Below are 57,671 nucleotides of genomic sequence, written 5' to 3'. Positions count from 1 at the left end.
ATCACCTCGGACGGCCTCGCCCACCAGCGGCTGCGCGCGCCGATCGTGCGCGGTCTCGGCCCGGCCCGGGTGGCCGCCGCGCTGCCCTTCGTGGCCGAGCGCGCCGAGGCCCTCGTGGACGCGTTCGCGGACCAGGGCCGCGTGGAGCTGATGGAGGCGTACGCCATGCGCCTGCCGGGCGAGGTGGTCGGGCACGTGCTCGGCTTCGACCCGGCCGACGTGCCGCTCGTGGTGCGGGCCGGGCACCGCACCGAGGCCCTGCTGTTCCGGCCCCTCAGCGAGGAGGAGCAGCTGGCGGCGGCGCACGACATGGTCGCGCTGAAGCGGCTCCTCGACGGCTATGTGCGCGACCGGTACGCCGCCCCGCGCGACGACCTGTGCAGCGAGCTGGTCACCTCGCTGGTCACGGCCGACGACGCGGAGGAGGGCGAGCCGGGGCTGCTCACGCTCGCCCAGCGCACCGAGCTCGTCGCCCATCTGAACAACTTCCTGCTCGCCGGGCACCTGACCACGACCGCCCTGATCGGCACGGCGTTCCTGCACCTGCTGAGCAACCCCGACCAGTGGCGGATGGTGTGCGAGCGGCCGGAGCGGATGATCCCGGCCGCCATCGAGGAGACGGCCCGCTTCGACACCGCCCTCCAGGCGTTCAGGCGCGTCACCACGCGGCCCGCGACGCTCGCGGGCACCGAGCTGCCCGCGGGCGCCGAGCTCCTGGTCGCGTTCGGCGCGGCCGGGCGCGACGACGCGCGCTATCCGCGCCCCGACGTCTTCGACATCACCCGGCCCGCCGCCGCCCGCCACGTGGCCTTCGGCCTCGGCGCCCACGCCTGCCCCGGGGCCCAGCTCGCCCGGGAGCAGCTGCGGCTGACCCTGGAGCTGTTCACGCGCCGCTTCCCGTCCTTGCGGATCGCCGCCGACGGGCCCGCGGTCACGATGCGGCCCTCGCTCATCCACCGCGCCCCGGAGGCCCTGCACCTCACCTGGTGAGGCGGGCCGTCAGCGGTAGACCTTGCCCGGCTCCGCCTTGCCCGGCGCGAGCAGCTGGGGCACGGTGACGAAGACGTAGCCGCGCTTCTTCAGCTCGGTGATGATGCCGGGCACCGCGGGGACCGTGCCCTTGTAGATGTCGTGCAGCAGGATGATGCCGTCGCGCCCGGCCTGGTCGAGCACCCGCTTCTCGATCAGCGCGGAGTCCTCGGTCGTGTAGTCCTTCGCCGTCACCGTCCAGAGGATCTCGGCCAGGCCGAGCTCGCGCGAGAGCTTGTTGACGGTGTCGTTCGTCCGGCCCTGCGGGGGCCGCATCAGCGTCGGCTTCTTGCCGATGAGCTTCTCGATCGCCTTGTTCGGGCGCTCCAGCTCGGCCCGCGCCTCGGCGGGCTTGATCTTGGTGAGGATCTTGTGCGACCAGGTGTGGCTCGCGACCTCGTGGCCCTCGGCGTCCATCTGCTTGACCAGCTCGGGGTACTTCTCGATGTGGTTCTTGCCGAGCGTGAAGAAGGTCGCGGGCACCTTCTCCTTCTTGAGGATCTTCAGCAGCCGCGGGGTGTTCTCGCTGGGGCCCGCGTCGAAGGTCAGCGCGATGCACTTGGCCTTGCGGCAGTCCACGGTGCCGAACGCGGCGCGGTCTTCGCCCTTCGCGTCCGCAGCGTCCTTGCGGACGGAGCTGGGGGAGACGGTGTCGAGCTTGGTGCAGCCGGTGAGGGCGAGGGCGGCGGCCACGCCGGCGGCGAGCGCGGCACCGCCGAACCTGGTGCGCGGAAGCAACTTCTTCCCTGTCTTCGTCATCTTGCTGGTCGGCATAACTATCGGACGCATGCGCGCACTATACATGCCGTGTATACGTCCCGTTGATAGCGCCTCGGGAGCCCGATGAGCGGGACGTTCGCACCGCGCGCCCACCGTACGCGCCCCGCGCCGCGGGGACGCGCCACCGCCCTGCGCCCGGTCGCGCCTGCGAAGGGTGGGACGGCAGGGGCGCCTGGGCCTGCTGTGGATGGCCGGTAGTCGGCGCAATCTCATCTGGCGGGACGGCCGCGTCGCACCGCAGCATGGCCAGTTGCCCGCGACCTCGCCAGGGGGCCACGGGTGTGCGAAACGGGGGAACGACCATGCCAGGGACAGGACTGTCATCAGCCATGCCCGCGCGCGGGCGGGGCACGTCGAAACGGGGGGCGCCCCGCCAGGAGCTCCGGCAGGAACCGCGCAAGGAACGCGGGCCCGACGGGGAGGCCACGCCACCGAATGATCAAGGAGCATCCCTTCAGCAGGGCAGGGGGGTGCTCGTGGGAGCCTTCGCCCTGCTCGACGCGTTGCGTCGCCGCGGCGGTGAGGCCGGACTCACCGAACTCGCCCTCGCCTGCGCCCTGCCCAAGGGCAGCGCGCACCGCCTCCTCGACCAGCTCGGCCTGCTCGGCGCCGTGGAGCGCAGAGGCAACCGCTACGCCGTCGGGCCGCAGCTCTTCCGGCTCGGCCAGGCCTGGCAGCCCTACCCGGGGCTGCGCGCCGCGTCCCGCATCCCGCTGCACCGGCTGCGCGCCTCCACCGGCGCCAGCGTCGTGCTCACCGTGCTGCGCGACGAGCTCGCCCTGACCGTGGCCTCGGTGCCCGGCCGGGTCGAGGGCGTGGTGCCGGTGCGCAACGGCATGAGCTTCCCGCTGGACACGGCCGCCGGGCGGGTCTTCACCGACGGCCCGCGCGGCCCGCTCCTGGACCGCGAGCAGGTCCAGGAGGGCGTGTCCTGCGTCGCCGTGCCCGTGCGGGCGCCGGACGGGCACACCGTCGCGGCCCTCGCCGCCGTGGTGCCCGCGCACCAGCGGCTCGCCCAGGTCGCGGCCGAGACGGCCGCCGCGTCCGCGGCCATCGAGAGCAGGCTGACCCGGATGCCGCCGCGGGAGGCCGCGGCCCGCTCGGCCATGCTCCTGTACTGAATTCCCGCTCCCGTGGGCGGGGGCCGCGCGGGTGTTCCGGTGAGTGGAACTCCCATGGCGCGGCCCCCGCCGCATTCGTCATGGTGAGGTCACCCGGCGGTCGGGGAATTGCCGACCGCATTCGGGAGAGGCCGCGGGCGGACCGCCGCCGGACGCCGGACGAACGCCTACGGAACGAATCTGGGGGAATCCATGGACGGTGCCGAAGGCCCGGAGATCATCATCTGGGACATCACGTACGCGTGTCCGCTGCGCTGTGTCCACTGCTATTCCGAATCCGGCCGACGGCCCGCACGGCACCTGCGTTCGGCCGCGGACGGACTGCGCGTCGCCGACGCGTTCCTCGCCCTGAAGCCCCGCGTGGTGTCCCTCGCGGGCGGCGAGCCGCTGCTCATCAAGAACCTCCTGGACATCGCCGGGAAGCTCACCGCCGCGTCCGTCTCCACCTGCCTGTACACCAGCGGCTGGCTGTTCGACGAGGGCCTGCCCGACCGGCTCGCCGAGGTGTTCAGCCAGATCACGGTCAGCGTCGACGGGGCCCACAAGGCGACCCACGACCGGGTGCGCGGGCGGGCCGGATCCTTCGACCGCGCCCTGACCGCGCTCGGCCATCTCGACGCGGCGGCCGCGCGCCGCGCCGCCGCGGGCCTCGGACCGCTGAATTTCACCTCCGAATACGTGGTCCTGCGCAGCAACATAGGCGAGCTTGAGGATTTCGTACGCCTCATGGCACAGCGCTTCCCGCGCCTGGGCAGCATCACCTTCAACGCCGCCGCGCCCGCCGGACTCGGCAGCGGAGTGGAATTCGGCGAGACCGAATTGCTGTTCGACGAGCAGCTGGAACACCTGGTCTCCGCGGAATTCCGGCAGCACCTCCAGGACCTCGCGGGCCCGGACATCCGCGTCTTCACCACCGACAACCTCGGCCTCGTCATGCCGCCCGACCCGCGCCTGCCGCGCGACGGCTCCCACGTGATGCAGGTCGAGCCCGACGGCGAGGTGCGCTGGATGCCCGTGTACGAGGGCTCCGTCGGCAACCTCCTGCACGACGACCCGCACGCGATCTGGGCCCGCGCCAAGGAGCGCTGGGCCGACCCGGACGTCCTCGCGGTCCTGGAGCCGGTGCGGACCGTGCGCGAGTGGGCCCGCGCGGTCCGGCTGCTCAACGACCGGTTCGCCGCGGACGCGGACCGCGAGCGCCTGGAGAAGCGCAAGGCGCCGGTGCCGGTCGCCCTCACGGCCAGGCCCTCGTGATGGCCGAGGCGCCCGCCGCGCCTTCGCCCGCGGCCCCACCGCCGCCGCCGATGATGACGCCGGAGGACTTCCACCGCTTCTCGCTCGCCGACCCCGACTTCTTCGAACGCCCCGAGCTGCTCGCCGACGACGCCGACCGGTTCGCGGCCGCCCGCCTCGACGCGCCGCCCGGCTGGCGGCGGACCACGTCGGACTGGTGGATCCAGCTGCGGCCCGCACGTCTGGCGCTGCCCGCCGAGGGCTGGCTCCTGCACGTCTCCGTCGGCCTCGCGGACCTGGAGAAGGCCGTCGAGATCGTCTGGGGCCACTGCGTGGAGCGCGGCGTCCCCTTCGACTTCGTACGCGGCACCTCCACGGCCCGCGAGGTCAACGGCGACAGCGCCGACCGCTTCGGCTGCGGCAGGCTCATCACCCTCTACGCCGTCGACGACGCCGTCCTCACCGGCACGCTCACCGACCTCGCCGTCCTGCTGCACGGCCTGTCCGGGCCCCGCGTGCTCGGCGCCCTCACCCACCGCGACGGGCCGCTGCACGTGCGCCACGGCGCGTACGACGGCTCGGCGCGGCCCGGCACCGCCGTCTTCGCGCCGCCCCAGGACCGGCCGCTGCCCCGGATCCTCGCCGACGACCTCGTCGCTCAGCACGCCACGCCCGCTGACGACTTCCCGTACCGGGTGCGCAGCGCGCTGCGGCTCGGCTGCGGCGGCGGCACCTACCTCGCCCGCACCGGCCCCGGCGAGGGCCGCACCGTCGTCCTCAAGGAGGCCCGCCCCGGCGCGGGGCTCGACCGCGACGGAGCCGACGCCGTCACCCGCCTCGCCCGCGAACACCGGAACCTGGAACACCTCGCGGGCCTCGACTGCGTCCCGGTGCCGGGGGGCTACCGCACCGCCCAGGGGCACCACTTCCTCGAACGGGAGTACATCGAGGGCACCAACCTCTTCGCCGAGAGCCTCCACCTGCCCCTGGGCGTCGAGGAGTACGCGCGCCGCGAGGCGCCCGGCTACGCCCGCTGGGCCCACGGCGTCCTGGAGCACCTGGCCCGCACCCTCGACGTCGTTCGCGAACGGGGCCTGCGCCTGGGCGAGTTGAAGCCCCACAACGTCGTCCTGCGCCCGAGCGGCGAAGTCGTCCTGGTCGACCTCGCCTCCGCCACCGCCCTCGACGACGACCGGCCGCCCGCGCACGGCGACCCCGGCCACACCGTGCCCCCGGGACTGACCGCCGTACAGGCGCACGCGTATCTGCTGCACCGCGTGCGCGTGGCGCTGCTGCTGCCCGTCGACCTCGACGACCCCGTCAAGGTCCCCACCGTCGTCGCCGCCCTGGCCCGGCACTACCCGCTGCCGCCAGGGCAGGGCGAGCGGATCCTCGCCGGACTCCTGCCCCAGGGGCGGCCCGAACAGCCCGACACGGCGGGCGAGTTGTTCGCCGCCGAGCCGTTCGACTGGCCCCGCGTCCGGGACGCGCTGGTCCGCGGCATCCACCGCTCGGCCACGCCCGAGCGCGCCGACCGGCTCTTCCCGGGCACGCCCACCGGGCCCCGGGCACTCGGCGGCGCCGCGTTCGGGTACGGCGCGGCCGGGGTGCTCTACGCCCTGCACCGGGCGGGCGCCGAGGTCCCCGACCATTTCACGCGCTGGCTGACCGACGCCGCGCGCGCTGTCACCGACCCGCCGCCCGGCCTGTACGACGGGCTGCACGGCGTGGCGTACACCCTGGACCTGCTCGGCCACCGCGACGAGGCGCTCGCCGTGCTTGAGCGGTGCGTGACCCCGCCGGGGCCCGACCTGTACGGCGGGCGCGCGGGGGCCGCCCTGAACCTGCTGCACTTCGCCGACGTCACCGGCGAGCGGCGCTTCGAGGACGAGGCCCTGCGCCTGGCTCGGACGCTCGCCGCCGAGACGCCCGCGCCGCGGCCCGACCGCTACGAGCCCGTCGGCCTGCTGCACGGCCCGACCGGCGTCGCCGCGCTCTTCTGCCGCCTGCACGAACGCACCGGCGACGTGCGCCACCTCGACCAGGCCGAGTGGCACCTGGCGCACGACCTCGCCCGGTGCGTGACCTCGCCCGACGGCGGCGTCCAGCTGCGGCACGCCACCACGACGCTGCCCTATCTGCACGGCGGCAGCTGGGGCCTCGCGGCCGTGCTCCCGCATCTGCTGCGCCACCGCCCCGACGCCACCCGGGCGGCCCTCCTGGACGGCGTCCACCGCACCTGCGGCACCGTCTACGTGCGGTTCCCCGGGCTGCTCAGGGGCCGGGCGGGCGCGATCGCCACGCTCGCGGCGGCCCACCACGGGGACCCGGCGCACGAGGCCGCCGCGGCGCACCGGACCTCCCTGGAGGCCCAGATCCGCCTGCTCTCCTGGCACGCCCGCACCTGGCGGGGCGCGCTCGCCTTCCCGGGGCTGCGGATGCCCCGGCTCTCCATGGACTTGGCCACCGGCTCCGCCGGTGTCCTGCTCGCCCTGGCCGCGGCCTTCGAAGGGGCCCTTGCCCTGCCGCACCTCCAGCCGTGGCCAGCCCGTACGACCGGACGGACGAGAGGAGGTGAACACCATGACCGACATCCTCGAACTCCAGGAGCTTGAGGAGGAGACCCTGTCGCTGTGGCCCTGCAACTCCGGCAGCAGCAAGAGCGGTTTCGCGTTCCTCTGAGCGTCACGGCGCTCCTGAAGGGTCGAGCGGCCGGCGGTGACGCCCTGGCCGCGGCCGCTCGACTCCGGCCCCGCACGGAAGGACCCGAGCCATGAGCCACCCCGGCGCCGCCCCGCTCTTCGCCGACGGCCTGGAACACTTCGACGACGAGGCGACGTGGTTCGCCCGCACCCGCGCCCCCGCGCCGGACGGCTGGGAGCGCGCCGAGCAGGGCCCCTGGGTCAACTTCCAGGCCGTCGGCACCCGGCTGCCCCGGCAGGGCTGGAAGGTGCACGCGTCGGCGACCCTCGCGGACGCCGAGCGCGTCGTCGACACCGTCGCGGACTACTGCCTCGCCCACTCCATCGCCTTCAAGTTCCTGCGCGGCACCGCGATCCTGAAGCAGGTCAACGGCAAGCCCGCCGCCCGCTCCGCCGGCGGCAAGCTCGTCACCCTCTACCCCGCGACCGACACTGTCCTGGAACTCGCCCTCAAGGAGCTCTCGGCGCTCCTGCACGGCGTCGAGGGCCCCTACGTCCTCAACGACCTGCGCTGGGGCCCCGGCCCGCTGTACCTGCGCTACGGCGGCTTCGAGGAGCGCTACTGCTTCTCGCCCGAGGGCGCGTACGTGGCGGCCGTGGCCCGGCCCGACGGCGTCCTCGTGCCGGACACGCGCGGCGCCTCCTTCAAGGTGCCCCCGTGGGCGGAGGTCCCCGCGTTCGTCCAGGCGCAGCTCGACGCCGCGCGGGCGGAGCGCACCGGGGCCTTCCCCTACCGCGTGGAGAAGGTGCTCCTGTTCAGCAACGGCGGCGGCGTCTACCGCGCCGTGGAGTCGGCGACGGGCCGCACGGTGGTCCTGCGCGAGGCCCGCCCGCACGCCGGGCTCGACCTGGACGGCACCGACGCGGTGACCCGCCTGACCCGCGAGCACGCCATGCTGGAACGCCTCGACGACCTGCCCTGCGCCCCGAGGGCGTACGGCCGCGTCCGCCACTGGGAACACCACTTCCTGGTGCAGGAGTTCATCGAGGGCGAGCCCCTGCACGAGGCGATCGGCCGCCGCCACCCGCTGCTGCGGCCCGCCCCCACCGAGGACGAGATCGCCGCCTACGCCGCCTGGGCGGACATCACGTACACGCGCGTCGAACGGGCCCTTGCCGCGCTGCACGCGCGCGGCATCGTCTTCGGCGACCTGAAGCCCGGCAACGTCATGGTCCGCCCCGACGGCTCCGTGTGCCTCGTCGACTTCGAGACGGCCCGGCACATCGGCGACGCCGTGCGCCCGGCCCTGGCCACCGAGGGGTTCAGCGCCCCCTGGGCGCACTCCGGGTTCGCCGTCGACGACCACGCCCTCGCCTGCGTCCGGCTCGCGCTGTACCTGCCGCTCACCGAACTGCTGCGGTTCGCGCCCGGGGAGCCCGCCAAGCACGAGCAGCTCGTCGCCGCGGCCGAGCGCCGCTTCCCGGTGCCCGCCGACTTCGGCCCCTCGCTGCGCCGCGCCCTGGCGCCCCCGGCGCAGGAGGACGCGCCCCGGCCCGCCTGGCCCGAGGCCCCGCAGGACTGGGACGCCCTCCTGGACGGGATGCGCGACGCGATCGTCGACAGCGCGACACCCGGCCGCGAGGACCGGCTCTTCCCCGGTGACGTACGGCAGTTGGAGCACCAGGGCGCCGCGCTCGCGTTCGGGGCCGCCGGGGTGCTGCACGCGCTGCGCGTCACCGGCCGCGACGACCACCCGGCCTTCGCGGAGCACACCGACTGGCTGGTCGCGGCCGCCCGCCGCACCCGGTGGCCGCGCCCCGGCCTGTACGACGGCGTGGCGGGTGTCGCCTGCGTCCTCGACGAACTGGGCCTGCGCGACGAGGCCCTTGCCGCCCTCGAAGGGCTGAAGGACGTCGAGCCGCACCGGTGCGGCCCCGGCCTCTTCGGCGGGCTCGCGGGCATCGGGCTCACCCTGCTGCGCTTCGGCGCGGACGCGCCCGCACTCGGCGGGCGGACGCGGGGCGCCGAGGCGGCCACGGCGGTCGGCCGGGAGCTGGTGCACCGCCTCGTCGGCGCCGACCCCGGCGCGAGGGGCCTGATGCACGGCTGGTCGGGCCCCGCCCTGCTCTTCACGCGCCTGTACGAGGCCACGGGTGACCCCTCCTGGCTGCGGCACGCCGAGACGGCCCTCGCGCGCGACGTCGGTGGCCTCGGCGTGCCGCGCGGGCCCCGCCTCCAGCTCCGCAGCGGCCCGCACTGGGTGCTGGGCCTCGAACGCGGCAGCGCGGGCATCGGCCTCGCCCTCGACGCGTATCTGCGGGTCCGCCACGACCCCCACCTGGCCGGGGTCCGCGACCGGATCCGCGACGGCCTGGACACCGAACTCCTGCTGGACAGCGGCCTGTTGACCGGCCAGGCGGGCGTCCTGCTCGCCTGCGCCCACCTGGGCGCGCCCACTAAGGCGCACCTCGGCGCGCTCGCCCTGCACGCGGTGCGCTTCCGGGGCCGCCCCGCGTTCGCCCTCGACGGTCGGCTGCGCCTGTCGATGGACCTCGCCACCGGCACGGCGGGCGTGCTGCTCGCCGTGCACGCCGCGCGCACCGGTGCGGCGCCGGACGCCTTGCCGTATCCGGCCCCGGCCGCCCGCTGCCCGTGACCGCCGCCGAGAGCCCGCCCGCCGCGCCCCACCGGCTGCTGCGCAACCGCGACTTCCAGCTGCTGCTGTGGGGGCAGGGCCTGTCCGTCCTCGGCTCCGGCGCCGCCGCCCTCACCCTGCCGCTGCTCGTCCTCGCCGAGACCGGCTCGCCGCTGCGGGTCGGCCTGGTCGAGGCGGTGTGGACCGGCGCCGTCGCCGTGGCGTGCCTGGCGGCGGGCCCCCTCGCCGACCGCTACGACCGGCGCGCGGTCATGCTGTGGTGCGAGTACGGCCGCGTCGCCGTCAGCGCCGCCTTCGCCGCCGCCATCGCCCTCGGCCGCGCCCCGCTGCCGGTGCTCCTGGGCGCCGGGGTGCTGCTCGGCCTGCTCACCGCGCCGTTCAGCACGGCCGGGCTCGCCTCCGTGCAGAAGGTCGTCCCGGAGAGCAGACTCGCCGCCGCGCTCACCCTCAACCGCGTCCGGAGCCAGCTCGCCGGGCTGCTCGGACCGCTCGCGGGCGGCGCCCTCTTCGCCCTCGACCCGAGCCTGCCGTACGCGCTCAACGCGCTCTCCTTCCTGGTCTCCGCCGCCACCGTGCACGCCCTGCGCACCCCGCTCGACGCCGTGGAACGGGCCGGGCCGCACTGGTGGCGGGCGTTTCGCGAAGGCGTCCGCTTCCTGTGGCGCGACCGGGTCCTGCGCCGCCTCACCCTGGTCGCCTCCGCGCAGAACTTCGCCGTCGACGGCGTCGCCCTCACCGTCGTCGTGGTCAGCGGGCGGCACGGCACGTCCAGCTTCACCATCGGCCTCCTGTACGACTTCTGGGCCGCCGGGGCGCTCGTCGGGGCCCTGCTCGCGCCGCGCCTCGTCGACCGGGTGCCGTACCGGACCGTGCTCCTGGCGTGCGGCGCGGTGTGCTCCCTCGTGGTGCCGCTGATGGCGGTGAGCGCCGCTCCCGCCGCCCTCGCCCCGCTGCTCGCCGCCTGCGCGGCCGCCGTCTCGCTCTCCGGCTCGGTCATGACGTACGCACAGGTCGTCCGCACCCCCGACACGCTCCAGGGGCGGGTGCACGGCGGCGTCGCGCTGCTCCTGCTCGCGGCGCCGCCGCTCGGCTCCGCGCTCGCGGGCCTGCTCCTCGAACGGTTCCCGGACGAGGTGCCCTATCTGGCCTTCGGCGCGCTGCTCCTGCTCCTCACCGCCGTCACGTCGCAGACGTCACCGACGTCGACCCTCTCGCCGCGCTCGGCGTAGACGGCGGCGTGCCCGACGACCCGCCCCCGGGGCGTCGCGCAGGTGAGCTGGTACGCCTCCTTCTCGCCGTACGTGGCCGGGAGCGGCGCGGCGAAGTCGACGCGCCCGCTCCAGTCGTCGACGGCGCCCGGGTCGGCCTGCGCGTAGTTGACGAGGACCGCGCGGTACTCACCGGGCGGCGGGTCGAGGAGGACGGCGCGGGCGGACGTCTCGCCGCTGGTGTCCGAGGCGACGGGCCTGCCGGAGGCGTCGTACAGATACAGGTCCCAGTGCGTGCGCGGCGACGTCCAGGACACGCCGACGGTCATCCTGCCGTTGTCCGCATCGGGCGGCCCGGCGACGCGGAACGTGAAGCTCTCCGCCGCCGGGTCGTCGGGGTAGCGCTCGTTGACCGGCGGCACCCCCGGCGGGTTGGCGACGGCGATGCCGTGCTGCGGCGGCCCCTGCGGGTCGCGCCCGTAGCGCCCGGCGACGTACGGCCGCGTCGAGGGGTTCACCGCCCACCAGAACCGCCCGCCGGGCGTGGTGAGGTGCGTGGTGAGGTCGTCCCGCACGGACAGCGGCGGCTTCGTCGAACCGTCGGGCTGGAGCACGGGCGAGGTCGGCGTCCGGAACGTCTTGTGCAGCGTCAGGCGGTGGCCCGCGGGCGCCCGGCCGGTCAGGGTCGCGTGCGTGGCCGGGTCCGCCGCGTGCGCGAGGACGGTGCGCAGCGCCCCGCGGTTGCCGCCCTTGCCCGCGCCCGCCGCCGGGGGCAGGCCCGCGTACTCGGCGACCACGGCCTCGGCGTACGGGCCGTGGAAGCCGCTGCCCGCCAGCTCGACGGTGAGGCCCCAGCCGCCGGTCGCCCAGTACGACCAGTCCTCGGTGGAGCCGGTGTTGTCGTACAGCTCCCAGCTCGCCCGGGACGGATAGCCGGTGCGGGCGGCGAGCGCGTCACCGAGCCTGCGGTACGCGGGCTCGTCGAGCGGCGGCCGGGTGCCGACGAGGCCGGGCGGGCGAAGCACGACGGCGGCCGGGGTGTGCAGCGTGGTCAGGTTCGTGACCTGGCGCGTGGACACCAGGGCGCGGACGTTGCGCACCTCGGGCTCGCTGAAGGGCGCGGGGCCGCGGTAGGTGTCGCCGTACCAGTCGAGCCCGGCGCCGGGGCCGCCCCAGAAGCCGCCGTAGTTGCGGTTGGGGTCGGTGCCCCGCGTGCGCCCGGCCGGGTTGGCGGCGCACGTGCCGGTCGCGTACTCGGGCGGCGAGTCCCGCACGCTGCAGTTCTTGCGCTTGGTCTCGTAGTCGAAGCGGGACTGGTCGCCCCGGGGCGCGGCCTCGCGGGAGACGGCGAAGCCGTCGGGGCTGACGACGGGCACGACGACGCTCCGGGTCCGCGCGACGAGCCGCCGCACGGACGCGTCGTGGGCGTGGCCGCGGACCAGGTCGTACGCCCACTCCAGGGCGACCTCCCCGCTCGGCCACTCGCGGGCGTGGTGCACGCCCAGGGTGAGGTTCACGGGCCTGCCGTCGCCGTGCCGCACGTCCGCGCCGATCTCGACGCCGACGACGTCCCGGCCCTCCCACGTCGGCTCGGGCAGGGTGAACGCCCTGACGAGGCGCGGGTGGGCGCGGGCCAGCTCCTTCATCTCGAACTCGTAGTCGTACAGGTGCCGGTAGCCGGTGCGTCCTGAGGGCAGCGGGGACCGCGCGGTGCGCGCCGCGTACACCCGGTCCGCACGGGCGTCCGCGGCCGCCTGCCGGGCGAGGTCGCGCCTGACGACCCGCCAGGTGAAGCCCGCGCGGGTCAGCGCGGCCCGGTCGGCGGCGTCGGCGAGCACGACGTCCAGGCCGTGCGCGTCGCCTCCGCCGGTGATGTCGAGGCCGAGCCGGGCGAGGCGGTCGCGGTCGGCCCGGCCGGGCGTGCGGACGCGGACGAGCTGGGGCGGGGCCGCGGCGGGCGGCCCGGCGCGGTCGCCGTGGAGCGGTGGCACCGGCCGCCCGGCCGCGGGCGTCCCCGGCGGCGTGGCCAGGAAGTCGAGCCCGAGCCGCACCGCGCGTGCGGGCCCGCCGTAGCGGCAGCCCTGCACCACGAGCCGCTGGCCGCGCTCGACGAAGCCCTCGGCCAGCTCGCGGGAGCGCGGGGCCGCCGACGCGGCGACGACCCTGCCCGTGTCCCGGTCGAACACGGCCAGGTCCCAGTCGCCCGCGCGCCGCCCGCCGGGGGCCAGGCGCGCCTGGACGATCCCGGCCACGGCCGCGGTCACCTCGCGCCGGTCGGCGCCCGCGGCCCCGGGCGGCAGCGGCCGCGCGAAACAGGACCGGGCCACCGGCCGGTCCGCCCGCAGCACGTCCGGGGGCGCCGCCCGCGCGGCGCCGCCGGACGGCACGCCGAGGGCCGCCGCCACGACCGCGAGCACGGCGGCGCCGACGGCCGCCCTTCCCGAACTCCCCACGCTGTCCCACCCCTTCGCATCGAGGACGACGGCCCTGACCGTGCGCGGCACCGTCGGCAGGAGCAGGGTCCCACCGCGGGGGAGCTCTCTCCCAGAGGCAGGGAGCGGGTTCCCACGCAGTGGGCGGGGGCTGCCCGGATGGTGTTGTCGATCTTGAGTGCGCAGGCTGGACGGGCCGGGCTTCCGGCCCCACCAGCCTCTTCCTCCAGGGGAGTTCACCGTGACCGACCGTTCAGCCTCCGCCCGTTCCCGCCGCTCAGGGCCTCGTACGCGCGTGGCGGTGGTGGCTCTGCTGGCCGCCGCCCTGGGCGCCGTGGGCACGCTGCCCGCGTCCGGGGCGCCGTCCCAGGGCCCGCGTGACGCCGTACGCGAGGACGCCGTACCCAAGGACTCTGTGCGCAAGGACATGGAGCGCCTGGTGCGCGACGCCCGCTTCCCCGCCGCCCTTCTCGCCACGGCCGACCGCGACGGGCGGGCCCGGCACTACACGGCCGGGGTCGCGGACCTGCGCACGAAGGGGAAGGTGCCGGTCGACGGGCGGGTGCGGGCGGGCAGCAACACCAAGACGTTCACCGCTACCGTGGTCCTCCAGCTGGTCGGCGAGGGCAAGGTCGACCTGGACGCCCCCGTCGAGACGTATCTGCCGAACCTGCTGCGCGGCGACGGCATCGACGGCCGGACCATCAAGGTCCGCCAGCTCCTCCAGCACACCAGCGGACTGCCCGAGTACACCGTCCCCATACTGAAGGACGTCTTCGGCAAGGCCCGCCACACCTACTACCAGCCCCGCGACCTGCTGGACATCGCGCTGAAGCACAAGGCGGACTTCGAGCCCGGCGCCCGCTGGGCGTACAGCAACACCAACTACGTCGTCGCCGGTCTGCTCATCGAGAAGGTCACGGGGCGCCCGCTGGCCGAGCAGCTCACCGAGCGGGTCATCGACCGCATAGGCCTGCGCCACACCTACTTCCCCGGTGTCGGCGAGGAGGGCATCCGGGGCCCGCACGCCCGGGGCTACGACGCGCCCAGGCCCGGGGCGCGGCTGCGGGACGTCACGAGGATCGACCCCTCCTGGGGCTGGGCCGCGGGTCAGCTGGTCTCCACCCCGGGCGATCTGAACCGGTTCTTCTCCGCGCTGCTCGGCGGCGAGCTCCTGAAGCCCGCGCAGCTCGCCCAGATGCGCACCACCGTCAAGGTGCCCGACGGCTTCAGCCAGGTGAAGGGGGTCCGGTACGGGCTCGGCCTGAGCCGTACCCCGCTGAGCTGCGGCGGAGCGATGTGGGGGCACGGCGGGAGCATCCCCGGCTCCTACACCTACCCGGGCGTGACCGACGGCGGCCGGGCCGCCACGATCGCCGTCACCGCCAACAGGGAGCCCACCCGGGACGCCTTCGCGAAGGCCGACGCCGTGGTGGACGCCGCACTGTGCCGCAAGTGAGCCGCCCCTACGGCGCGTTGGTGAAGGAGCGGCGGTAGGACCGGGGCGGCACGCCCCGGCGCCGTACGAACTGCTCGCGCAGCACGGCGGCGCTGCCGTAGCCGACGCGGCGGGCGATCTCCTCGATGGGCAGGTCCGTGGTCTCCAGGAGCTCCTCGGCGCCGCTGAGTCGCAGGTTCCGCAGCCAGGCGTGCGGGGTGGTGCCGGTCGCCGCGGTGAAGCGCCGGGCGAAGGAGCGCTTGCTCATCGCGGCGCGCCGGGCCAGCTCCGCGACGGGCAGCGGCTCGTGGAGGTGGGCGCGGGCCCAGGCCAGGACGTCGGCGAGCCGCTCGTCCCGGGCGTCCTCGGGGACGGGCGCGGCCAGGTACTGGGCCTGCCCGCCGTCGCGGTGGGAGGGCAGCACCATGTCACGGGCGACGGTGTTGGCGAGCGCCGCGCCGTGCTCGCGCCGCAGCAGGTGCAGGCACATGTCGAAGCCCGCGGCGGCCCCCGCGCCCGTGACGACGCGCCCCTCGTCGATGTAGAGGGCGTCGGACTCCACGCTGACGTCCGGGTGGCGGCGGGCGAGGAGTTCGGCGAACCGCCAGTGCGTGGTCGCCCGGCGGCCGTCGAGCAGCCCGGCCGCCGCGAGCGCGAAGGCGCCGACGCAGTGCGCCGCGACCAGCGCGCCGCGCGCGTGGGCGAGCCGCAGCGCGTCGAGCACGGCGGGCCCGGGAGGCGTGCGGAACCCCGTCGACGGCAGGGCGATCAGGAGGTCGGCGGCGGCGAGCCGGTCCAGGCCGTGCGCCACGGTGACCGGCACGCCGACGTCGGTGGTGACGGGGCCCGGCCGGTCGGCGCAGAGCGCGAAGTCGAAGGCGGGCAGGTCCGCGCCGTGCGGGGCGAACACCTCGGCGACGACGCCGACGGCGAGCATGCCGACCCCGGGCGGGGCGTAGGCGGCGACGTTGGTGAAGGGCGGCACGCGGGCAGTGTGCCACGTGGCACGAATCCCGCGATCGTAGGCAGTGATGCCACTCGTACGCCTCTGACCTGCTCGCGAGGATGGAGGCATGACAGACGCACCGCTCGGCCGCAGCGCCGTGTACACGATCCTGACCACCGGCTACGTGGGCTCCACCGGCCCCGGTGTCGCCGCGACCGTCTCCTATGTCGCCGACGCGGGCCGCCACGTCGTCTTCGACCCGGGCATGGTGGCGAGCACCGACGACATCCTCGGCCCGCTCGCGGAGCTCGGGCTCGGCCCGGACGACATCACCGACGTGGTGCTCAGCCACCACCACCCGGACAACGTCATGAACGCGGGCCTGTTCCGCCGGGCCCGGGTCCACGACCACAAGGTGGAGTACCGGGGCGACCAGTGGCGCAACCGGGACGCCGAGGGCCATGAACTCACCCCGTCGCTCCGGCTGATCCGCACCCCGGGGCACAGCCCCGAGGACATCACGCTCCTCGCGGGCACGGCCGACGGCGTGGTGGCCCTCGCCGGTGACCTGTGGTGGCACGCGGCGGGCCCGGCGGACGACCCCGTCGCTCCGGACCGCGCCGTCCTGCGCGCCTCCCGGCGCCGGGTCGTGGCCGTGGCGGACCTGATCGTGCCGGGCCACGGGGCCCCGTTCGCGCCCGACGGGACGACGCCGCTTTAGCAGGTGTGGTGTGAGGTTGTCAATGTTTCGAGGGGCGCGCGGGGCCCGGGGGTTGAGTGGGCGTCAGGGCGCGGAAGGCGGGCGCGGCACCCGTCCGGGGCTCCCGTCCGTCCCGTCAGCAGGACATTCCGCACGGGCGTAAACGGCGCGTGGCCACTGGCGCGATATCGCTCGGAAAGGCTTGTAGGGATTCGGCGCCCGGTCTAACGTGACGAACAACCGTGGCCGGTGAACATCATTTTCCCATTCGGGCGACTTCCCATCCGGAGGCAGCAATGCGCTTTCATCAAGTGTGGTCTGCGCCTGCCGAGTTCCGGATCCTGGAGCCGTGCGGGGAAGTGGCATTACGCTCGGCCGGGTCAAGGAACCAGAACGTTTGACGATACACGTGGTCGTTCCTCGAAGCGGCGGACCTGGTTATCGAATATTTCCGTTCGTAAAGGGTCTTTCGGTCGGTGGGGCGGTCCGTCCCCTGTCGGTCCCGGCACCTTCCTGGTTCCTGCCGCACGCCGTTCGACTGCCATTCGGACTTCCGGCATGCGCCTCGCGCAGGGGCGCGCCGGTTAACAGGACCGCTCACACCGCACAGAGAGACCAAAAGAAGGGCGCTCCCATGCAGGGTTCAGCAACAAACGAAAAGGAAGCCAGCACAGTGAGTGCAGCGGATGTGGAGCAATCGGCTCTGAAGTGGCTGCGGGACGAGCTGGACGATCAGGAGATCAGCGGCTCCGACAACTTCCTCGACATCGGCGGCCACTCGCTGACCTTCTCGAAGCTGAATGTTTTCCTCGGGGACTCGTTCGGCATCTCCCTCGACATGAAGACGACGTACGACGGGACCCTGGCCGCGGCGCTCCTCGCCGCGCAGCCGATCACCACCGAGCCGACCAGTAAGTAAGGGAGTCACCAGACATGACCAGCAGCCCCGTGCGTACGGAGTTCTCGCTGTCGGACGACGAATTGGCGTTCTTCGAGAAGAACGGCTACATCGGTCCGATCACCATCTACACGCCCGAGGAGATGGACCAGCTGTGGAAGACCGTCCAGCGCGAGACGCTGGACCGGTCGCACGCCGCGTACCCGGAGGTGGACAAGGGCGTCGGTGCCCCGAACATCTTCAACTACGACCGGCACCTGGACGTCGACCTGCTGGCCCGGCACGTCATGAACCAGCGGATCACCGACCGGGTCGCCTCGATCCTCGGCCCGGACCTGCTGTGCTGGCGTTCGGAGTTCTTCCCGAAGTACCCCGGCGACGAGGGCACCGACTGGCACCAGGCGGACACGTTCGCCAACGCCAGCGGCAAGCCGCAGCTGCTGTGGCCCGGTGAGTCCGAGGAGTCGTTCGGCGCCGGCACGCTCACCGTGTGGACCGCGTTCACCGAGTCCACCCGCGAGAACGGCTGCCTGCAGGTCATCCCCGGCACGCACCACCAGATGAACTACGACGAGTCCAAGCAGATGGACTACAACGAGGAGCGCATCAACTCCGAGGTCAAGGACGGCGTTCCGCGCGGCTTCTTCGGTTACGACTACCGGCAGCTGCAGAAGGACCCGAACTGGAAGCCCAACGAGGAGGACGCGGTCTCCTTCGAGATGGAGAAGGGCCAGTGCATCATCTTCTGGTCCACGCTGATGCACGCCTCGCTGCCGAACATCTCCACCGGCAAGAACTACCGCATGGGCTTCGCGACCCGCTACGTGCCCACCTCGGTGCAGATCTACCCCGGCACCGACCACATCGAGGAGTACGGCGGGAACATCTCGCTGGACAAGTGGTCGGCGGTGCTCGCCCGCGGCCGTGACGAGTTCGGTCACAACAAGATCGCCACGGAGACGCTGCGCGGCACGAAGTACCTGCCCGCGTAAGCCGGGCCGCGCCGCGGAGCAGCGGCGCGCCGTGACGGGATGACGACCCGCGGCCCACCCGGCCGCGGGTCGTCACCCTGAGCGCTCCACCGGGGCCGCCGTCCGGGCCCCTGGGGGGCGCCGCACCTTCCATCACCACCTCCGGGGGACAGCAGCACCGTGACCACACCCAGTACGCCGAGACCCGCGGTCGCCTTCATACCGCCCTCCTGCTGCGGAGCGGGCTACTTCCGCCGGCTGCGCCGCGAGCTGGGCGACCGGGTCACCTTCCACGCCCTCGAACTCCCCGGCCACGGCCGCCGCTACCAGGAGGCCCCGCTCACCGACGCCGCCGAGGCCGTCGCGGACCTCGTCGCCCGCGTCGACGCTCCGCTCGACGCCCTGTACGGCGAGAGCCTGGGCGCCTACCTCGCCCTGGGCGTGGCCGACGCGCTCCAGCAGGAGCGGCCCCCGCTGCTGCTCGCCGCGTCCAACTCCCCGCCCTCGGTGCGCGGCCCGATCCACGCCGAGAAGCTGGACACCATCGAGGCCGCGGTCGCCGCGCTGCGCGCGATGGGCGGCGAGATACCCCCGGAAGTGATCAGTGACCCCGCACTCGCCGAGAGCGCCTATCCGTTGATCCGCGCGGACCTCTTCCTCTCCCAGTCCTGCATCGACCTGGTCCGCGGCAGCGTCGCGGCCGGGGACCTGACGGTCCTCGCGGGCACCGGCGACACCGCGCTGACCCGCCTGGAGGCGTGGTCGGCGCACACCCGGGGGCGCTGCGAGGTGGCGTCCCTCTCCGGCGGGCACCTGCTGTCCGCGACGAACCCCGCGGCCGTCGCCGAGCACGTCCTGGCGGCGCTGGCCCGCGGCTGAGGCCACCGGGCCCAAGGCCGTCGGCCCGAGGCCGGGGCCGGGGCCGGGGCCGCCCGGCCGGGAGGCCCGCCACGCCCGGCGGTCCTCCGCTGGGGGAGGCTCGCCACACCTGGCGGTCCTCCGCTGGGGGAGGCTCGCCACACCTGGCGGTCCTCCGCTGGGGGAGGCTCGCCACACCTGGCGGTCCTCCGCTGGGGGAGGCTCGGCACACCTGGCGGTCCTCCGCCGTCCCGCACCCCGCGCCCGCCCCTCACGGCCCTCCCCGGGCGTCCGTCCCCCGTGATTCCCCCTGGCGCCCGCTCCTTTCGCTCCTCCCCTCGCCGCCGTGCGGCGGCGGCCGTTCAGTCCTTATCCGAAAGGAATCACGATGGTGCTGTCCCAAGCGCCTCTTCCCGCGATCAGCCACCATCAGATGCTGGTCTTCCTGCTCCAGGTCGGACTGCTGCTCGGCGTCGCGGTCCTCCTCGGCAGGCTGGCCACCTGGCTCCGGCTGCCCCGTGTGGTCGGAGAACTGTCGGCGGGCGTGCTCCTCGGCCCGTCGGTGTTCGGCAACCTCCTGCCCGACCTGCGCGACTGGCTGCTCCCGCACGACACGGCCCAGATGCACCTCCTGGCCGCCGTGGGGCAGCTGGGCGTGCTGCTCCTCGTCGGCATCACGGGCGCGCACATCGACGTCGGGCTGCTGCGCCGCAAGAGCCGGGTGATCGGGGTGGTCAGCGCGACCAGCGTGCTGCTGCCGCTGGCCCTGGGGATCGGCCTCGGATTCCTGATGCCGCAGTCGCTGATGGCCCCCGGCGCGGAGCGCGGCACCTTCGCCCTGTTCGTCGGCGTCGCGATCGCGGTCAGCGCGCTGCCGGTGATCGCCAAGACCCTGCTCGACATGGACCTGCTGCACCGCAACGTCGGCCAGCTCATCATCGGCGCGGCCGCGGTCAGCGACATCGTCGGCTGGATGCTCCTGTCGGTCGTCGCCGCGATGGCCACCCGCGGCCTGCACACCGGCCTGGTCCTGGAGTCCGTCGGCTATCTGGTCCTGGTCCTCGCGTGCACGGCCCTCGTGGCCCGGCCGGTGGCCCGCAAGGTCCTTCAGTACACCGACCGCTCGCCGCAGTCGGACGTCAGCGTCGCCGCGATCGCCGTGATGATCCTGCTGTCCTCCGCCGGCACGCTGGCCCTGGACATGGAGCCGATCCTCGGCGCCTTCCTCTGCGGCATCGTGATCAGCTCCCTCGGCGTCTCCGCCCGCCGCTCGCTGGACTCCATGCGCACCTTCGTGATGTCGACGCTCGCGCCGCTGTTCTTCGCCACCGCCGGGCTCCAGGTGGACCTGGGCGCGCTGACCCGGCCCACGGTGCTCCTCGCCGCGGTGGTCACCCTGCTGGTCGCCACCCTGGCGAAGTTCGCGGGCGGCTACCTCGGCGCCCGCATGAGCCGACTCGACCACGGGGAGGGCCTCGCCATCGGAGCGGGCCTCAACGCCCGCGGCGTCGTGGAGATCGTCATCGCCACGGTCGGACTCAACCTCGGCGTCCTGACCACCGCCACGTACACCATCGTGGTGCTGATCGCCGTCATCACCTCGATGATGGCCCCGCCGTTCCTGCGCCACGCCACCCGGAGCATGCCGGTCACCACCGCCGAGCACGAACGGCAGCGGGAACTGGCCGGACAGGCCTCCTGACCGCCGCCGCGGCCACGCCGAGGAGCCAGTGACGCCAGGGCCCCGCCCCCCGGAACTCGGGGGCGGGGCCCTGGCGTTGGTGCGTCCCGGGGGCTACACGGAGTCGAGGTGCTCGCAGAGCAGCGCCGGGGTCGGCGCCTGGAACACCGCCCGCACCGGCACCCGCAGGCCGAGCTCCGCGTGCGCCCGTACGCTCAGCCGCACCGCGAGCTGCGACGTGCCGCCCAGGTCGAAGAAGTGGTCGTCGACCCCGACCTCCGCCCGCTGGAGCACCTTGGCGAACAGGGCGGCCAGGGCCCCTTCCCGCTCGGTGCGCGGCTCCCTGCCGTGGTCACCGTCCCCGGCGCCGCCGCCCGTGCCCCGGCGCGGGGCGGGCAGCGCGGCCCGGTCGAGCTTCCCGTTCGGCGCCAGCGGCAGCCGGTCGAGCACCACGAACGCGGACGGGATCATGAAGGTGGGCAGCCGGTCGGCCACGTAGCGGCGCAGCACCCGCGCCGTGAGCCCGGCCGCCGCCTCGCCGCCCGGCTCGACCGGGACCACGTAGGCGACGAGCGCACCGGCGCCCGAGCCCGCCGCGGGGCGCAGCGCGACCACGGCCTGGGCGATGTCGGGGTGCGTGGCCAGGGCCGTCTCGATCTCGGCGGGCTCGATGCGGATGCCGCGCAGCTTCATCTGGCCGTCGTCGCGCCCGAGCAGCTCCAGCTGCCCGTCGGCGTTCCACCGGGCCACGTCGCCGGTGCGGTACATCCGCTCGCCCGCCGGGCCGAACGGGTCGGCCAGGAACCGCTCCGCGGTCTGCCCCGGCCGGGCGTGGTAGCCGCGGCCCACCGCGCCCGCCACGAACAGCTCGCCCACCACGCCCTGCGGGACCGGGACGAGGCCGGGCCCGAGCACGTAGGTGCGCATGTTGCCCAGCGGCGTCCCGATGGGCACGCCGCCCTCGCCCCGCCAGCCGTCGGGGACGGTGTACGTGGTGGCGTAGAAGCTCTCCGTCTGGCCATAGGCGTTGACCAGGGTCGTGTCCGGCAGCGCCGCCCGCACCTTGTCCGCGAGGGCCGCCGTGAGCTTCTCCCCGGCGAACACCGCCGTGTCCACCGTGAGGCGGCCCTGGAGCTGTTCGAGGACCTCGGCGAACACCGAGGGGACGGTGTGCAGGACGGTGCCCGACCACCGCCCGCGCTCGCCGAGCTCAAGGACGTCGCGGACCACCTCGACGGTGGCGCCGGTGCTCAGCGCGGTGAACACCTCGAACACCGACACGTCGAAGTTGATGGAGCTGCTCGCCAGCATCCGCGCGCCGGGCCGCATGTGCACGGTGGCGGCGAGGCGCAGCACGCCGTTGACGATGTTGGCGTGCGAGATGGCCACGCCCTTCGGGGTGCCCGTCGAGCCGGAGGTGTACATCAGATAGGCGAGGTTGTCCGGGCGCAGCGGCGGCCGCGCGGGCCAGGCGCCGGGCTCGTCCCCGGCGGGCTCGTCCAGGCCCAGGTCCTCCATCAGGAGGCAGGTGACGGCGTGCTCCGGCAGCGACCGCGCGGTCTCGGCGTCGGTGAGGATCAGGCCGGGGGCGGCGTCCTGGAGCAGATGGCCCAGGCGGCGGCTGGGGTAGCGGGGGTCGATCGGCAGATATCCGGCGCCGGACTTCAGGATGCCGAGGAGCGCCACCACCAGGTCGGCGGAGCGCGGCAGGGCCAGGCCCACCACCGACTCCGGGCCGACACCAGCGGCGAGCAGCGTGCGGGCCAACCGGTCGGTGCGCTCGTCCAGTTCGCGGTACGTCAGCGACACGTCCCCGCAGACCACGGCGACGGCGTCCGGGGCCGCGGCGAACTGGGGCGCCACCAGCTGCGGGATCGTCACCGGCGGGGTGGGGGCCGCGGTGTCGACGAAGTCCACGAGCAGCCGCCGCCGTTCGGCCTCGTCGAGGACGTCGACCGCGCCCACCCGCACCTCGGGCTCCGCGGTCACGTGCCGCAGCGCGCGCAGGTAGCAGGCCGCCAGGTACTCCGCGCCCGCCGGGTCGAACAGGTCGGTGGCGTATACGACCGTGCCGTGGATCTCAGCGCCGTCCGCCGTCGTGCGCAGCCGCAGCGACAGGTCGTAGGGGGTGCTGTCCGGCGCCGCCGACTGCGCGGTCACCGTCAGGCCGGGCAGCGCGACGGCGGGCCCCGGGTCCTCGCGCAGCTCGAACGCCACCTGGAACAGCGGGTGGTGGGCCAGGGACCGCTGCGGGGCCAGCGCGTCCACCAGGGAGGCGAACGGCAGGTCGCGGTGGGCCTCGGCGGCCAGGGCCGTGCGGCGCAGCCGCTCCAGGAGGTCGGTGAAGGCCGGGTTGCCGCTCAGGTCGGCCCGGAGCACCCAGGGGTCGTCGAAGGGGCCCACGCAGTGCGCCCAGGCCGCGTCGGGGCGCCGGGCTGCGGGGGAGCCGATGGGGATGTCCGCGCCGCTGCCCAGCTGGTGGAGCACCACCGCGAGGGTCGCGCGCAGCACCGCGTCGGCGCCCACCCCGCGCTGCTCGGCGAGGACCGTGACCGCCTTGGTGAGGCCCTCGTCCACGACCAGCGGGACCCGGCCCGCGCGGTGGCTCGCCTCCGGGGGGCGCGGCCGGTCGGCGGGCAGCGGCAGGGGAGCGGGCACGCCCGCCAACTCCTCGCGCCAGAAAGCGGTGTCGCGCGCGTGGACACCTTGCGGGCCGTCCTCCTCTTCCAGGAGTTTCCGCTGCCACAGGGCGAAATCCGGATAAGGGACCGGCGCGTCCGTCCACTCGGGCGCGGCCCCTTCCCGGCGCGCGGCATAAGCGGCCGCCAGATCCTCCGCCAGCGGCCGCAGCGATTCCTCGTCCGCGGCGATGCCGTGGACCACCACGACCAGTACGTGGTCTTCGGGCGCGCACCGTATGACGGCGGCGCGCACGGGAATGTCCGTGGTCAGGTCGAAGCGGTGGGACGCCTGTGCCGCGACGGCATCGGACATCCGCTCGGGCTCCGATTCCACCAGGGGAACGTCGAGGTCGAGTTCGGACACGGGCACCACGTGCCGGCCGGGAACTCCCTCCGCGTCCTCGGTGATGAGCGTGCGCAGGCCTTCGTGACGGGTCACGACGTCCCTGACGGCGCGCCCCAGCGCGGCCCTTTCCAGCGGCCCGGTCATCCGCAGTACCAACGGAATGTTGTGCATGGCCGACGGGCCCTGAATTCGATGAATGAGCCACAGTCGGCGCTGCGCGAGCGACAACGGATTCATGCGTGCCTACTCCTTGTTCGTCCAGCGTGGTTCGAGTCTGTCGGGACCGTCCGCGCCGTGCCATAGTTCCGGGTGTTCCTCGGAACAACCGCGTGCGCCGTGCCGGGTCCGACCTCGATAGGCGAGGCGCGACGCGTCATTTCGACAAAACCCGGCCGCGCTTTTTGCCTGTCCCGTCGACGGGACCGGTGGAGACGAACGGAGAAAACGTGCACATCACCGTCGATGAACAGACCTGTGTCGGGGCGGGCCAGTGCGTCCTGACCGCCGCCGACGTCTTCGACCAGGACGAGATGACCGGCCGGGTCGTCCTTCTGGAGGGACGGCCCGCCGCGGACCTGGAGGAGGACGTGGTCGAGGCCGCGAGGGCCTGCCCAGCCCAGGCGATCACGGTGACGGAGGACTGACCCCGGCACCGCCGCGCCCGGCGCGCACCGCATGAGCCGTATCCCCCGGCCGCTGGAAGGCGGCCGGGGGATACGGCTCTTTGTGGGGGGAACGGGGCGCCGGACCGGCCCCGGTGGGGCGGGGGGGTCCGGCGCCCCGCGCACACGCGGGCGAGCGGGGGCGGCGCCGCCCGGGTGCGCGCGCGGGTCAGCTCGTGAGGACCGCCTTCATCACCGACCCGTCGCCGACCGCGGCCAGGGCGTCCGCGTGCCGGTCGAGCGGGAAGGCCGTCACCAGGCTCGCCAGGTCGAACCGGGCGGCGAGCGTGGGCAGCAGGCGCACGTACTCGACGAGGTGGGCTCCGGTGAAGGCCCAGGAGCCGATCACGTCGAGCTGGCGGTAGACGATCTGGTGCGGGTTGACCAGCGTGTCACCGGCGTCCGTGTACTGGCCGATGACCAGGTACGTGCCGCCCCTGCGGGCCAGGTAGAGACCCTGGGCGACGGCCTGGGGGACGCCCGCGCACTCGATGACGAGGTCGGCGCCCTGGCCGCCGGTGGCCGCGCGCACCTCGTTCAGGATGTCGTCCGGGTCGGCGGCGTCGGCGATGTTCAGGTGGACGTCGCCGATGCCCGCCCGTGCCGCCGCCTCCAGGCGCTCGGCCGGGCCGCCGATGACGATGACCTTGGCCGCGCCGGAGATCTGGGCGAAGGCCGCGGCCGCGAGGCCGACCGGGCCGCTGCCCTGGACGACGACGACCTCACCGAGCCGCACGGGGCGGCGCTCGTACAGGGCGTGCACGACGGTGGGGCCCGCGCAGGCCAGCGACATCGCGGCGAGCGGGTCGACGCCCTCGGCCGCCTTGACGACCGTGGTGCCCTCCTGCAGGACGATGTGGTCGGCCCACGAGCCGGACAGCTCGGGCCCGGCCGTGGTGGAGCGGTTGACGCCGTACGTACGGCGGTTCTCGCACAGCGTCGGCTCGCGGTGGATCCGGCACGGCGGACAGGTCCCGCAGGCGATGGACGAGGCCCACATCACGGAGTCGCCGGGCTTGAGCTCGGCGCCGAGGGCGTCGTGGGTGAGGCCCTCGCCCAACTCCCGTACCACGCCGAGGCCTTCGTGGCCCAGGACGAGGGGGGTCGGGATCGGCAGGTGGCCCTGGTGCAGATGCAGGTCGGTGCCGCAGATGCCGCCGTAGCCACAGGCCACGATCATGCCGCGCTCCGGGGCCGGGGGCAGGGGGTACTCGCGCAGCGCGAGCGGCTTGCCGAACTCCTCCAGGACGACCGCGCGTCCGGTGCGCCCGGTCATACGCCCGCCTCCTCGAGGTCGTCGAGGAAGGTGCCGTCGAGCGGGGCGAGCGGGGTGGAGTCGCGGCACACCACGTAGTCGGGGCGCGGCTCGCCGCTCCAGCTCGGCAGGTTCGAGACGTCGTTGTACGTCGCGATGAGCAGACGGCGGGCGAAGGGGGACATGTTGGGGGCCGAGCCGTGCACGATCTCCGGGGAGAAGAGCACCACGGAACCGGCCGGTCCCTTCGGGCTGACCATGCCGTGCCGGTCGACGAGTTCGGCCAGCTGCTGCGGCGAGAGCGAGATGTCGTCCGGGTCCAGGTGCTGCGAGGACTTCCGCTCGGCCTTGCGCCCCTCGTGCACCAGCCCGTCGCGGTGCGAGCCGGGCAGGAAGATGACGGGGCCGTTGAACTCGGTGACGTCGTCGAGGAAGACGCCCACGTTCACCTGGAGCGGGGCGGGCAGGGTGTCGGAGATCTGCCAGGCGAGGAAGTCCTGGTGCCAGGCCCACTTGTCGCCGCCGAAGGCCGGCTTGGCATTGATCTTGAACTGGTAGACGTACACGTCGTCCGGGAGCAGCTGCTGGGCGGGGACCAGCAACCGCGGATCACGCATGAGGCGGGCGTATTCGGGCTGGCGGAGGTGGGAGGAGTAGACCGCGCGCACCTCCTCGCCGCCGTCCTCGATGATCCGGTGCGGTCCCGCCGTCTCGCAGTCCTTCTGGAACGCGGTGCGCAGGCTGTCCACCTCGCGCTCGTCCAGCAGGGAATCGAGCAGCAGAAACCCGTTCTCGTGGTACTGCTCCAACTGCTCCTGAGTCAGACGCATTCTTCTTTCGCTCCTTATGCGAAGGGAATTCACGTAGTGGGCGCGTACGTGAGGTAGCGCCGGGGATTCACCCCATGAAGTGTCCGCCGTCCACGATCAGTTGCTGACCCGTGATGTAGGAGGACCGCGAGGTCACAAGGAATTCGAGAGCGTCGGCGATGTCCTGCGGGGTGCCGATCCGCTGCTGTGGAATGGAGTCGATGACGGCCGCGCGTCGTTCCGGCTCGTCGAGCCGGTAGCGCTCGGTGACTTCTGGGGTGTCGGTAAATCCGGGGAGCAGCGCGTTGACCTGGATGTGCGGAGCCAGTTCAAGGGCCATGCACTTGGTGAGCTGGAGCAGCCCCGCCTTGCTGGCACAGTAGTTGGCGCCGTTCGCCCGCGGGCGGATCGCCGTGGTGGCGCCGATGTTGACGATGGAGCCGCCGCCCGCCTCGATCATGGCGGGTGCGAGGGCCTGGCTGAGGTGGAAGGGCCCGGAGAGGTTGGTGGCGACGACCTGGTCCCAGTCCTCCTCGGTGAGGGACAGGAAGGACCGGTCGCGGTTGACCCCGGCGTTGTTCACCAGGATCCGGGGGGCGCCGTGCTCCTCGACGATCCGCGCGCAGACCTCGCGGATCTCCGCGGGCCGCCCGACGTCGGCCTGGACGGGCACGATGCTTCCCTCGCCCGCCTCGGCCGCCTCCTTGGCCGCGGTCTCGTCGCTCCGGTAGAGGGCGATCACCCGGTGGCCCAGGGCGCTGAGCCGCAGGCTCAGCGTCAGTCCGATGCCCCGGGTGCCGCCGCTGATCACTGCCGTCGCCATGAGAACTCCACAGAGGTGCGTGCTGCGGGGCGGTCGGCCGGACACGGGATCGCCCCGGCGTCGAGCAGCCCGGGCGGATCGCGTACGTCCCTCACCCCGCACGGACGAATGGATCGAAGAACTGGTTCGGATCGGGCCGCCGCCCGCGATGACCGGGCGGGGAAATATCCCCGGGCGTACCGCCGCCGGTGAATTCCAGACGCGCCGCCCAGGCCTCCCGGCCCGCTGCCACACCCTCACGCCTGCGGCCTGCCGGGGTCAAGCAGGGAAAGAGTGCCTGACAAGACCGCTTCGCGACATCTCGGATGTCCTGTCCACGGGACACGGGGGCGCCGTGCGGCGATGCCGTGGGGAATCACGCGCGGGTGGTCCGGGAAATCGCTGGCGTTCGCGTCGCGGAGGTTTCGTGCGCCGCGAAGAGGGAGAGCCGGGGCCCGCCCGCGCGGCGCGGAACGGGGACAGCTGATAGCGCTCGGCCGCCGATGCGCAAGCCCTTCGCCGTTCTTCGCGGATGCCTGCGGCTGTCTTCGCGGACGCGTGCGGCTCGCCTTCGCGGATGGCGGCGGATCTCCTTCGTGGATGCCCGCGCGACCCCGCCGCGCAACTCGGGGGAAACGTACGGGACATGCTCGCGGACAAGCCCCGGGGATTGCCCTTCCGCGGCTTTCCGTGAAGCCTGCTCGGGTCCGTGTCCGCCGTGCTCCGAAGTGGCCTCGCCAGGCGCCATTCGGATGTCCTGTAGACGGGACACGGGGGCCGCCGCGCAACGCCCTGCCAGGGACTCTTCTTTGCTTGACCCCGGCAGGCCGCAGGCATGAGGGTGTGTTCGCAGGCCGGGAGGCTTGGGCGGCGCGTCAGGAATTCACCGGCGGCGGTACGCCCGGGGATATTTCCCCGCCCGGTCACCGCGGGCGGCGGCTTGATCTGAACCACTTCTTCGATCCATTTGTCTGTGTGGGGTGATGGATGTGCATGCTCCGCTGGAGCGAAACCGTCCGCTGACGAGTAGGGACGGTGCGGCCGGACGGATCCTCGACACGACGGTGCTCGAGCTGTTCGCCCAGCAGGTCCGGCTGACTCCGGACGCGACCGCCGTGGTCTGCGGGGACGAGACCCTGACCTACGGCCAACTCGACACCAGGTCCGCCGCGCTGGCCGCGGGCCTCACCGGGCGCGGCGTCCAGCCGGAGTCGCTCGTCGCGGTCGCGCTGCCGCGGTCCGCGGAGTCCGTCGTGGCCCTCCTCGGCGTGCTCAAGGCGGGCGCCGCCTATCTCCCGCTCGACCCCGACTACCCCGTCGAGCGCGTCGAGTTGATGCTGACCGACGCGGCCCCCGCCCTGCTGCTGAGCGCGGGGGACTCCGCGCCGCGCCTGACCGGCTCCTGCCCGACCGTGGACGTGGCGGAGCTGACCGGCGCCACCGACGGGGCGCCCGCCGCCGTCGCGCACCCGCTGTCGCTCGCGTACGTGATCTACACCTCCGGGTCGACCGGCAGGCCCAAGGGCATCGGCGTCACCCACCGCGACGTGACGGCCCTCGCCCTGGACGAGCGCTGGCGCGGCGGTGCGCAGGAACGCATGCTGCTGCACTCGCCGTTGGCCTTCGACGCCTCCGTCTACGAGATCTGGGTGCCGCTCCTCAACGGCGGCACGGTCGTCGTCGACCCCTCGCCCGACCTCACGCCCGCCGCGCTCGCCGAGCAGGTGGCCCGGCACGGCGTCACCGCCGTCTGGATCACCAGCGCGCTCTTCAACCTCCTGGTGGAGGAGGACGCGCACTGCCTGACCGGGCTCCGCGAGGTGTGGGTGGGCGGCGACCGCGTCTCGCCGCAGGCCGTCGCCCAGGCCATGGCGGCCTGCCCCGACACCGTCTTCGTGAACGGCTACGGCCCGACCGAGACCACCGTCTTCGCCACCAGCCACCGGGTCGACCCCACGCGGGACCCGGACGCCGAGGTGCCGATCGGGCAGCCCCTTGACAGCTTCGCGGGCTATGTGCTTGACGCGCAGCTGCGGCCCGTGGAGCCCGGCGTCCCCGGCGAGCTGTACATCGCGGGCCCCGGCGTGGCCCGCGGCTATCTGCGCAGGCCGGGACTCACCGCCGAGCGGTTCGTGGTCTGCCCCTTCGGCCCGGCCGGTGAACGGATGTACCGCACCGGCGACTTGGTGATCCGCGACGCGAACGGCGACCTCGTCTACCAGGGGCGCGCCGACCACCAGGTGAAGGTGCGCGGCTTCCGCATCGAGCTCGGCGAGATCGAGGCCGCGCTGCTCGCCCACCCCGCGGTGGCGCACGCCGCGGTGATCGCCCGCGAGGGCCGCGGCGGCGACACGGCCAAGCAGCTCGTCGGCTATGTAGTGCCCACCCAGGACGGCGCGCCCGCGCCCGACGCGGCGGACCTCCCGGCCGAGCTGCGCGAGTTCATCGCCAAGGGACTTCCGGACTTCATGGTTCCGGCCGCGCTCATGGTGCTCGACCGGCTCCCCCTGACCCCGAACGGCAAGCTGGACCGGGCCGCCCTGCCCGAGCCGCACTTCACGAGCACCGCCTACCGCGCGCCGCGCACCGGGACCGAGGAGGTCCTGGCCGGTGTCTTCGCCGAGGTCCTCGGCCAGGCACGCGTCGGCGTCGACGACGACTTCTTCGCCCTCGGCGGCGACAGCATCCAGTCCATCCAGGTGGTGTCGCGGGCCAGGACCCACGGCCTCCTGGTCACCTCGCGGCAGGTGTTCGAGCACCGGACCGTGGCCGAACTGGCCGCCGTCGCCGCCACCGACACCGGCGAGAGCGGCCCCGTCCTCGCCGAGCTCGACGGCGGCGGCGTGGGGCACATGCCGCTCATGCCGGTGGCGCACTGGATCCTGGAGAACGGCGCGGGCTTCGACTCCCTGCTCCAGGCCGTGGTCCTTGAGCTGCCGCACGACATCGACCGGGAGGGCCTGGCCGCGACCCTGACGGCCGTCATCGACCGGCACGACCTGCTGCGCGCGCGGCTGCTGCCCGACGGGCTGCTCGTCGCCCCGGCGGGCACCGTCGACGTGGACCCGCTGATCCGCACCGTCTCCTGCGACGGGCAGTGGTCCGGCGAGTCCTGGCGGACCCTGCTCGTGACCGAGCTCCAGGACCTGGCCGGGCGCCTCGACCCGGCGGCGGGCGCCCTCGCGCAGTTCGTGTGGTTCCAGCCGCCCACCGGGCCCGGACGCCTCCTGGTCGGCCTGCACCACATGGTCGTCGACGGCGTCTCCTGGCGGATCCTGATGCCCGACCTCGCCACCGCCTGGAAGCAGGTGCGCGACGGCGCGACTCCGCGCCTCGCGGCCCCCGCGACCTCCGTACGGCGCTGGGCCCACGCCCTGGTCGAGGAGGCGGCCCGGCCGGAGCGGGTGGCCGAGCTGGACCGGTGGACCTCGATCCTCGACGGGCCCGACCCGGTCCTCGGCGCCCGCCGCCTGGACCCGGCGCAGGACGTACAGGCCACCGTCGAGAAGGTCCGCGTGGTGCTCCCGAGCGCGGCCACCGAGGCCGTCCTCACCTCCGTGCCCGCGGCCTTCCGCGGCGGGGTCAACGACGTGCTGCTCGCCGCCCTGGCGATGGCCGTGGTCCGCTGGCGCCGCACGCGCGGCGTCGAGGAGCCGTCGACGCTGCTGCGCCTCGAAGGGCACGGGCGCGAGGAGGAGTCGGTGCCCGGCGCCGACCTCTCGCGCACCGTGGGCTGGTTCACCAGCGTCTTCCCGGTCCGCCTCAACCTGTCCGGCATCGACGTCGAGGACGCCTTCGCCTCCGGCCAGGCCGCGGGCGCCGTCATCAAGGCGGTCAAGGAGCAGCTGCTCGCCCTGCCCGACAAGGGCCTGGGCTACGGCCTCCTGCGCTACCTCAACCCCGAGACCGCCGAGGTCCTGCGCCCGCGCGGCCTCGGCCAGATCGGCTTCAACTACCTGGGCCGCTTCTCCGCCGGTGACATGCCCGACGAGCTGCACGGCCTGGGCTTCACCCAGACCGCGGACGCCGCGGAGTTCACCGAGCTGGCCGAGCTGGACGCCGGGCACGACCCGGCCATGCCCGCGCTGTGCGAGGTGGACATCAACGCGATGGTCACCGACACCGCGGCAGGGCCGCGCCTGGGCGCGGTCTTCGGCGCCCCGGCCGGGGTGCTCCCGGCGGCGGACGTCACCGAGCTGGCCGAGCTGTGGCAGTCCGCGCTCGAAGCCCTGGTGCGGCACGCGGCCGCCCCCGGCGCGGGCGGCCTGACGCCGTCGGACGTGCCGCTGGTCAGCGTCTCCCAGGGAGAGCTCGAGACCTGGGAGAAGCAGTACCCGGGCCTGAGCGACGTCTGGCCGCTGACCGACCTCCAGGCCGGTCTGCTGCACCACACCGAGCTGGCGGGCGGCGGCGTGGACATGTACCAGGTCCAGTTGCTCTTCGGCTTCGACGGGCCGGTGGACGCCGCGCGGATGCGGGCGGCGGGCCAGGCGCTCCTGGACCGGCACGCGAGCCTGCGCACCGCCTACGTACCGGACGCGGGCGGCGACCTCGTGCAGCTCGTCGTCTCGGGCGTGACCCTGCCCTGGCGCGAGGTGACCGTGACGGAGGAGGCGTTCGAGTCCTTCCTCACCGAGGACCGCACCACGACCTTCGACATCGCCGAGCCGCCGCTGCTGCGCATGACCCTGGCGCACGTCGGGGACGGCCGCACCGAGGTGATCCTCACTGGCCAGCACGTGCTCTTCGACGGCTGGTCCGAGCCGATCCTGCTGCGCGAGCTGCTGTGGCTGTACGCCGACCCGTCCGCGCTGGCCAAGGCGCCGTCCTTCAAGGAGTTCCTCGGCCACCTCCAGCGCCGCGACGAGGAACAGCGCGCGCTCTCCGTACGCGCCCACACCGACGCCCTGGTGGGGATCGACGAGCCGACCCTGCTCGTCCCCGAGGAGGCCGGGAGCGGCGAGAGCGGCTTCGGCGAACTCGACCTCGCCCTGACGCCGGACGAGGCCCGCGCCCTGGTGCGGCGGGCCGCGGAGACGGGCAGCACGCCCAGCAACGTCGTCCAGGCCGCCTGGGCCGTCGTCCTCGGCGAGCTCACCGGCCGCACCGACGTACTGTTCGGCGCCACGGTCTCCGGCCGCCCGCCGACGCTGCCGGGCGTGGCCGACACGGTCGGCCTGTTCATCAACACCGTGCCGGTCCGCGCGCGCTGCGCGCCGGGCAAGACCCTCGCCCAGGTGGCGACCGAACTCCAGGCCTCGCAGGCCGCCCTGCTCGACCACGACGACTGCGGTCTCGCCGACATCCACGAGGCCACCGGCCTGGACGCGCTGTTCGACACCCTCGTCCTGGTCCAGTCCCACCCCTTCGACAACGCTGCCATCGCCGAGGCCAGCGCCGCGGCCGGTCTGTCCGTGCCGACCTTCCGCAACATCGCGGGGGCGAACTACCCGCTCATCGTGATGGCCGAGCAGGATCCGCTGCTGCGCCTGCGGCTCCAGTACCAGCTCGGCGCGTTCGACCGGGAGGGGGCGGCCGACGTCGCGGAGCGGCTGCTCCGCGTGCTGCGGGCCTTCCTCGCCGACCCCCACAGCAGGGTCGGAGCGGTGGGCGCCGCCGCCTCCGGCGCGCTCGCGGCCACCTCGCAGGCGGCCCCGGCCGCGTCCGACGACCTGGTGCCGCAGCTCTTCGCGCGCCTGGTGGCCGAGGACCCCGACGCCGTGGCCTTCGTCGCCGACGGGGTGACGACCCGGCGCGAGCTGGACGAGCGGGCCGACCGCCTCGCCGGTGAACTCCTGCGGCACGCCGTGGAGCCGGACTCCGTGGTGGCCGTCGCCTGCGTCGACCCGGTGGACCGCACGGCCGCCCTGCTCGCCGTCCTGAAGGCGGGCGCCTGCGCCGTGCCCCTGGACGCCGAGGACTCCCCGGAGTGGACCGGCTCCGTCGTCCGTGACACCGCGGTGAGCGCCGTCATCGTCGACAAGGAGACCGACGACCGCGACTGGGGCGCCGCGCCCCGCATCCGGGTGCCCCTGGACGCCCTGGACGCCGCCGCGCCCGTCCCGCAGGTCCGGCCGCTGCCCGGCCGCCTGGCCCTGCTGACCCACGCGCCGGACCGGGCGGCCCGGCCGCAGGCCCTCGCCGTCACCCACGCCGCTCTCCAGCACCGCGTGCGCGGCTTCGCCTCCGACACCGCGGCGTTCCTCGAGGCGGGCCCCGCCACGCCCGCCGTCGAGCTCCTGCTCGCGCTCGGCGCGGGCCGCGCCGTCGAGATCCGCGAGGGCGCGCCGCAAACCCACCCGCTCGCCGCCGACCCCACCCGCGCCCGCGTCCTCAGCCCCTCCCTCGCCCCCACCGCCCCCGGCGGCACCGGCGAGCTGTACCTCACCGGTGAGTACGGGCGCGGCTACCCCCGGCACCGGGCCCGCACCGCCGAGCACTTCGTCGCCGACCCCCACGGTCCGGCCGGGGCCCGGCTCTACCGCACCGGTCTGCGGGCCCGCGTCACCGCCGACGGCGGGTACGAGCCGCTCGGCCGCACCACCGAGCAGGCCGACGGTCAACTGGCCCTGGAGGCCGTCCTCTCGGGCCACCCCGCAGTGGCGGCCGCCGCCGTGGTCAGTGACGACAGCGGCCCCGTCGCCTACGTCGTCACCGCCGAGGGCGCCCGGATCGTGCCCGACGAGCTGCTGGCCCTGGCCGCGCAGCGCCTCCCGCACCGGCTCGTGCCCCGCGCGGTCCTGGTCCTGGACGAGCTGCCCAGGACCGCCACCGGGCGGCTCGACGCCAAGCGGCTGCCCGAGGCCGCCGAGGCGCCGCGCCCGGCCCGGGCGGCGGGCAGCGAGCGCGAGGAGTTCCTGCTGAGGGTCTTCGGCGAGGTGCTCCAGCGGGAGAACGTCGGCGTCGACGACAACTTCTTCGCCATGGGCGGCAATTCGCTGCTCGCGACCAGGCTCATCGGCCGCATCCGCAACGAGCTCGGGGTGGAGCTCACCATTCGCTCGATATTCCAGTACAAGACCATCGCCGAACTGGCAGCCCACTGGGACGAGATCGTCACAGCGAGCGGCCCCCGACTGCGCAAGATGAGCTAGGGAGAAACCCAGCATGTCCATAGTGAGCCCCGAACTCGCCGGTGAGACCCCCTACATCTGGCGCGCCCGGCAGCCGCAGAGCAGGCACCGGCTCATCTGCTTCCCGCACGCGGGCGCCGGAGCGACGGCCTACGCCGAGTGGGCGGCCCTGCTCCCGCCGGAGATCGAGCTGGTCGCCGTGCAGCTGCCCGGCCGTCAGGACCGCATCGCCGAGGAGCCGTTCAGCGAGGTCGGCCCGCTGGTCAGCGTGCTGACCCACGCGCTGCGGCCCGTGCTCGGCGGGTCGTACTCCTTCTTCGGCCACTCCTGCGGCGCGGCGCTCGCCTTCGAGCTCGCCAAGGCCCTGCGCGCGAAGGGACAGACCGGGCCCGAGCACCTCTTCCTGTCCGCGCAGGCCGCCCCCGGCGCGACCGGGATCCGGCAGCTGCACGACCTGTCCGACGACGAGTTCCGCGACGCCATGCTGACCCTCGGCGGCATCGACGAGGAGATCGCGAACGACGAGTTCGTCATGGACTCCCTGGTGCCCGTGCTGCGCGCCGACTTCAGCCTCTGGGAGCGCCACCGCACGGCCCCCGAGGCGCCGCTCGACTGCCCCATCACCGTCCTCGCGGGGGAGACCGACCCGCAGGCGCCCAAGGACTCCCTCGACGGCTGGCGCGAGCAGACGAACGCCGAATTCACGCTCCGCTTCTACGAGGGCGGACATTTCTACTTCCTCGATTCGCCCGGCATCGTCGTCTCGGCCATCGCCGAGAAGATGCTGGGCGCGGTGGCAGGGAGGACCGCATGACGAGCCCGGACGCCCTCGGCGTACTCGACGACATCACCGGCCGCATCACCGCGGCCGCCCTGACGGTGCCCGGGGTCGGCGACGCCGTCGCCGTGGCCCGCAAGGGCGTGCGGACGGCGTCCGCCCCGCGCCCCGCGGCGGCCCCGCCCGCCCCGGCGGCGCAGGACCTCGGGGACGCCGCGCCCGCCCTCCTGGACGGCGGCCCGCTGCTCATCCCCGAGGGCGCGCCGACCACCCTCCAGGAGGCCCTGAGCCAGGCGGCGCGGCTCGCCCCCGACAAGGGCACGGTCTACCTCACCAAGGGACACGACGACGTGTTCCAGAGCTACGCCGAGCTGCTCGCCGACGCCGAGCGGGTCCTCGCGGGACTTCGCGCCGCCGGACTGCGCCCGGGAGACGCGGCGCTGTTCCAGTTCGACGACAACAAGGCCTTCCTGACCGCGTTCTGGGCCTGTGTGCTCGGCGGCTTCGTACCGACACCGGTCGGCGTCGCCACGACGTACCGGGCGGAGAACGAGACCAACCGCAAGCTGCACAACGCCTGGAAGCTGCTCGACCGGCCCGTGCTGCTCACCGACGACGCCACCGCCGAGGCGCTCGCCGGGGTGCGCGAGCTCTGGGGCGAGCCCGAGGTGCGCATCAGCACCGTCGCGGCCCTCCTGGCCTTCGAGCCCGACCACGACTGGTTCCCCGCCACGCCCGCCTCCCCGGCGCTCAACCTGCTCACCTCGGGCAGCACCGGGATGCCCAAGTGCGTGCACCACACCCACGCCAGCCTGGTGGCCCGGTCGCTCGCCGTGATCCAGCACTGCGGCCTCACCGGCGACGACATCAGCCTCATCTACATGCCGTTCGACCACGTCACGGTCGCCTTCTACAACGTCCGTGACGTCTTCGCGCGGTGTCTGCACATCAACGCCACGACCGAGCACGCGCTCGGCGACCCGCTGCTCTGGCTCGGCTGGGTCGACCGCTACCGCGTGACGAACACCTGGGCGCCGAACTTCGTCTACGCGCTGGTCAACGAGCACGCCGACGAGGTCCGCGACAACCGCTCCTGGGACCTGTCGTGCCTGCGCGAGATCGTCAACGGCGGTGAGCCGGTCATCGCCTCGACCAGCCACAAGTTCCTCGAACTGCTGGCCCCGCACGGCCTCGCCGCCGACGCCATGCGCCCGGCGTGGGGCATGTCCGAGACCTGCTCCGGCGTGACGTACACCCAGCAGCACCGCGACGACCACGGCGCGGGCACCGTCTCCATCGACCCGGCCTCGCTGACCGGCACCGTCCGCCACGTCGACCCGGCCGACCCGGCCGCGGTCGTCCTCTCGACGGTCGGCAGCCCCCTGCCCGGGGTGCAGCTGCGCATCGTCGACGACGCGGGCCGGGAGCTGCCCGAGAACCGCCTCGGCGAGCTGCGCATCCGCGGTCTGACGCTGATGCACGGCTACTTCGCCAACGAGGAGGCCAACCGCGAGGCGTTCGACGAGGACGGCTGGTTCCGCACCGGCGACCTCGCGTTCGTCCACAACGGCGAGGTCGTGATCGCCGGGCGCAAGAAGGACCAGATCATCGTGCGCGGCATCAACTACATGGCGCACGAGATCGAGAGCGTCGTGGAGCGGGCCGCGGGCGTGAAGGTCACCTTCTCGGCCGCCGTCGGGGTGCGCGAGCCCGGCGCCGACTCCGATCAGCTCGTGGTCTTCTTCGTACCGGTGCGCTGGGACGCCGACGCGCTCGCCCAGGTCAGCGAGGAGCTGCGCGCCCTGCTGCCCCGCGAGGTCGGCATCGCGCCCGACCTGCTCGTGCCCGTCACCGAGGCGGAGTTCCCGAAGACCGGCAGCGGCAAGGTCCAGCGGGCCGCGCTCGCCGCCGCCTTCCGCGCCGGGACGTTCGCCGACCGGACCATCGGCGGCGAGACGGCCGAGGACGTGCCGGACACCTGGCTGTTCCGGCGGCAGTGGACCGAGCTGCCCGACCCCGCCCAGGCGGCGGCCGACGCCGCGGCCGGGGTCCGGCTCGTCATCGCCGACGACACCGACGCCGCGCGCCTCGGCATCGAGGGGCCGGTCATCACCGTCGGCCGCGGCGAAGGCTTCGCCGAGCGCGCGCCCCTGCGGTTCGAGGCCCGGACGGACGACCGAGAGGACCTGCGGCGGCTGCTCGCGGCCGTGACCGAGGCCCACGGCCCGCTCGCCACCGTCGTCCTCGCCCCGCCGCTGTCCGGCGGCGACGACCCGCACGCCCGGCTCACCGCGGCGACGGCGGAGCTCTCCGCCCTCGTCGGGGCGCTCGCCGACGGGACGTTCGGCCACCCGGCGCTGCTCCTTGTCACCGCGGGCTCGGTGTACGTGCGCGAGGGCGACGCCGTCGACCTCGGCACCTGCGCGCTGCCCGCCCTGGTGCGGACCGCCGTCGCCGAGAACCCCCGCAGCGTGATCCGCCAGCTCGACCTGCCCGCCGACCCCGGCGCCTGGCAGGCGGCCGTGCGCACCGAACTCGCCGACACCACGAGCACGGGCACCATCGCCGTGCGCGCGGGCCGCCGCTTCAAGCCGCAGGTGGCCCCGCTCGCCGACGACGCGGTGCCGACCGCGGCCCCGCTGGTCGCGGGCGGCCTCTACCTGGTCACCGGCGGCCTCGGCGGCATCGGCCACGAGATCGCGGGCTATCTCGCCGCCGCCTACGGAGCGCGTCTGCTGCTCGTCGGCAGGTCGCCCGCCGAGGGCGAGAAGGCGGCCCGGCTCGCCGAGCTCTCCGCGCTCGGCAGCGTCGTGTACGAGCAGCTCGACATCACCGACGAGGCCGCCCTCGAAGCGGCGGTCGCCGCGGCCGAGGCCCGCTGGGGGCGCCCGCTCGACGGCGCGCTGCACCTGGCGGGGGCCAACCCCACGGGGCAGTGGGCCGACCTCGAACAGCACACCGTGGCGGCCGAGTCCGAGGAGACGTACGCCGCCCAGTACGGGGCCAAGGTCGCGGGCACCCTCGCGGTGGCGCGGGTGCTCCTCACCCGGCCCGACGCCTCGCTCGTGCTCTTCGGCTCCGTGAACGGAGAATTCGGCGGCCATTCCTTCGGCGCGTATTCGGCGGCCAATGGCTTCCTCGTCGGATTTGCGGACCACTGGCATCACGAGCGCCGTCGCACCGTGCATTGTCTGGCCTGGAGCATGTGGTCGGGCATCGGCATGAACCAGAACCAGTCCGATGCGCCCGCGCGCAGCCGGGGCTTCCGTTCCATCAACGCCTCTGACGGTCTGCGGCTGTTCACCGAAAGCATCGTGACCCCGCACCACTACCTGATCGTCGGCCTCGACCTGGGGAATCCGGCGATCGTGGACGAACTGGTTCCGGAACAGTTGCGGATCGGTGAGCTGCTCGTCGCCTACACCGCCGACGGCGTGGACGCGGAGGCCGTGCACGCGGCCGTCGCGCCCAGCGTGCAGGACTGCCCGGTGCCGGTGCGCCTGGTGCGCGTGGACCGGGTCCCGAGGGACGCGGCGGGCGCCGTCGACGTGGCCCGGCTGCTCGCCGACACGGCCGCCGACCGGCCCAAGCGCCACTTCACGGCCCCCGAGACCGACCTGGAGCGGCAGCTCGCCGCCCTGTGGTCGGACGCCCTGAACCAGCCGGAGGTCGGCAGGGACGACTCGTTCTTCGACCTCGGCGGCAACTCCATCCGGGCCACGCGCCTGCTCGCCCTGGTCGACGAGGAGTTCGCCGTCCGGGTGCCGACGCAGGAGCTCTACGAGCACCCCACCGTCGAGGGCATGGCGGCGTTCGTCACCCGGCACACGGCGGGCTGACACTCCCGCGCCGCCGTCGGCGCCCCGCCGCGGCGGCCGCCCCCGGCCGCCGCGGCCCGGCCGGTGTCCCGATGTCCTGTCGCCAGGAAAAGATGTCCTGTCGCCAGGAAAAACGGGGCACCGGCCGCGTGCTGCTCCACCCCGAATTCGCTTGACCCCGAGGGGCGCTGCGGGAAAAGTAAGTGTCGCTCCGCCGTCAGCCCGAAGTGCCCGACCGCCGTCATCCCGATGTGAATTGAGCGGCAGGTACGAGACGGACCGATAGACCGGCTCGCCCATTCGAAATTCATGAAACCCACGGACGTCGAGTTCGCGCGCCATCCGCGCCCACCTTTGCGCATGCAATTGGCCCGTCTGTGCAGGAAGACCCACCGAGGAGTTAACGCGAAATGATCCCTCTGTCCTTTGCGCAGCGCCGGCTGTGGTTCATCGACCGGCTCGAGGGCCCGTCGGCCACGTACAACATCCCGTTCGTGCTGCAGCTGGACGGAGCGCTGGACGTGGACGCCCTGCGCCTGGCGCTGCGCGACGTCGTGACCCGCCACGAGAGCCTGCGCACGCTGTTCGTCGAGGACGACGAGGGCAGGCCCGTGCAGCAGATCCTGCCTGCCGACGGCCTCCTGGCGGACCTGCCGGTCATCGAGGTGGCGCCCGAGGACGTGGACGCCGCGACGGCCGAGGCCGCGGCCTACCGGTTCGACCTCTCCCACGAGATACCGGTGCAGGCGCGCGTGCTGCGCACCGCGCCCGACGCCCACGTCCTGGTCCTCGTCGTGCACCACGCCGCCGCCGACGGCGAGTCGATCGTGCCGCTGAGCCAGGACCTGGCCACGGCCTACACCGCCCGCGTGGCGTCCCAGGAGCCGGGCTGGGCCGAACTGCCCGTCCAGTACAAGGACTACACGCTGTGGCAGCGCGAGTACCTCGGCGACGGCGACACCCCCGGCAGCGTCCTGCACACCCAGCTCGACTACTGGCGCCGCGAGCTCGACGGCGCGCCGCAGCAGCTGCGCCTGCCCACCGACCGGCCGCGCCCCTCGAAGGCCAGCCACCACGGTGACGTGGTCGTCTTCACCGTCGACGCCGACCTCGCCGCCGCCGTCGACGCGGTCGGCGCCCAGCGCGGTCTGACGCGGGCCATGATGATGCAGTCGACGCTCACCATGCTCCTGAACCACCTCGGCGCGGGCGACGACGTCTCCATCGGCCAGACCGTCGCGGGCCGCACCGACAGCGCGCTCAACGAGCTGGTCGGCTTCTTCGTCAACACCTGGGTGCTGCGCACGGACCTGTCGGGCAACCCGACCCTGGAGCAGGTCCTCGACCGCGTCCAGGACAAGGCCCTCGGCGCCTACGAGAACCAGGACGTGCCCTTCGAGCGGCTCGTCGAGGCGCTGAACCCGGAGCGCTCCACCGCGTACCACCCCTTCTTCCAGGTGATGTTCAGCTGGCAGAGCACCGCCCGCGTCGAGCTGGACCTGCCCGGCCTGAGCGTCGAGCTCAAGGCCATCGGCAACGAGACGTCCAAGTTCGACCTGGAGTTCAACTTCTCCTCCGACGAGCAGGGCCGCGTCCACTGCCACCTGGAGTACGCCACCGACCTCTTCGACCGGGACACCGTCGTGGAGATGGGCGAGCGCTTCGTCCGCATCCTGCGGCACCTCGCGGCCGACCCCACCATGCGCCTGGGCGCGGTGGACGTGCTGTCCGACGCCGAGCACCACGTCCTCGCCGGGCGCAACGAGACCGCGGAGCCGACCCCCGAGGGCACCGTCGCCCAGCTCTTCGAGCGGCGCGCCGAGCTGACCCCCGACGCGATCGCGGTCACCTCCGAAGCGCAGGACCTGACCTACCGCGAGCTGGACGAGCGGGCCAACCGCCTGGCGCACGAGCTGATCCGCCGCGGCGCGGGCCCCGAGACGCTCATCGGCCTCGCCGTGCCGCGCACCGCGGACCTGGTGACCGCCCTCCTCGGCATCCTCAAGTCCGGTGCGGCCTACGTGCCCATCGACCCCCGCTACCCCAGCGCCCGCCTCGGCCACATCCTCTCCGAGGCTCGCCCGCAGCTGATCCTGACCGACTCCGACACCGAGTCGGTGCTGCCCGAGGGTGACGCCCCCCGCCTCCGGCTCGACGAGCTCGACCTGGAGAACGGCCCGGCGGACACCCCCGCGGCCGCGCTGCACCCGCACAACACCGCCTTCGTGATGTACACCTCCGGCTCCACCGGCAAGCCCAAGGGCGTGGCGGTCACGCACATCGGTGTCGTCAACGGCGTGACGCGCCTGGCCGAGGTGGTCGGCCTGGAGGCGGGCTCGCGGACGCTCGCGGGCACCTCCGTGAACTTCGACGTCTCGGTCTTCGAGATCGTCACCACGCTGTCGGTGGGCGGCACCGTCGAGGTGGTCCGTGACGCCCTGGTCGTCGCCGAGCGCGGCGGCTGGTCCGGCAGCGTGATCAGCTCGGTCCCCTCGGTCTTCGCCGAGCTCCTGGACCAGGTGGGCGGGAAGATCCAGGCCGACACGGTCGTCTTCGGCGGCGAGGCGCTGTCCGCCTCCCTCGTGGAGCGGGCCCGGGAGGCGATCCCGGGCGTGCGCGTGATCAACCCCTACGGCCAGACCGAGTCGTTCTACGCGACCGCCTTCCACGCCGAGGAGGGCTGGACCGGCACCGCCGGCGCGCCCATCGGCGTGCCGCTCGGCAACATGCGCACCTACGTCCTGGGCGCCGGCCTGAAGCCGGTCGCGCCGGGCGTCGTGGGCGAGCTGTACGTGGCGGGCGAGGTGGCGCGCGGCTACTTCGGCCAGGCCGGACTCACCGCCGAGCGCTTCGTGGCCGACCCCTACGGCCCGGCCGGGCACCGCATGTACCGCACCGGTGACCTGGCCCGCTGGAACGACCACGGGCAGCTGGAGTACGTCGGCCGTGACGACGCGCAGGTCAAGGTGCGCGGCTTCCGCATCGAGCCCGGCGAGGTGGAGGCGGCCCTGACCGCCCACCCGGGCGTCGCGAAGGCCGCGGTGGTCACGCGGCAGCACCAGGGCAGCACCCAGCTGGTGGGCTATGTGGTGGCCACGCAGCTGTGGGAGTCCGAGCCCGGCGCGGTGGCGAACGTGGGCGACCTCGACGTCGACCTGACGGCCGCCGTCTCCTCGCGCGAGCTGCGCAAGTTCGTCTCCGACCGGCTGCCGGAGTTCATGGTGCCGTCGGTGTTCGTGATGCTCGACCGGCTCCCGCTGGACCCCAACGGCAAGCTGGACCGCAGGGCCCTGCCCGAGCCGGAGTTCACCGGCAGCGACTACCGCGCGCCGCGCAATGAGGTGGAGGAGATCCTCGCCGGGGTCTACTCCGACGTCCTCGGCCTGGAGCGGGTCGGCATCGACGACGACTTCTTCGCCGTCGGCGGTGACAGCATCCGCTCCATCCAGGTGGTGGCGCGGGCCCGGAGCCGGGGCGTGGAGGTCACGCCGCGGCAGATCTTCGAGGCCCGTACGGTCGCCGAGCTGGCCGAGCTCGCCGCCGACGGCGTCCAGGCCGGACCGGTCCTTGAGGAGCTGGCGGGCGGCGGCACCGGCTTCATGCCGCATCTGCCGGTCGGCCACTGGCTCGACGAACTCGGCGTGGGCGTCGACCGGTTCACCATGTCGATGACCGTCGACCTGCCCGTCGGCATGGACGAGGCCGCCCTGGTCGCGACCCTGACCGCGGTCCTCGACCGGCACGACGCGCTGCGCTCGCGCCTGGTCACCGGCGCGAACCCCGGCCTTGAGGCGTCCGCGCCCGGCACGGTCGACGCCGCGTCGCTCGTCCACCGGATCGCCTGCGACGGCACCTGGGCGGACGGCTGGCGCGAGCAGGCCGCCGCGGAGCTGGACGCCGCCGCCGACCGCCTGTCCGCCGAGGACGGGGTCATGGCGCGGTTCGTGTGGTTCGACGCCGGTACCGAGCGCGCCGGACGCCTGATCCTCGTCCTGCACCACCTCGTCGTCGATGGCGTGTCCTGGAGCATCCTGCTGCCCGACCTGGCGGCCGCCTGGAAGGACGTCCGCGAGGGCCGCACCCCCGACCTCGCGCCGGTGGGCACCTCCGCCCGCCGCTGGGCGCACGCCCTGGCCGACGAGGCCGCGTCCGCCGAGCGCGGCGCGGAGCTCTCCCTGTGGCGCTCCATCGTCGCCGGACCCGACCCGGTCCTCGGCAGCCGCCCGCTGGACCCGGCCGTCGACACCATCGCGACCATCGAGTACGTACGCAAGGAGCTGTCGGCGGCGGCCACGGAGGCGCTCCTGACGAGCCTGCCCGCGGCCTACCGGGGCGGCGTCAACGACGGTCTGCTCGCCGCGCTCGCCCTCGCGGTGGCCAAGTGGCGCAAGCAGCGCGGCGTCGACGACTCCGCCGCGTCCTCGCTCCTGCTGCGCATGGAGGGCCACGGCCGTGAGGAGGCCGCCGCGCCCGGAGCCGACCTGTCCCGGACGGTCGGCTGGTTCACCAGCATGTACCCCGTCCGCCTGGACGTCGCGGGCGTCGACCTGGACGAGGCGCTCACCGGCGGCGCCGCCGCGGGCAGTGCCGTCAAGGCCGTCAAGGAGCAGCTGCTCGCCGTCCCGGACAAGGGCATCGGCTACGGCCTCCTGCGCTACCTCAACCCGGAGACCGCCGAGGTTCTGGGGCGCTACTCCACCGGCCAGATATCCTTCAACTACCTGGGCCACTACGCCGGTTCGGCGAACATGCCGGAGAACCTGCGGGGTCTCGGCTTCACCCAGGTCGAGGGCACCACCGAGCTGGTGGCCGAGCTCGACGCCGCCATGCCCGCCCTCGCCGCGCTCAACGTCACCGCGTACGTCGCCGACGGCGAGCAGGGGCCGCGCCTGGCCGCCCGGCTCGACTACCCCTCCGGCCTCTTCACGCAGGCCGAGGTGGAGGAGCTCGCCGAGCTGTGGACCACCGCCCTGGACGGCCTCGCGCAGCACGCCGCGCAGCCCACCGCGGGCGGCCTGACCCCCTCCGACGTGCCGCTGGTGACGGTGGCCCAGGGCGACCTGGACGCGTGGGAAGAGAAGTACGCGGGCCTGACCGACGTGTGGCCGCTGACCGCGATGCAGAGCGGTCTGCTGTTCCACACCGAGCTGGCGGGCGCGTCCTTCGACGCCTACCAGATGCAGTTCGACTTCCACCTCGCCGGTGCCGTCGAGCCGCAGCGGATGCGCGCCGCCGGGCAGGCGCTCCTGGACCGCTACCCCAACCTGCGGGCCGCGTTCACCACCGACAGCGCGGGCGACCGCGTCCAGATCGTCCAGAGCCACGTCGAACTGCCCTGGCACGAGGAGGACTTGAGCGCCTTCGAGGGCGCGGAGCGCGAGGAGCGGCTCAAGCGGTTCCTGGCCACCGAGCACGGCACGCGCTTCGACGCGGCCACCGCCCCGCTGGTGCGGATGTCCCTGGTCAAGCTGGAGGACGAGGCGTGGGAGCTGGTCTTCACCGCCCACCACGCCCTGTTCGACGGCTGGTCGATCCCGCTGATCATGCAGGACCTGATGCGCCTGTACGGCACCGCCGGGGACGCCTCGGAGCTGGGCAAGCCGCGCAACTACCGCGACTTCCTGGCCTGGCTCTCCCGCCAGGACAAGGACGCCACCGCCCGTGCCTGGGCGAAGGAGCTCGACGGCGTGGACGAGCCCACGCTGCTGCTGCCCGTCGGCTCCGACGAGCAGGGCGAGGCCTCGGGCGCGGGCCAGATCGACGTGCCGCTCACGGCGGAGCAGTCCCGTGCGCTCTCGCGCCGCGCGAGCGAGCTGGGCGTGACGCTGAACACCGTGGTCCAGGGCGCGTGGGCGATGCTCCTCGCGGGTCTGACCGGGCGTCAGGACGTGGTGTTCGGCGCCACCGTCTCGGGCCGTCCGCCGCAGGTGGCGGGCGTGGACGAGATGGTGGGCCTGTTCATCAACACCCTTCCGGTGCGGGTGGACTGCGCCCCCGGCGCCTCCCTCGGCAGCGTCCTGAGCACCCTCCAGGACCGCCAGGGCGCGCTGCTCGACCACCACCACCACGGTCTGCTCGACCTGCACCAGAGCACCGGCCTGCGGGCCCTGTTCGACACCATGGTGGTCTTCGAGTCGTACCCGATCGACAGCGCCGCGCTCAGCGAGGCGTACTCGGCCGCCGGGATCTCCGTGACCGGGATCAGCCCGCTCAGCGGCACCCACTACCCGCTGACGGTCATCGCGGTGGCCGAGCCGCACCTGAAGGTGAGCCTCCAGCACCAGCACCACCTGCTCGACCAGGACCGCGCGCAGGACATCGCCGTGCGTCTGGGCCGGGTCCTGGCGCAGCTGGCCGAGGACCCTCGGGCCCCCTTCGGCTCGATCGACCTCCTGGAGTCCGCCGAGCGCGAGCGGCTGCACGCCGTCAACGACACGGCGGCCGAGACGCCCGAGCTGACCATCCCCGGCCTCTTCGAGCGGCAGGTCGCGCAGGTGCCGCAGAAGACCGCGGTGACCTTCGACGGCGTGGCGTACACCTACGCCGAGCTTGACGCCCGCGCGACCCGGCTCGCCCAGGAGCTCGCCGGACGCGGGGTGGGCCCGGAGACCGTGGTGGGCCTCGCGCTGCCGCGCTCCGCCGACCTGGTCACCGGCATGCTCGGCATCCTCAAGGCGGGCGGCGCCTATCTGCCGATCGACCCGAAGTACCCGAGCTCGCGCCTGGACCACATCCTGTCCACCGCGCGCCCGCAGCTGGTCCTCACCGACGCCGACACCGTCGGGGTGCTGCCCGAGACGGACGTCCCGTCGCTGTTCCTGGGCGACCTGGACCTCGAAGGCCCCGCCGACGGCGCCGAGCCCGCGGCCGCGCGGCCGCACAACGCCGCGTACGTGATGTACACCTCCGGCTCCACCGGCACCCCCAAGGGCGTGGTGATCAGCCACGCGAACGTGGTCAACGGCGTGCTGCGGCTCGCCGAGCGGGTCGGCGTCACCGCGGACACGCGGATGTTCGCCAACTCCTCGGTCAACTTCGACGTCTCGGTCTTCGAGGTCGTCACCACCCTCGCCAAGGGCGGCACCATCGAGGTGGTCCGCGACGCCCTGGTCCTGGCCGAGCGCCAGGAGGTGACGGCCAGCGTGATCCACACCGTGCCGTCGGTCTTCGCCGAGCTGGGCGACCGGCTGCCCGCCATGACCGGCCTGGAGACCGTCATCTTCGCCGGTGAGGCGCTGCCCGCGACGCTCGTGCACCGCATCCGCGAGACGCTCCCCGACGTGCGGGTCGTCAACGCCTACGGCCAGACCGAGTCCTTCTACGCCACCACCTTCGCCCTGGAGGCGGGCACCGCGTGGCAGGCCGCCGACAACACCCCTGTCGGCACCCCGCTGGGCAACATGCGCACCTACATCCTCGGTGCGGGCCTCGCGCCCCTGCCGCCGGGCGTGGTGGGCGAGCTGTACGTCGCCGGGAACATCGCCCGCGGCTACTACGGCCAGGCCGAGCTGACCGCCGAGCGCTTCGTCGCCGACCCCTACGGCCCGGCCGGGTCGCGCATGTACCGCACCGGCGACCTCGGCCGCTGGAACGCCGACGGGCAGATCGAGTACGTCGGCCGTGAGGACGACCAGATCAAGATCCGCGGCGTGCGCGTCGAGCCCGCCGAGATCGAGGCCGCCCTGTCCACGCACCCGGCCGTCGGCCAGGCCGTCGTGGTCCCGCACGAGGGCGCGGGCGACAAGCAGCTCATCGCCTACGTGGTCCCGGACCTGGACGGCACCGAGTACATCGAGGAGTCCGCCAAGCAGGTCGACGAGTGGGAGCAGATCTACGACGAGGTCTACTCCGCCACCGGCACCGAGTGGGGCGAGGACTTCACCGGCTGGAACTCCAGCTACACCGGCGAGGAGATCCCGCTGGACGAGATGCGCGACTGGCGCGACGCGGCGGTGGCGCAGATCCTGCGCACCGGACCGCGCCGCATCCTCGAACTCGGCGTCGGCTCCGGTCTGCTGATGGGCCACATCCTCAACGACGAGAACATCGAGGAGTACTGGGCCACCGACCTGTCCTCGCAGGTCATCGGCCGCCTCACCCAGGAGGTCGAGCAGGCCGGGTTCGCCGACAAGGTCACCCTGCGCCACCAGACCGCCGACGACACCACCGGTCTGCCCCGCGGGCACTTCGACACCGTCGTCCTGAACTCGGTGATCCAGTACTTCCCGCACGCCGCCTACCTGGACGACGTCCTCGCCAAGGCCCTCGACCTGCTCGCGCCCGGCGGCCGCATCGTGGTCGGTGACGTCCGCAACGCGGGCACGCTGCACCTGATGCGCACCGGCGTGCAGCGCACCCAGTACCCGAACGAGGCACCGGCGGCGGCCCACGCGGCCATCGCCCGCTCGATCCTCACCGAGCCCGAACTGGTCCTGGACCCCGAGTGGTTCCACCGGTTCGGCGAGAAGCACGGCGCGGCCGCGGTGGACATCCGCCTCAAGCCGGGCCAGGCCCACAACGAGCTGACCCGGCACCGCTACGAGATCTTCGTGCACAAGGACCCGGTCGACGTCCTGGACGTCAGCGACGCGCCCGCCGTGGACTGGGGCCGCCAGGTCGGCGAGCTCTCCGCCCTGGCGGAGCTGGTCCGCGCCCAGGACGGCCCGGCGCTGCGCGTCACCGGCATCCTCAACGCCCGGATGATCGAGGAGGCCGACTGGGCCGCCGAGGTCAAGATCGTCGACGCGCCCCCCGCGGCCGAGTCCGCCGTCGACCCGGAGGCCCTGCGCGCCTGGGCCGCCGAGCACGGCTGGAGCGTCCTGATGACCTGGTCGTCGGCGGCGGGCGAGAGCTTCGACGCCGTCGTCCTGACCGACGCCGACGCCACCTCGCGGCCGGTGCGGGGCGCCTTCGTCCCCTCGCGCCGCGCCGACCTGTACCTGTCCAGCGACCCGGCCGCGGCCACCCAGATCGGTGTCCTGGTCGGCTCCCTGCGCGGCTACCTCCAGGAGCGGCTGCCCGCCCACATGGTGCCCGCCTCCGTGGTCGCCATCGCCTCCGTGCCGCTGGCCGCCAACGGCAAGCTGGACCGCCGGGCCCTGCCCGCGCCCGACCTGTCGGCGCAGGCCGGCGGCCGGGCCCCGCGCACCCTCCAGGAAGAGCTGCTCTGCGACCTGTTCGCCGAGGTCCTGGACCTGGAGCGGGTCAGCGTCGACGACAACTTCTTCGACCTGGGCGGCCACTCGCTGCTCGCCACCAAGCTCATCAGCCGCATCCGCGCCACCCTCGGCGCCGAGGTCGAGCTGCGCACCTTCTTCTCCCACCCGACGGTGGCGGGGATCGTGCCGCACCTGGACGGCAGCGTCCGCACCCAGGCGCCCCTGGTCCGCGTGGCCGAGCGGCCCGAGCACCTGCCGCTCTCCTTCGCCCAGCAGCGCCTGTGGTTCGTCGACCAGTTCGAGGGCCCGTCGGCGACGTACAACATGCCGATCGTGCTCCGGCTGAGCGGCGAGCTCGACATCCCGGCCCTGGAGACGGCCCTCAACGACCTCGTGGCCCGCCACGAGACGCTGCGCACGGTCTTCCCCGCGGTCAACGGCAGGCCCGAGCAGCGGATCCACTCCGTCGAGGACGCGCCGGTCACCCTGGCCGTGCGCGACGTCGACGGCGAGGACGAGCTCGCCTCGCTCCTCACCGAGGCCGCCCGGTACGCCTTCGCCCTGGAGAGCGAACTGCCCCTGCGCGCCCAGCTGTTCCGCAGCGGCCCGCAGGAGTCCGTCCTGTCCCTGGTGGTCCACCACATCGCGGCCGACGGCTGGTCCTACGCCCCGCTGGCCCTGGACCTGGCCACGGCCTACACGGCACGCGTGGGCGGCGCCGCCCCGCAGTGGACCGAACTGCCGGTCCAGTACGCCGACTACACCCTGTGGCAGCACGAGCTGCTCGGCGACGAGAGCGACCCGGACAGCCTCTTCAACAAGCAGTACGCCTACTGGGCCGAGCAGCTCGCCGGGCTGCCGGAGAAGGTCACCATCCCGACCGATCGGCCCCGCCCCGCCGTGCTCAAGGGCACCGGCGACCTGCTCCGCTTCACCCTGGACGCCGAGCTGCACCAGGGCATCGCGGACCTCGCCAAGGCCACCGGCACGACGCCCTTCATGGTGCTCCAGGCCACCATGGCGGCCCTGCTGACCCGCCTGGGCGCGGGCACCGACATCTCGGTGGGCAGTGGCATCGCGGGCCGGACCGACGAGAACCTGAAGGACCTGGTCGGCCTGTTCGTCAACCTGCTGGTGCTGCGCACGGACACCTCGGGCGACCCGACCTTCGCCGAGCTCCTGGCACAGGTGCGCAAGACCAGCCTGTCCGCCTACTCCCACCAGGACATCCCCTTCGAGTCCCTGGTGGAGAAGCTCAACCCGGAGCGCTCGCCCTCCGTCCACCCGCTGTTCCAGATCGCCCTGGCGCTCCAGAACAACGAGGCGGCCCAGTTCGAGCTGCCCGGCCTGCGCGTGCAGGCCGACGGCTCCGGCACCGGCACCGCCCGCTACGACCTGCTCCTGAGCCTCGACGAGACCTTCGAGGACCGGACCAGGCCCGCGGGCATCTCGATCGCCGCCGAGTACTCCGACGAGCTGTTCGACGCCTCCACCATCGAGACGCTGATCACCCGCTGGAAGCGCCTGCTCACCACCGCGGTCACCAACCCCTCGCACCGCATCAGCTACGCCGACCTGCTCACCCCCGAGGAGCGCAGCCAGCTCCTCGCGGCCGAGCGGGAGCAGCCGGAGCAGGTGGCCGTGCCCGCGACCTTCCCCGAGCTGTTCGCGGCCCGGGTGCAGGCGGCCCCGGACGCCCCGGCCGTAGAGTCGGCCGACGTCACGTGGACGTACGCGGAGCTGGACGCGCGGGCCAACCGCGTCGCGCACTGGCTCCGTGCACGCGGCATCGGTCTGGAGCAGCAGGTGGGCGTGGCCATGCCGCGCTCCGCTGACCAGGTCGCCGTCGCCCTGGGCATCCTGAAGGCGGGCGCCGCCTACATGCCCGTCGACCTCGACTACCCGGCCGACCGCATCACGTACATGGTCGACGACGCCGCCCCCGCCGCCCTCCTGGTGACGCGGGCCGCGATCGAGGACCTGCCGGAGGGCCTGGCTACCGACGTCGTGGCCGTCGACACGGACGACGTCCAGGCGGCCTGGCAGGGCAGCCCGGACACCACGCCGGACACCGGTCTGCAGCTGGACCACCCGGCGTACGTCATCTACACCTCGGGCTCGACGGGCCGCCCCAAGGGCGTCACCGTGACCCACGCGGGCATCGCCTCGCTCAGCCACTCCACCCAGGAGCGGCTCGGCCTCACCCCGGACGCGCGCGTCCTGCAGGTCGCGGCGCCGAGCTTCGACGCCGCCTTCTGGGAGCTGGTGCAGTCCCTGACCACCGGTGCGGCCCTGATCGTCCCGGCCGAGCGGCGCCTGGTCGGCGACGACCTGGTGCGCACCCTCGCCGAGCGCCGCGTCACCCACGTGATGCTGCCGCCCAGCGTGCTCGCCGCCCTGCCCGCGGACACCCCGCGCACCCTCACGGACCTGCGCACGGTGACCGTCGGTGGCGAGGCCTGCCCGCCCGGCCTGGCCGCCGCCTGGTCGCCGGGGCGTCGCTTCGTCAACGCCTACGGCCCCACCGAGACCACGGTCTGCGGCTCCATCAGCACCCCGCTGAGCAGCGACCACACCCCGATCGGCACCGCGGTCGCCGACAACCGGGTGCGCGTCCTGGACGAGCAGCTCGCCCCGGTGCCCCCGGGCACGCCCGGTGAGCTGTACGTGGCGGGCCCCAGCCTGGCCCGCGGCTACCTCGGCCGCTCCGCGCTGACCGCCGAGCGCTTCGTCACCGACCCCTACGGACCCGCGGGCTCGCGGATGTACCGCACGGGCGACGTGGTGCGCCAGGGCGCCGACGGACAGCTGGAGTACCTCGGCCGCAGCGACGACCAGGTCAAGCTCCGCGGTCTGCGCATCGAGCCCGGCGAGATCGAGGCCGCGCTCGCCGAGCACCAGAACGTGGCCCAGGCCGTCGTCCTCGTCCGCGAGGTGCGCGGCAGCAAGCAGCTCGTCGGCTACGTCGTCCCGGCCGGTGTCCGCGAGATGAAGGCGGAGCACTTCGACATCACCGCGGGCATCTCCGCCAAGGAACTGCGGCGCTTCGCCGCGGGCCGCCTGCCCGAGTTCATGGTGCCCTCGTCCTTCGTCCTCCTGGACGAGCTGCCGCTCACCCCGAACGGCAAGCTGGACAAGGCCGCGCTGCCCGAGCCCGAGGTGCCCGGCGGCGCCTACCAGGCGCCCCGCACGCCCGAGGAGCAGGCTCTGGCCGCCGCGTACGCGGAGGTCCTCGGCCTGGAGCGGGTCGGCATCGACGACGACTTCTTCGCCGTCGGCGGTGACTCCATCCGCTCCATCCAGGTCGTCTCCAAGGCCCGCGTCCACGGCATCGAGATCACGCCGCGCCAGGTCTTCGAGTGCCGTACGGTGGCCGCCCTCGCGGTGGCCGCCGCCACCGGCGGGCCCGCCGTACCGGTCCGCGAGGAGATGGCGGGCGGCGGCGTCGGCTGGATGCCGCTGCTCCCGATCGCCCGCTACATCACCGAACTGGGCGGCGGTTACGACCGGTTCGTGATGTCCATGGCGGTGAACCTGCCGCGGGGCATCGACGAGAGCGGCCTGGTCGCCACCCTGGCCGCGGTCGTCGACCACCACGACGTGCTCCGCGCCCGCCTGGTCGCCGCGGACGAGACGGGCCTTGAGGTGGCCGAGCCGGGCACCGTCGACGTCGCGTCCCTGGTGCGCCGCGTCCCCTCCGCGGGGGACTGGCAGGACGCCGCCTGGCGCGACGAGGCGAAGGCCGCGCTCGACGCCGCCGTACGGGAGCTGGACCCCGCGTCCGGCGACGTGGCCCGGTTCGTGTGGTTCGACGCCGGGCCGCAGACCGCGGGCCGACTGATCATCGTCCTGCACCACCTGGTGGTCGACGGCGTGTCCTGGCGGATCCTCGTGCCGGACCTCGCCGAGGCCTGGGAGCAGGTCCGCGAGGGCCGCACGCCCGAGCTCGCCCCGGTGCCCACCTCGATGCGCCACTGGGCGCACGCCCTCACCGAGGAGGCCGCGTCGCCCGGCCGCACGGCCGAACTGGCCCTGTGGCAGAGCGTCGTGGAGGGCCCGGACCCGCTCATCGGCTCCCGGCCGCTCGACCCGGCGGTGGACGTCCGCGCCACCATGGAGTCCGTGGAGGTGCGCCTCGCGTCCGAGGCCACCGAGGCGCTCCTGACCGCGCTGCCCGCCGCCTTCCACGGCGGTCCCAACGACGGCCTGCTGACCGCCCTCGCCCTGGCCCTGACGCAGTGGCGCAAGAACCGCGGCGTGGACGAGTCCTCGCTGCTCCTGCGCCTGGAGGGCCACGGCCGTGAGGAGGCGGCGGCGCCCGGCGTCGACCTGTCGCGCACGGTCGGCTGGTTCACCACGATGTTCCCGGTGCGCCTGAGCGTCGAGGGCTTCGACGTCGACGAGGCCGTCGCGGGCGGCCGCTCCGCGGGCCACGCCATCAAGGCCGTCAAGGAGCAGCTCAACGCCATCCCGGACAAGGGCATCGGCTACGGCCTCCTCCGCTACCTCAACCCGGAGACCGCCGAGGTCCTCCAGGCGAGCCCCGCCGGGCAGGTCACCTTCAACTACCTGGGCCGGTTCGCCGACGGCGACCAGCCGGGCGGCGGCGGTGGCTGGGCCATCGCCGGGGACATGGAGGGCATCGCCGCCGAGCTGGACGCGGACATGCCCGCCCTGGCCACGGTGGAGGTCAACTCCTACGTCGTGGACTCGGCGCAGGGCCCGCAGTTCAGCGCCTCCCTCAGCTTCCCCGCCGGGCTGCTCGCCCGCGAGGACGCGCAGGAGCTCGCCGACCTGTGGCACACCGCCCTCGAAGGCCTGGCCCGGCACGCCCGCACCCCGGGCGCGGGCGGCCTGACGCCGTCGGACGTCTCGCTGGTGAAGGTGCGCCAGCGCGACCTGGAGGCGTGGGAGGAGCTCTACCCCGGCCTCCAGGACGTGTGGCCGATGACGGACGCCCAGTCCGGTCTGCTCTTCCAGAGCCAGCTGGCCGACACCTCCTTCGACGCCTACCACGTGCAGTTCGCGATGCACCTGGCCGGCGGCGTCGACCCGGAGCGGATGCGCGCGGCCGGGCAGACCCTGCTCGACCGGTACGCCAACTTCCGTACGGCGTACGTGTCCAGCGCCTCCGGTCAGCAGGTCCAGCTGGTCCTCGACCACGTGGAGCTGCCCTGGAAGGTCGTGGACCTGCGGGACCTCGGTGAGCAGGCGCAGGAGGAGGCCTTCGAGAAGCTCCTCACCGAGGACCAGACGGCGCACTTCGACCCGGCGACGCCGCCGATGATGCGCATGACCCTGGTGCTGCGCAGCGACGACCTCTCCGAGCTGGTGTTCACCGTCAACCACGTGCTGTTCGACGGCTGGTCCTTCCCGCTCATGCTCCAGGACCTCATCCGCGCCTACGCGGCGGACGGGGACACCTCGTCGCTGCCGCGGGTGCGGCCCTACCGCGACTTCCTGGCCTGGCTCGGCAAGCAGGACCAGGAGGAGGCCTACCAGGCCTGGGCGCGGGAGCTGGACGGGGTCGAGGAGCCGACGCTGCTCGCCCCGGCGGCCGCCACCACGGCGGTCCCCGAGGGCCAGGACGCGACGGAGCACGTCGACCTGCCGCTGCCCGACGGGATCGCGCAGGAACTCCAGCGCCGGGCCGGTGAGCTGGGCATCACGCTCAACATGCTGCTCCAGGGCGCCTGGGGCGTGGTCCTCGGCCATCTGACGGGACGCCAGGACGTGGTCTTCGGTACGACGGTCTCCGGCCGTCCGCCGCAGGTCCCGGGCATCGACGAGATGGTGGGTCTGTTCATCAACGCCCTGCCGGTGCGCGTGCAGTTCACGCCGCGGGACACCTTCGCGGACCTGCTGACGGGTCTGCGCGAGCGCCAGGCGGTCCTGATGGACCACCAGAACCTCGGTCTGACCGAGATCCACGACGCCGCGGGTGTCGGCACCCTGTTCGACAGCATGATCATCTTCGAGTCGTTCCCGATCGACCGCGAGGGCATGAGCGAGGCGCACGGCGAGGCCGGCGTCGAGATCACCGGGATGCGCATCCACAGCAGCACCCACTACCCGATCACCCTGGGTTCCGACCCGGAGCTGACCATGGCGGTCGTGGAGTACCGCAAGGACCTCTTCGAGCGCCGCGAGATCGAGCGGATCGCCGCGCTCGTCGGCCGGGTCCTTGAGCAGCTCGCCGCGGACCCGCACACCCCGCTGGCCCAGCTCGACCTGGTGGACGAGGCCGAACAGGACCTGGTCCTGCGGCAGTTCAACGACACGGCCGCCGAGGTGCCCGCGAAGACGGCCATCCGTCTGGTCGAGGAGCAGGTCGCCCGCACTCCGGAGGCCGTCGCGGTCGTCCACGAGGGCGAGCGGGTCACGTACGAGGAGCTGAACGCGCGGGCCAACCGGCTCGCCCGGCACCTCACCGCGCAGGGCATCGGCCCGGACACCCAGGTGGCCGTGGTCCTGCCGCGCACGCCGGAGCTGGTGGTGGCGATCCTCGCGACCCTCAAGTCCGGTGCCGCCTACGTGCCGATCGACCCCGGCTACCCGGGCACCCGCCTGCGGCACATCCTCGACACGGCGGACCCGCGTCTGATCATCACCGACACCACGGTGGCGGACGTCCTGCCCGAGGGGGTGGCCACCGAGCTGCTGCTGCTCGACGACGCGGACGTGTCGGCGTACTCCGCCGCGGACCTGGCCGACAGCGAGCGCACCGGCGTGCTGCTGCCGGACCACCTGCTGTACCAGATCTACACCTCCGGCTCGACGGGCCTGCCCAAGGGCGTGGGTCTGACCCACGCCAACCTGGTCAACGCCCTGCACGGCATGGCGGGCGAGGTCGGTCTCGGGGCGGGCCTGCGGATGCTGGCGAGCACCTCGATCGGCTTCGACGTGGCCAGCTTCGAGCTGTTCTTCACGCTGACCAACGGCGGCAGCGTCGAACTGGTCCGTGACGTCCTCGCCCTGGCCGAGCGCGACAGCTGGGACCTGGACGTGGTCAGCTCGGTGCCCTCGGCCTTCGCCGAACTCGTCGACCAGCTGGGTGAGCGGGTCACGCCCAAGGCCCTGCTGTTCGGCGGCGAGGCTCTCACCCCGGCCCTGGTGGACCGCATCCGCGCCCAGTGGCCGGACGTGCGGATCGTCAACTGCTACGGGCCCAGTGAGGCGTTCTACGTCACCTCGCACGTCCTGGACAGCGAGGCGACGTACGCCGCGGGGGTGCCCATCGGGCGCCCGCTGAACAACCTGCGCGGCTACGTCCTCACGCCGTCCCTGACCCCGGTCGCCCAGGGCGCCGTCGGCGAGCTCTACCTCGCCGGCGCGGGCGTGGGCCGCGGCTACCACGGGCGCACGGCCCAGACCGCCGAGCGCTACCTGGCCGACCCGTTCGGCCCGGCGGGCGGGCGCATGTACCGCACCGGTGACCTCGCCCGCTGGACCGCGGACGGGCACCTGGAGTACCTCGGCCGTGCCGACTCCCAGGTGAAGATCCGCGGCTTCCGCATCGAGCCCGGCGAGGTCGAGGCGGCGGTAGCGGCCCACCCGCAGGTCGCCCAGGCCGCGGTCGTGGCCCGTGCCACGGCGGGCAGCAAGCAGCTGGTCGCCTACGTGGTGCCCGAGGACGGCGTGGAGCTCGAAGCGGCGCAGCTGCGCTCCTTCGTCGCCGAGCGGCTGCCCGAGTACATGGTGCCCGCGGCGTTCGTCACGCTGGAGCGGCTGCCGCTCTCGCCCAACGGCAAGCTCGACCACCGGGCGCTCCCGGCGCCCGACCTGAGCGGCACGGCGGCCTACCGCGCGCCGCGCACGCCTCAGGAAGAGGTCCTGGCGAGCCTGTTCGCCCAGGTCCTCGGGGTGGAGAAGGTCGGCATCGACGACAACTTCTTCGACCTCGGCGGCCACTCCCTGCGCGCCACGCGCCTGGTCAGCCGGATCGCGGCGGTCCTCATGGTCGAGGTGCCGATGCGGACGGTCTTCCAGGCCCCCACGGTCGCGCAGCTGGCCGAGAGCCTCTCGGCGGGCGGCGCGGGAGCCGAGTCGGAGAACACCGACCCGTACGGCGTGGTCCTGCCGCTGAGGAGCGGCGGAAGCGGCACCCCCGTGTGGTTCATCCACCCCGGATTCGGCCTCTCCTGGTCGTACCTGGGCATGGCCATGCAGCTCGGGGACCGGCCGGTGTACGGCATCCAGGCCCGCGGCTTCGACGGCTCGCCGCTCCCGGAGAGCTTCGAGGCGATGGTCCTGGACTACGTGGAGCAGATCCTCGCCGTGCAGGAGGAGGGGCCGTACCACTTCGTCGGCCACTCCATGGGCGGCACCCTGTCCCACGCCGTCGCCGCCGAGCTCCAGCGTCGCGGTCACGAGGTGCCCTTCGTGGCGCTCCTCGACGCCGCGCCGACGAGCGCCTTCGTCTCCGAGGACGTGGTGCTCGACCGGTCCATGGGCCGCGACTTCCTCGCCGGTTACCTGCCGGGCGAGGAGGAGGACGCCGAGCGCAAGGCCCTCGTCGAGAACGGCGCTCTGATCATGACCGAGCACGTGCGCCTGGCGAAGGAGTTCACCCAGCCCGTCTACCGCGGCACGGTGCTGTTCTTCAACGCGACCCTGAGCCCGGAGGCCCAGGCCTCCTACTGGGACGCGTACGTCGACGGGGATGTCAGCGTCAGCGACATCCACGCCACCCACTTCGGCCTGACCGCACCCAAGGTCGCGGCCGAGATCTGCACCGTCATCAACCGCCACCTCGCGGACTGACGGAGCAGCACGTGGTGCCGGGCCCGGCCCACTCGGCCGGGCCCGGCACCACCCCTTTCCCCTCGCCTGCCAGGTGAGGGGCCCCCGCAGTCACACCAAGAAGAGAGAGATCCGTGACGGAGCAGATCACCACCCTGAGCAACAAGACCGTGAGCAACCCAGCGGAGTACGCGAGCCTGCGCGATCAGGGCTCCTTCTTCCGGGCCGCCATCGAGGGCCTGGAGTCCCCGGTCTGGTTCGTCGCCGGCTTCGACGACGCCAAGGAGATCCTCCACGACTCGCGCTTCATCCGTGACCAGTCGAAGCTGCCGGGCGCGGAGGGGCCGAGCCTGACCGACGAGATGCTCGAGCAGGTGGGCATGCCGCGGGAGTACTTCAAGTACTTCGGTCTCCTCGGTCTGTCCGACGGCGAGGAGCACACCCGGATGCGCAACGTCGTGGCGCGCGCCTTCACGGCCCGCCGCGTCAACGCGCTCCGTGCGGGCCTGGAGAAGAACGCGGCGGACACCTACGCCGCTCTGGCCGCGAAGAAGGAGGGCGACCTCATCGCGGAGCTGGGCTACCCGTTCACCGCGGCGGCCATCTGTGAGCTCATGGGCGTCGAGGAGGCCGACCAGCCCAAGCTCATGGGCTGGATCATGGACTACGTCTCGTACGACACGGAGCGCCTGGTCTCGGCCATCGGCAGCATCATCGAGTACTACAAGGAGCTCATCGCACGCCGTCGCGCTGAGCCGACCGACGACCTCATCTCCGAGCTGACCAGGCCCGGCGGCCCGGACCAGGACCTGCTGACCGATGACACCATCATCGCCATCTTCCTGCTCCTGACCAGCACGGGCATCGCGCCGCCCGCGCACTTCCTCGGCCAGGCGATCCTCGCGCTGCTCACGCACCCGGAGGAGCTGGCGAAGCTGCGTGCGGAGCCGAAG

At 73.6% G+C, this 57,671-nt stretch carries 25 protein-coding genes (2 of these 25 only partly in view); 18 read left to right on the top strand and 7 right to left on the bottom strand.

Features of this window, described 5'->3' with window-relative positions:
* Positions 1-990: the 3' portion of a cytochrome P450 gene (locus tag ACIG3E_RS20745; RefSeq protein ID WP_399618300.1), read on the top strand. 267 nt of this gene lie to the left of the window's left edge; only the last 990 of its 1,257 coding nucleotides appear in the window; the start codon falls outside the window, past its left edge; the stop codon is at positions 988-990.
* 9 nt (positions 991-999) lie between these two features.
* Here the strand turns inward: ACIG3E_RS20745 and ACIG3E_RS20740 are convergent, their stop codons facing one another.
* Positions 1,000-1,788 carry a polysaccharide deacetylase family protein gene (locus ACIG3E_RS20740; protein WP_399618842.1) on the bottom strand — a complete coding sequence of 263 codons (789 nt, stop codon included), beginning with the start codon at positions 1,786-1,788 and terminating at the stop codon, positions 1,000-1,002.
* A 497-nt stretch (positions 1,789-2,285) separates the two neighbouring features.
* Between ACIG3E_RS20740 and ACIG3E_RS20735 the strand changes: the two genes are divergently transcribed.
* From ACIG3E_RS20735 to ACIG3E_RS20715, 5 genes are all read left to right on the top strand, one after another.
* Positions 2,286-2,930, top strand: coding sequence for a helix-turn-helix domain-containing protein (locus ACIG3E_RS20735; RefSeq protein WP_399618297.1), 645 nt, complete (start codon positions 2,286-2,288; stop codon positions 2,928-2,930).
* 192 nt (positions 2,931-3,122) lie between these two features.
* The gene (locus ACIG3E_RS20730) at positions 3,123-4,184 is read left to right on the top strand and encodes a radical SAM protein (RefSeq protein WP_399618295.1); all 1,062 of its coding nucleotides are present in this window, start codon (positions 3,123-3,125) and stop codon (positions 4,182-4,184) included.
* Positions 4,184-6,778: a class III lanthionine synthetase LanKC gene (gene lanKC / locus ACIG3E_RS20725; RefSeq protein WP_399618292.1), complete on the top strand. Its 2,595-nt coding sequence runs from the start codon at positions 4,184-4,186 to the stop codon at positions 6,776-6,778. The genes ACIG3E_RS20730 and lanKC (ACIG3E_RS20725) overlap by 1 nt, the downstream gene beginning before the upstream one ends.
* 158 nt (positions 6,779-6,936) lie before the next feature.
* Entirely contained in the window at positions 6,937-9,462 is a 2,526-nt protein-coding gene (gene lanKC, locus ACIG3E_RS20720; RefSeq protein WP_399618289.1) for a class III lanthionine synthetase LanKC, read from the top strand.
* Positions 9,459-10,691: an MFS transporter gene (locus ACIG3E_RS20715; protein WP_399618286.1), complete on the top strand. Its 1,233-nt coding sequence runs from the start codon at positions 9,459-9,461 to the stop codon at positions 10,689-10,691. The genes lanKC (ACIG3E_RS20720) and ACIG3E_RS20715 overlap by 4 nt, the downstream gene beginning before the upstream one ends.
* Here ACIG3E_RS20715 and ACIG3E_RS20710 read toward each other — a convergent pair.
* Entirely contained in the window at positions 10,601-13,123 is a 2,523-nt protein-coding gene (locus ACIG3E_RS20710; protein WP_399618283.1) for a M14 family zinc carboxypeptidase, read from the bottom strand. The two genes, ACIG3E_RS20715 and ACIG3E_RS20710, sit on opposite strands and share 91 nt — an antisense overlap.
* Before the next feature lie 220 nt (positions 13,124-13,343).
* Here ACIG3E_RS20710 and ACIG3E_RS20705 point away from each other — a divergent pair, with 220 nt between their 5' ends.
* On the top strand, positions 13,344-14,561 hold the full coding sequence (locus ACIG3E_RS20705; RefSeq protein WP_399618280.1) for a serine hydrolase domain-containing protein: 1,218 nt from the start codon (positions 13,344-13,346) through the stop codon (positions 14,559-14,561).
* Between the two features lie 7 nt (positions 14,562-14,568).
* Here ACIG3E_RS20705 and ACIG3E_RS20700 read toward each other — a convergent pair whose 3' ends face one another.
* Positions 14,569-15,477 carry a GlxA family transcriptional regulator gene (locus ACIG3E_RS20700; protein WP_399618840.1) on the bottom strand — a complete coding sequence of 303 codons (909 nt, stop codon included), beginning with the start codon at positions 15,475-15,477 and terminating at the stop codon, positions 14,569-14,571.
* 136 nt (positions 15,478-15,613) lie between these two features.
* On the opposite strand from ACIG3E_RS20700, the gene ACIG3E_RS20695 reads away from it, so the two are divergent.
* The 5 genes from ACIG3E_RS20695 to ACIG3E_RS20675 all read left to right on the top strand — a co-directional run bounded on the left by ACIG3E_RS20695 (position 15,614) and on the right by ACIG3E_RS20675 (position 20,615).
* The gene (locus ACIG3E_RS20695; RefSeq protein ID WP_399618278.1) at positions 15,614-16,207 is read left to right on the top strand and encodes an MBL fold metallo-hydrolase; all 594 of its coding nucleotides are present in this window, start codon (positions 15,614-15,616) and stop codon (positions 16,205-16,207) included.
* Between the two features lie 652 nt (positions 16,208-16,859).
* Positions 16,860-17,105, top strand: coding sequence for an acyl carrier protein (locus tag ACIG3E_RS20690; RefSeq protein WP_399618276.1), 246 nt, complete (start codon positions 16,860-16,862; stop codon positions 17,103-17,105).
* 14 nt (positions 17,106-17,119) lie between these two features.
* On the top strand, positions 17,120-18,076 hold the full coding sequence (locus ACIG3E_RS20685; RefSeq protein WP_399618273.1) for a chlorinating enzyme: 957 nt from the start codon (positions 17,120-17,122) through the stop codon (positions 18,074-18,076).
* A 159-nt stretch (positions 18,077-18,235) separates the two neighbouring features.
* Positions 18,236-18,934, top strand: a complete 699-nt coding sequence (locus ACIG3E_RS20680) for a thioesterase II family protein (protein ID WP_399618270.1) — start codon at positions 18,236-18,238, stop codon at positions 18,932-18,934.
* A 367-nt stretch (positions 18,935-19,301) separates the two neighbouring features.
* Positions 19,302-20,615, top strand: coding sequence for a cation:proton antiporter (locus ACIG3E_RS20675; RefSeq protein ID WP_399618267.1), 1,314 nt, complete (start codon positions 19,302-19,304; stop codon positions 20,613-20,615).
* Between the two features lie 93 nt (positions 20,616-20,708).
* On the opposite strand, the gene ACIG3E_RS20670 is transcribed toward ACIG3E_RS20675, so the two are convergent.
* The gene (locus tag ACIG3E_RS20670) at positions 20,709-23,858 is read right to left on the bottom strand and encodes an amino acid adenylation domain-containing protein (protein WP_399618265.1); all 3,150 of its coding nucleotides are present in this window, start codon (positions 23,856-23,858) and stop codon (positions 20,709-20,711) included.
* Positions 23,859-24,067: 209 nt separating this feature from the next.
* Here ACIG3E_RS20670 and ACIG3E_RS20665 point away from each other — a divergent pair, with 209 nt between their 5' ends.
* Entirely contained in the window at positions 24,068-24,265 is a 198-nt protein-coding gene (locus tag ACIG3E_RS20665; RefSeq protein WP_399618262.1) for a ferredoxin, read from the top strand.
* A gap of 187 nt (positions 24,266-24,452) precedes the next feature.
* Here ACIG3E_RS20665 and ACIG3E_RS20660 read toward each other — a convergent pair whose 3' ends face one another.
* The 3 genes from ACIG3E_RS20660 to ACIG3E_RS20650 form a co-directional block, all read right to left on the bottom strand.
* Positions 24,453-25,559, bottom strand: coding sequence for a zinc-binding dehydrogenase (locus ACIG3E_RS20660; RefSeq protein WP_399618260.1), 1,107 nt, complete (start codon positions 25,557-25,559; stop codon positions 24,453-24,455).
* The gene (locus tag ACIG3E_RS20655) at positions 25,556-26,368 is read right to left on the bottom strand and encodes a phytanoyl-CoA dioxygenase family protein (protein WP_399618257.1); all 813 of its coding nucleotides are present in this window, start codon (positions 26,366-26,368) and stop codon (positions 25,556-25,558) included. Before ACIG3E_RS20655 ends, ACIG3E_RS20660 begins: the two co-directional genes overlap by 4 nt.
* A 67-nt stretch (positions 26,369-26,435) precedes the next feature.
* Positions 26,436-27,170 (bottom strand): SDR family NAD(P)-dependent oxidoreductase, encoded by a 735-nt coding sequence (locus ACIG3E_RS20650; protein WP_399618254.1) that lies wholly within the window; start codon positions 27,168-27,170, stop codon positions 26,436-26,438.
* 962 nt (positions 27,171-28,132) lie between these two features.
* Here ACIG3E_RS20650 and ACIG3E_RS20645 point away from each other — a divergent pair.
* The 5 genes from ACIG3E_RS20645 to ACIG3E_RS20625 form a co-directional block, all read left to right on the top strand.
* Positions 28,133-34,243, top strand: coding sequence for an amino acid adenylation domain-containing protein (locus ACIG3E_RS20645; protein WP_399618252.1), 6,111 nt, complete (start codon positions 28,133-28,135; stop codon positions 34,241-34,243).
* A gap of 13 nt (positions 34,244-34,256) precedes the next feature.
* Complete coding sequence (locus ACIG3E_RS20640) at positions 34,257-35,036, top strand: thioesterase II family protein (protein ID WP_399618250.1); 780 nt, start codon at positions 34,257-34,259, stop codon at positions 35,034-35,036.
* Positions 35,033-38,839, top strand: coding sequence for an SDR family NAD(P)-dependent oxidoreductase (locus ACIG3E_RS20635; protein ID WP_399618247.1), 3,807 nt, complete (start codon positions 35,033-35,035; stop codon positions 38,837-38,839). The genes ACIG3E_RS20640 and ACIG3E_RS20635 overlap by 4 nt, the downstream gene beginning before the upstream one ends.
* 389 nt (positions 38,840-39,228) lie before the next feature.
* Entirely contained in the window at positions 39,229-56,739 is a 17,511-nt protein-coding gene (locus ACIG3E_RS20630; RefSeq protein ID WP_399618244.1) for an amino acid adenylation domain-containing protein, read from the top strand.
* A gap of 113 nt (positions 56,740-56,852) precedes the next feature.
* Positions 56,853-57,671, top strand: the 5' portion of a protein-coding gene (locus ACIG3E_RS20625; RefSeq protein WP_399618241.1) for a cytochrome P450. The gene runs 411 nt beyond the window's last position; the window shows 819 of its 1,230 coding nt (coding positions 1-819); its start codon is at positions 56,853-56,855; its stop codon lies beyond the right edge, outside the window.

Source organism: Streptomyces sp. NPDC053474, from assembly GCF_044544845.1.
Lineage (GTDB): Bacteria > Actinomycetota > Actinomycetes > Streptomycetales > Streptomycetaceae > Streptomyces.
This window is presented reverse-complemented; position numbering and strand designations above follow the sequence as displayed.

Excerpts from the sequence above, each read along its gene's own strand:
- ACIG3E_RS20645 (WP_399618252.1), top strand. The coding sequence starts at position 28,133 with ATGGATGTGCATGCTCCGCTGGAGCGAAACCGTCCGCTGACGAGTAGG.
- ACIG3E_RS20635 (WP_399618247.1), top strand. The coding sequence starts at position 35,033 with ATGACGAGCCCGGACGCCCTCGGCGTACTCGACGACATCACCGGCCGC.
- ACIG3E_RS20730 (WP_399618295.1), top strand. The coding sequence starts at position 3,123 with ATGGACGGTGCCGAAGGCCCGGAGATCATCATCTGGGACATCACGTAC.
- ACIG3E_RS20675 (WP_399618267.1), top strand. The coding sequence starts at position 19,302 with ATGGTGCTGTCCCAAGCGCCTCTTCCCGCGATCAGCCACCATCAGATG.
- lanKC (WP_399618289.1), top strand. The coding sequence starts at position 6,937 with ATGAGCCACCCCGGCGCCGCCCCGCTCTTCGCCGACGGCCTGGAACAC.
- ACIG3E_RS20670 (WP_399618265.1), bottom strand. The coding sequence starts at position 23,858 with ATGAATCCGTTGTCGCTCGCGCAGCGCCGACTGTGGCTCATTCATCGA.
- ACIG3E_RS20655 (WP_399618257.1), bottom strand. The coding sequence starts at position 26,368 with ATGCGTCTGACTCAGGAGCAGTTGGAGCAGTACCACGAGAACGGGTTT.
- ACIG3E_RS20640 (WP_399618250.1), top strand. The coding sequence starts at position 34,257 with ATGTCCATAGTGAGCCCCGAACTCGCCGGTGAGACCCCCTACATCTGG.
- ACIG3E_RS20650 (WP_399618254.1), bottom strand. The coding sequence starts at position 27,170 with ATGGCGACGGCAGTGATCAGCGGCGGCACCCGGGGCATCGGACTGACG.
- ACIG3E_RS20685 (WP_399618273.1), top strand. The coding sequence starts at position 17,120 with ATGACCAGCAGCCCCGTGCGTACGGAGTTCTCGCTGTCGGACGACGAA.
- ACIG3E_RS20740 (WP_399618842.1), bottom strand. The coding sequence starts at position 1,788 with ATGACGAAGACAGGGAAGAAGTTGCTTCCGCGCACCAGGTTCGGCGGT.
- ACIG3E_RS20660 (WP_399618260.1), bottom strand. The coding sequence starts at position 25,559 with ATGACCGGGCGCACCGGACGCGCGGTCGTCCTGGAGGAGTTCGGCAAG.
- ACIG3E_RS20630 (WP_399618244.1), top strand. The coding sequence starts at position 39,229 with ATGATCCCTCTGTCCTTTGCGCAGCGCCGGCTGTGGTTCATCGACCGG.
- ACIG3E_RS20700 (WP_399618840.1), bottom strand. The coding sequence starts at position 15,477 with ATGCTCGCCGTCGGCGTCGTCGCCGAGGTGTTCGCCCCGCACGGCGCG.
- ACIG3E_RS20695 (WP_399618278.1), top strand. The coding sequence starts at position 15,614 with ATGACAGACGCACCGCTCGGCCGCAGCGCCGTGTACACGATCCTGACC.
- lanKC (WP_399618292.1), top strand. The coding sequence starts at position 4,184 with ATGGCCGAGGCGCCCGCCGCGCCTTCGCCCGCGGCCCCACCGCCGCCG.